Origin of the sequence: Marinobacter sp. OP 3.4 (genome assembly GCF_036224885.1) — a bacterium.
Classification (GTDB): domain Bacteria; phylum Pseudomonadota; class Gammaproteobacteria; order Pseudomonadales; family Oleiphilaceae; genus Marinobacter.
In genome coordinates, this window is record NZ_JAVVLT010000031.1 from 1 (window position 1) to 57,671 (window position 57,671).

Genomic DNA, 57,671 nt, shown 5'->3' on the forward strand with positions numbered 1-57,671 from the left:
CCCCCCAAGTCTCAGGCTCCGGACCTGTATGGCTCCAGGGCGGCCAAAGCCGCCCTGGGATAGGTCACTCGCCCAGCATATCGTCCTTCAGACTGCCCTGGGCCGGCTCGTTACCCAACCAGATGCCGAACAGGGCTTCCTTGAAGGCACGGTCGCCGATGGTCTTGCCCACCTGACCGTTCTTGATCACTCGCACGCCTTCATCGGGAACATAAACCAGTTCAAAGGTGTCCCCTTCACTGATCTCGTCGGCGAAGACCGTCAGCAGTTCGTCCACCTCCTGCTGGATCGGGGCCATATTGCCGCCGGTGGAATTCTCGAACCCCTCCAGGGTCGCCTCGGTCATGTTGTCGCTGTTGATGCGACCGGAGATCACGTGCAGCACCATGGCCTGGGTTTCATCGGCCTCGAGAATGGCGGCTTCATCGGAGGTCTTCGATGGCAGGTACAGGGCCGCCACATACAGGTCGATAAAGAACTTGGAGCGGACACCGACGCCATTCAGCACAAGACCGGAACCGTCCACGGTCTTTGACTCCGCAACGTTGACTCCTTCCACTTCCACGGCGGCGGCACCGGAGGCGGCCAGAGCGCTCAGACACAATCCGCAGACAACGGCCATCAAGCGTGAAACCATAGTTAACTCCTGTTATTCGTTATTGGAAGGCTGACGGCCCGGGCACCCACGGCGACAAACCATGCCGTAAAGGGCTCCCGACCTCGAAAGCCGGGGGTATCCCACCTGTCGGGATAGCCGGTGTATGGTAACCGAGAATTCACCCATCCGGAGCCTGTCGGGCGTAATACCCATCACAAAAACATCACCATAAAAAAACCGGCCAGGATCATGGCCGGTTTCTCCGCTCTCAGGTACAGGGATTACTTGAACAGCAGGGTGCTGGACAAGCCCTCCTTCTCGAGGATTTCCCGCAGCCGGCGCAGGGCTTCCACCTGGATCTGCCGGACACGCTCGCGGGTCAGGCCGATCTCCCGGCCGACTTCCTCCAGTGTGCTGGTGGGATACCCCCGCAGGCCAAAGCGGCGTGACAGCACTTCCTGCTGCTTGTCGCTGAGCTGGTCGATCCAGTTCTCAAGACAGGTGCACAGGTTATTGTCCTGCAGCATGTCCGCCGGGTCATGGGCGCCTTCGTCCGCCACCGTATCCAGCAGCGATTTCTCGCCGCCGGTGCCAATGGGCGTGTCCATGGAGGCCACACGCTCATTGAGCCCCAGCATGCGCTCCACATCGCTCACTGGCTTGTCCACCATGTTGGCGATTTCTTCCGCGGAAGGCTCGTGGTCCAGTTTCTGGGTGAGTTCCCGGGCGGCGCGCAGGTAGAGGTTCAGCTCCTTCACCACATGGATCGGCAGACGGATGGTGCGTGTCTGGTTCATGATCGCCCGCTCGATGGTCTGGCGAATCCACCAGGTGGCGTAGGTGGAAAACCGGAAGCCGCGCTCCGGGTCAAACTTTTCGACGGCGCGAATCAGTCCCAGGTTACCTTCCTCAATCAGGTCCAGCAGGGTCAGCCCACGATTCACGTAACGCCGGGCAATCTTCACCACCAGGCGAAGGTTGCTCTCGATCATTCGCTTGCGCCCTGCTTCCTCGCCCTTGCGGGCCAGACGCGCGAAGTAGACTTCCTCTTCCGGCGTCAGCAATGGAGAAAAACCGATCTCGTTGAGATAGAGCTGGGTGGCATCCAGCTGCTTCTGGGAGCCGAAATATCGACCGTGGGGGGTAAAATCCGGCTCATCCGCGGGGGCGGATGCGGTGTCGGTGGTAACTTCCGCGACGACCTCCTGGGCCTCCGCTTCGTCTTCGGTGTCTTCTACATCAGCAACACGATCGATGATCATCTCTTCATGTTCTGCAGACATAACTCTAGCCCCGCCTTTCAAATGATCCTGTCGGCAAGTGCCCTACTCCGGAATGATGCATCCCCGGGTCCTGCCGGATGACTGCCCGCTGATTTTTCTTGTTGCGAGCCCCGTTTTTGTTGATTCCGCTTTTTCTTGGTTCAGGACATTGCTTGTATGAAACGAGTGACAGTTTCCTGTTCTTATTGGTGTTATGCGCCCATCAACGGACAGACTAGATAGTGTGTGTGACGTTCTGATGCCTCCCTGCCTTCCTTTGATCATTCTTCACGGATCCGGGGGTATTGACAACCGGAATCCGACCTAGCGTGTCGGAAGGTAAGGTAACGGGTCCACGGGGTTACCGTTTCGCCGTATTTCGAAGTGAAGCTTGTTGCCATCCGTGCCGGTACTTCCCAGTTCGGCGATGGTCTGGCCCTGCTTCACATTCTCCCCTTCCGCTACCAGAATGCGCCTGTTGTGGGCGTATGCACTCAGGTAGTGCTCGTTGTGGTTGATGATAATCAGATTACCGTACCCGAGCAGGCCGTTACCGGCGTACACCACACTTCCGTCGGCGGCCGCCCTGATCAGGTCTCCGGAATTGCCGGCAATATCAATGCCTTTGTTGACTTTCCCGGATGTGGAAAATTTTGCAATTACAGTGCCAACGTGGGGCCAGCGCCAGTTTATGTCAGAGACCGTCTGGCTCTGTTCCGACAGGTCCTCATTACGGTCCGGCTTGCGGGTAACCGTTGGAGCCGGCTCGGGTTTTGTCGACGGGGCCGGAGAAGAGGCAGGGGTTCCGGAGGACCGGCTGGGGCGGGAAGCGGTCCTGGGCGCATCGGCGGGAACCTTTCCCTCAAGATCCAGGCGGATGACCTGGCCAGGGTGGATGGTATAGGGGGGCGCTATGCCGTTGGCGTTACCCAGCTCCCGGTAATCGCGGCCATACCGCCAGGCAATGCTGTACAGGGTCTCCCCTTTTTCGACCACATGGCGCCCCCAGGTCACGGTGGGATTGTAGTCCCTGTCGCCATAGATGGCGGCGGTATTACACCCCACCAGGGTGGCCGATGACAGGGTCGCAAGCATCAGCAGAAGGAGGCAATGTCTCCATCCGGAGCAGGAGGGCGGGCCCATCCCCGGACCCGGCTGACGCTGACTGCGGCTATAATTCACGGATATATTGATGTCGTTTTTATCTCGAAATTATCTTTTCAGCTTAGCACGTTTTGGCGATTGATCCCCTAAACCACTAATTTCTTGCATCTTTTGTAAACATGTCCGGGTTACCGGGAATCACCAAGTGTTACCTGAGGAAACAAGTGACCCACCAAAAAGGTAACACCCTTCGCACCCATACCGTGACCCATGGCACAGCCCTGGAAAACTGATGTCGTTAAATACGGCAGTTCATCACGCAGCTTACGCCGCAGACGGTGCCTGTGATCTACGACCAGCAACCCATTCGCCTAACAGCACCAGGGCCAGGCCCACCAGGAGGGCCACAACCGCTACGGTAATCTGTGCCGGCTCGCCTGTCACCTCAGCATAACGCATCGGCGAGACGCTCATCTGCTCCAGGGGTACCTGATTCCCACTACTGTCGGTACGCCAGCTCACCACTTCCTGCCAGGGCCAGACCCGGTTCAGGGCGCCGACCATGAAACCGGTCAGTACCGCCAGCACCAGATCGTGGGCCTGGCGCAGGGCCAGGCCCAGCAACCGTGCAAAGCTCAACAGCCCCAGGACGCAGCCGGCCATGAACAGGCCAACCAGTGCCAGGTCCAGTTCACGGACCGCCGTCAGCACCGGGCCGTACATGCCCAGGATCAGGAGGATAAAACTGCCCGACAGCCCCGGCAGGATCATGGCGCAGATGGCCAGGGCGCCGGACAGGAAGAAGGCGGTCGCCCCCGGATGGACCTGCCCGGCGGAGAGGGTCGTCACCCACCAGGCAAACGCGGCCCCCGCCGCAATGGGGAGTAGCTGCCACCACCGGCGCTCCTTCATCTGTCCGAGCACATGCCAGACCGAGGCCACGATCAGCCCGAAGAAAAAGCTCCATAGGGCAATGGGATAGGTTTCCAGACCCCAGGTGATCAGGTTGGCAAGGGTGGCGATACTGGTGAGAATGCCGGCCAGCAGCGAGACCAGGAAAACGCCATCGATCTCATGCCAGAAGCGGCGCCAATGCCCCCGGACAAAGGAGTGCAGGAAGGCCGACGGCACGGCGCCAATAGCTCCCAGCAGTCGAAAGTAGATGCCGGTGATAAAGGCCACGGTGCCACCGGACACCCCCGGAACCACGTCCGCGGCCCCCATGGCCATGCCCCTGATGAAAATCCCTGCGGCCTGCCGGATTCCCTTCAACGAACCACCCCGCCCAGCAATGGTACAAACCGCACCGGTTCCATTTCCTCGGTATGGAATGTGTCGCCTTCCCGGGTGACCCTGACCAGCACCTGCTGTTCCTCGCCCACCGGCGACACCATGACGCCACCATCCGCGAGCTGGTCCAGCAACTCCTCCGGCAGCATCCGGGGCGCGGCGGTCACCATGATGCCGTCGTAGGGGCCCCGGTCGGGCCAGCCCATGGGACCATCCGCCAGTCGCAGCATCACATTGCGTTGCTTGAGCAGGTGCATCCGCTCCCGGGCCCGGTCCTGCAGTGCCTTGATCCGTTCCACGCTATACACTTCATCACACAGCCGGGCCAGGATGGCGGTCTGGTATCCGGAGCCGGTGCCCAGTTCCAGCACCTTCTTCGGGCTGGCGCTCATCAGCACCTCGGTCATACGGGCGACAATGTAGGGCTGGGACAGGGTTTGGTTATTGCCGATGGGCAGCGCCGTGTCCTCGTAGGCCCGGTGGGACAGGGCCTCATCCACGAAGATATGCCGGGGCACCTCCTCCATCGCCCCCAGGACCCGTTCATCGGCGATGCCGGCTTCCCGCAGCCGCTGGATCAGCCGCATCCGGGTGCGGCGGGAGGTCATTCCGATTCCGTCAATGGCTACCATCAGCGTCCGGCCTCCACCCAGTGCCTAAGGGATGACAACGCATCATGCCTGGTCATGTCGATATGGACCGGGGTGATGGACACATAGTTCTCACGGACGGCGTGAAAATCCGTGCCGGGCCCGGCGTCGGCCCCCTCACCGGCGGCACCAATCCAATAGCGGGCCTTGCCCCGGGGGCAGGTCATGGGCACGGCCCCTTCGGCCCGGCCACGGTGCCCCAGCCGGGTCACCCGGAAACCCGCGATAGCGTCCCAGGGGACATCCGGTACGTTCACATTGAGGATGCAGCGGCTGCCCAGGTCGGGCCAGTCGTCACGCTCCAGCAGCATGCGAACCACCCGGGCGGCAGTCTCGTAGTGGAAGTGCCCCTCATTGACCAGGGACACGGCAATGGCCGGCAGGCCCAGGTGACGGCCCTCGGTGGCGGCCGCCACGGTGCCGGAGTAGATGATGTCGTCGCCCAGGTTGGCATGGGTATTGATGCCGGAAACCACCCGGTCAAATGGTCTGTCGAACAGGCCGTTCACCGCCAGGTGTACGCAGTCGGTGGGGGTTCCATCCACCGAGCGGAAGCCGCCGGGATGCTGTTCCACGGTCAGTGGACGGTTGAGGGTCAGCGAGTTGCTGGCACCGCTGTGATCACGGTCCGGCGCCACTACCTCCAGTTCCGCCAGCCCTTCCAGGCCGGCATGGAGGGCCACCAGCCCCGGGGAGTGCACCCCATCATCGTTCGACAGCAAGATACGCACGATTTCCAGTCTCTCCGAGAATGTTCCAGTGATGCCCGGCTAGTGCGCCCCACGGCGTACTAGGCATCACGTCATTAGAATAAGCCGCGTCAGAATTCTAACGGATAAACGATGACATTTGTGTCATGGGAGGGCCATTCTGACAGATCGGTTACGAAAATTCCGCCGGTTCCTGCCCGCCGGACGACGCGATCAGGGTCACCAACGACGACAGCAGGGTGGTGGCGTATTGGCCGGGTGACAGGGTAAACGACAGGTCCAGGCAGGCGCCCTCCTCCACGTCGGACAGGGTCCAGTCCAGCCCGGATGGCCGGAGCACCAGCGCACGGCGTTCAGGGGCCATGCGGGTATCGGCGAACACCGCTTCCATCTGCGGGTGGCGGGCGACGACTTCCCGTTCCAGGGCTCCCTGAGCCCCCTGCGCCCCGGTGCCGCCATCCCCCCATAGCGGACCGGTGGGGACAGGATCCGGCTCACCGTCCAGCAGGTCTCGCCAGCTGCCCTGTTCCACACGCTCCGACAGCACCTCGTTGAACAGCCAGGAACGGGCGGCGGAGAAATACAGCCCTTCGCGGTTGCCGGACGCCTTGCGACCACGGCGCCGTCGACGGGCCGGCTTTTCGGCTAACGCCACCGCCCGCTCCAGGTTGCCACCCTCATGACCGAAGCGCTGCAACCCGACATAGTTGGGGCAACCCTCCCGGGCCAGGGTATCGAGCCGTTGCGAAAGTTCCCCCGGGTCTCCGGTGACCTCCCGCAGGCGGATCCGGAAGTGATTGGCCTGATGCTCACCCCGCCGCAGCTTGCGGTCCCGGCGGGCGACCGCCAACACTGGCCACTGCTGCTGCAGTGCCCGGATGAAGTCCGCATCCCCGCTTTCCAGACCGGGCCGTTGCACACTGAACCACTGGCGGGTGACTGCGTGGCGGTCCTTGAGGCCACTGTAGCCGATACCGCGATCGCCACATCCGGCCAGTTCTCCCAGCCGGTACGCCACCCAGGGGGTGTTGTCGCCGGTCTTTTCCAGGTACAGCAGCAGGTGCTCCCCCCGCCCCGGCACCTCAATGTCGCACTGTCCGTCCAGTTCCTGGACTGGTCCGCCCACCTCCAGCTTCTCGGTCACCCGGAAATCCTCCGGGCAGACTTTCAGCCGGGCGGTTCCCGACGGTGTGCCTTCCGGCCAGGGCCAGTCCAGCCGCCAGCGACTCATGAGTGGTCGTCGTCCAGGAGGCAGACCGCCTGGCAGGCGATGCCTTCCCCACGGCCGGTGAAGCCCAGCTTTTCCGTGGTGGTGGCCTTGACGCTGACACGGTCCATGGCCACCCCCAGGTCCTCGGCGATATGCTGGCGCATGGCGTCCACATGGGGGGCCATCTTCGGGGCCTGGGCGATGATGGTGCTGTCCACGTTGATCACCCGCAGTCCCCGGTCCGCCACCTGGCGACGCACTTCCCGCAGCAACACGCGACTGTCGGCACCGGCCCATTCGGCACTGGTATCCGGGAACAGGTGACCAATGTCGCCCAGGGCCGCCGCCCCAAGCAGGGCATCCGCGATGGCGTGGAGCAGTACATCACCGTCGGAATGGGCCTTGAGCCCCTTCTCGTAAGGGATGGGAACACCACCAATGATGACTTGTGAGCCTTCGCAGAACCCGTGGACATCGAAGCCCTGACCTATCCTCATGACACCTGCCTGTACCTGAAAAAGGGAGTTACCCGGCGTCCTGGCGGGCGAGTATGAACTCCGCCAGCGCCAGGTCCTCCGGAACGGTAATCTTGATATTGTCGGTGCGCCCGCTAACCACCCGCGGCTGCCAGCCGGCCAATTCCATCGCGGAGGCCTCGTCGGTGATGGCTCCGGGATGTTCACGGACGCCGGTCTCCAGCGCCGGCAGCAAGTCACCATAGCGGAACATCTGCGGGGTGAAGGCCCGCCACAGGCGGCGCCGGTCCACGGTGGCCCGGATGCGGTCAGCGCCCGTTTCCACCTGCTTGATGGTATCGGACACCGGCGACGCCAGCAGACCGCCAACCGCATCGCCGGCCAGCTCCGTCCTCAGTCGGGCCAGGTCCTCGGGGTGAATGCATGGACGGGCCACATCATGGACCAGCACCCAGTCACGGTCACCTGCCCGGCCGGAAAGGTGATGCAATGCGCCGATTACCGAGTCGACCCGTTCGTCACCGCCGGCACAGGTTTCAATGCGACGGTCCGAGGCACTCCCACTGAGGGCCCACCACTGATCCTCCCCGTGGAGTGGCACCACACACCCCGCCCAGGGGCCGGCTTCCAGCAAACGGGACAGGGTGACGTCCAGCACGAACCGGCCGGAGAGCTTCAGGTATTGCTTGGGAACGGAGGACTGCATGCGCTGGCCGATACCGGCGGCGGGCACCACAAGCCAGAAACGGTGGGTATTCATAGACAACGGGAAGCTCTGGATTCAGGGCTCGACAACCAGGAAGAAGGTTTCATCATTGCGGATCAGTCCCAGGTCCTTGCGGGCCCGTTCCTCGACGGCGCCCTGGCCGGAGCCCAGGTTGCGAACCTCGGCGTAGAGGCGTTCGTTACGGGCGGCGAGCCTGGCGTTTTCCTGACGCTGCTCGGCAATGGTTTCGCTCAGACCCCAGACCTGGGCATAACTGCCTTCCCCCACCCACAGGCGCACCTGCAGCAGGACAATCAGTATGACCATGATGGACCAGAGCACCTTCATCGCATAATTCCGTTATTCAACGCCAATTTCAGCGTGACATCGGGCTTTCATGCGGGGAAGGCAATATGGGCCTTCCGCCGATACTTCCCTGCCCTGAGTCACAAAACCGCCGGCTGAGCGAACAACCGGCGGCAGCAAGAGTCTAGCCTAATTAATGCCGCTATGCACTAACCGGGGCTTCTGGCGGTTGATCGCCTAGCCCTGGCCCTTGATCTCGGACAGGCCGCGGTATGGTGCCTTGCCATCCAGCGCCTCCTCGATGCGGAGCAGTTGGTTGTACTTGGCAACCCGGTCGGAACGGCACAGGGAGCCAGTCTTGATCTGGCCGGCGCAGGTGGCCACCGCCAGGTCGGCGATGGTGGTGTCCTCGGTTTCACCGGAACGGTGGGAGATCACTGCCGTATAACCGGCGTCCTGGGCCATCTTGATGGCATCCAGGGTCTCGGACAGGCTGCCGATCTGGTTGAACTTGATCAGGATGGAGTTGCCAACGCCCTTCTCGATGCCTTCCTTCAGGATGCGGGTGTTGGTCACGAACAGGTCGTCGCCCACCAGCTGCACCTTGCTGCCCAGCTTGTCGGTGAGCACCTTCCAGCCATCCCAGTCGCTCTCGTCCATGCCGTCTTCAATGGAGACGATGGGGAAACGCTCGCACAGCCCCGCCAGGTAATCCGCGAAACCGGCGGAGTCGAAGCTCTTGCCTTCGCCGGAGAGCTGGTACTGCCCGTCCCGATAGAACTCGGAGGAGGCGCAGTCCAGGGCCAGGGTCACGTCGGTGCCCAGTTTGTAACCGGCGGCCTCGACGGCTTCCTGGATGGCGGCGAGGGCTGCCTCGTTGGACGGCAGGTTGGGGGCGAAACCGCCTTCGTCACCAACGGCGGTGTTCAGGCCCTGGTTCTTCAGCACCTTCTTAAGGCTATGGAAAATCTCGGCGCCCACGCGCAGGGCTTCGGCAAAGCTCCTGGCGGCAACCGGCTGCACCATGAATTCCTGGATATCCACGTTGTTGTCGGCATGCTCACCGCCATTGAGGATATTCATCATCGGTACCGGCATGGAGTACTGGCCGGCGGTGCCGTTGACGTCGGCAATGTGCTCGTACAGAGGCTTGCCCAGGGACGTTGCCGCCGCCTTGGCCGCCGCCAGGGACACCGCCAGGATGGCGTTGGCGCCCAGGTTGGCCTTGTTGTCGGTGCCGTCCAGGTCGATCATGATCTGGTCCAGCGCCCGCTGATCCGACGCGTCCTTGCCGACCAGGGCCTTACGGATATCACCTTTTACGGCGGCGACCGCCTTGGTGACCCCCTTACCCAGGTAACGACCCTTATCCTGATCGCGGAGTTCCAGCGCTTCCCGGGAGCCGGTGGAGGCCCCTGACGGTGCACAGGCCCGGCCGAGGGTTCCATCCTCAAGGATCACGTCGGCTTCCACCGTCGGGTTGCCGCGGGAATCCAGGACCTCCCGGCCCTTGATATCAGCGATTTTGGTCATGCTTTTCACTCTCCGGATAATGTTCAGATCAACGTATCAAAATCGACAATCATGGCCTTGCCCGCAGGCAACCTCAGGCCGTATCGAGGGGTTCAAAACCTTTTACCAGCTCGTCCATGGCCTTCACCCGCTTCAGGAACGGCTCCAGCTGGCTCAGCCGCAGGGCACAGGGGCCGTCGCACAGGGCCTTGTCCGGGTCCGGGTGCGCTTCCAGGAACAGTCCGGCCAGGCCCTGGGACATACCGGCCATGGCCAGGTCCATCACCTGGGCGCGGCGTCCGCCGGCGGAGTCCGCCCGGCCACCGGGCATCTGCAGGGCGTGGGTGACATCGAAGAATACCGGCACACCCAGCTCCTTCATCTGCCCGAAGCCCAGCATGTCCACCACCAGGTTGTTGTAACCGAAGCTGGTGCCCCGCTCGCAGAGGATGACCCGGTCGTTGCCGGCCTCCCCGCACTTGTTGATGATGTGGGCCATCTCACGGGGCGCGAGGAACTGGCCCTTCTTGATATTGATCACCGCGCCGGTCTTCGCCATGGCCACCACCAGGTCGGTCTGGCGACTGAGGAAGGCCGGTAGCTGGATGATGTCACACACCTCGGCAGCTGGCTCGGCCTGCCAGGGCTCATGGACATCGGAAATCACGGGAACCTGGTACTTCGCCTTGATGTCCGCCAGCCATTGCAGGCCCTTTTCGAGCCCGGGGCCACGGAAGGAATTAATGGAGGACCGGTTGGCCTTGTCGAAGGAGGCCTTGAAGACGTAGGGAATACCGAGGCGACGGGTAATGTCCACGTAGGCCTCCGCCACCTCGAAGGCCAGCTCCCGGGACTCCAGCACATTCATGCCGCCGAACAGTACGAACGGCTGGTCATTGGCGATGGTGAGATCGGCGACCGAGACGGTGTTCTGTGCCATGGCTGTGTGTCCTTGCGTGGGTCCGGGCCGTTATCGTCCGGCGTTCTTGAGAGCCGCTTCCACGAATCCGGTGAACAGCGGGTGTCCGTCACGGGGGGTGGAGGTGAACTCCGGATGGAACTGGCAGGCCACGAACCAGGGATGGTCCGGCACTTCCACCACTTCCACCAGTTTGCCGTCGGTGGACCGGCCCGAAACCCGAAGGCCGGCCTGCTCCAGCTGCGGCACGAAATGGTTGTTGACCTCGTAGCGATGCCGGTGGCGCTCGCGGATGATCTTCCTGCCGTAGCACTGGCCGATGGTGGAGTCCTCGGTAACCACGCAGTCCTGGGCGCCCAGGCGCATGGTGCCGCCAATGTCGGATTCCTCGGTACGCTCCTCGCGGTTGCCACTGGCATCCAGCCATTCGGTGATCAGCCCCACCACCGGCGCCGGGGAATTCTCCCGGAACTCGCTGGAATGGGCCCCTTCCAGACCGGCCACGTTACGGGCGTATTCGATCACCGCCACCTGCATACCCAGGCAGATACCCAGGTAGGGCACCTTGTTCTCGCGGGCGTACTTCACGGTGGTAATCTTGCCTTCCACACCACGCTCGCCGAATCCGCCCGGTACCAGGATCGCGTCCACCTTCTCCAGGACCCCGGTACCGTTGCGCTCGATATCCTCGGAGTCGATGTACTCGATATTGACCTTGGTGCGGGTCTTGATACCGGCATGGAGCAGCGATTCGATCAGCGACTTGTAGGCGTCCAGCAGCTCCATGTACTTGCCCACCATGGCAATGGTGACTTCCTGCTGCGGGTTGGTCAGGGCGTCCACCACCGCATCCCACTCGCTCAGGTCCACTTCACCGGCCTTGAGGTTGAAGCGCTCGATGATCAGCTGGTCCAGGCCGAAACCATGGAGCATGCGGGGAATGGAGTAGATGGAACGGGCGTCCTCCAGCGGAATAACCGCCCGCTCCTCCACGTTGGTGAACAGGGCGATCTTGCGGCGGGAGCCGGCATCCACCTCATGCTCGGACCGGCACAGCAGGATATCCGGCTGCAGGCCGATGGAGCGCATTTCCTTCACGGAGTGCTGGGTGGGCTTGGTCTTGATCTCGCCGGCGGTGGCGATATAAGGCACCAGGGTCAGGTGCATGAACAGCGCCCGCTGGGGGCCCACTTCCACCTTGAGCTGGCGGCAGGCTTCCAGGAACGGCAGCGACTCGATGTCACCCACGGTGCCGCCGATTTCCACCAGGGCCACATCCACCCCGGCGGCGCCCTCCACCACACGACGCTTGATCTCGTCGGTAATGTGCGGGATTACCTGTACGGTACCACCCAGGTAATCACCCCGGCGCTCCTTGCGAATGACTTCCTCGTAGACCCGGCCAGTGGTGAAGTTGTTGCGGCGGGTCATGGGCGTGCGGATAAACCGCTCGTAGTGGCCAAGGTCCAGGTCGGTTTCTGCACCGTCTTCGGTCACGAAGACCTCACCGTGCTGGAACGGGCTCATGGTGCCCGGGTCCACATTGATATAGGGGTCCAGCTTGAGAATGGTGACCTTCAGGCCCCGTGCTTCCAGGATGGCCGCCAGGGAGGCAGACGCGATCCCTTTCCCCAATGAGGACACAACACCGCCGGTGACGAAAATATAACGCGTCATGCAGATTCCGTGATTGTCAGGTTCAGTAAAGGAGGGAGATTGTCATCTCAAGATGGGACGCCAGATTACCAGAAAGCCCCCCGGCGCTCAATCCGAACCCGCCGTAAAAGTTGCTCCTGACAGCCCGGGCCATGCCGCTACTCCCGCCGTATCTCCAGCCACCCGCCATCCCCGGGGTACGGGCCCGCCAGTCCGGGCTCGCACCACAGGTCCGCGACGGCCACCAACTCGTCGTTTCCCCGGAACACCAGTGGCAGCCGGTCCCGCTCCCAGGGGGGAACCTGCTGCTCCTGGAGCCATTTCTTCAGCGACCGGGTCGGCCCGCCGGGCCTTGGCCTGAAGTGCTCACCGCCCCGGCGGTGGCGGAGGTGCAGTTCCGGCACCTCCCCACTGCCCCCTGCCGGGTGCAGGCAGAGCCGGAACTCCCCGTCCTGTACGGTCCGGCCCGCCGCCAGTGGCTGCTCTGCCGCCAGCGGCGCCGGTGTCCGGGACACCCGGTAAATATGGCCCTGAAACCGCCTCAGGGCAAATTCACCAGCCAGGATCTCCGGTCGGGCATCGTCCGCGGCTTCCGCAAGGTCATGGACCTCATCGTCACCCAGGGACCGGTCCAGGTCCTCTCCCAGCCACCATTGCAACAGGTTGCGCCGGGCCACCATGGGCAGGGCGCGAACCCCCGGCAGGTCAAGGCGACCTGGCCCCGCCTGCAACTGATGGAAGTGGGTTTCCGCCAGCATGGCCGCCAGTCCGGCGGATTCCCCGCAGGCACGGGCGGTGGCCAGCAGCCGGCGATCCAGATGGGGCCAGCGTTGCCGGAGGTCCGGCAACACCCGCTGGCGCAGGAAGTTGCGATCGACCCCCTCATCGGTATTGGTGGGGTCCTCCACCCAGGACCACCCTGCCAGCTGCGCCTGCTGCCGGAGCCGGGACCGGGGCACCTGCAACCAGGGCCGGACCAGCGTCCCCTGACCAAGCGCCCGCGCCACCGGCATACCGGCCAGCCCGCGCACACCGGTGCCCCGCAGGAACCGGAACAGCAGGGTTTCCACCTGGTCGTCGGCATGGTGGGCCATCAGCAGCACATCACCGGCGCCCAGCCGTTCGGAGAACATCCGGTAGCGAGCCTCTCGCGCGGCGGTTTCGACACTGCCCCCGCCCGCTTCCACATCGACAGGAACCACCTCCAGGGGTACAGCCAGCTGCTCACAAGTCCGCTGACACAGGGCCTCGAAGGCAACCGCGTCCGGCTGTAGCTGGTGATTGACGTGGATGGCGGAAAAGCCGGCAGGATGGTGCTCGAACACCCGGTGGGCCAGGTGGAGCAGGACCACGGAGTCCAGGCCGCCGGACAGGGCGACCCGGACGTGGCCGGTGACGGCGAGCGCCTCCAGGGGCGCCAGCAACTCCGGGAGGGAAGTGTCGGAGGGCGGGTTACCGCCCCGTGTCATAGCGGGTCAGGCGCTCGTAGCGCCGGGCCACCAGCTCGTCCTGGCTGAGGTTGCCCATTTCGTGCAGCCCCTTGAGCAGTTCTTCCTTGAGGTTGTCGGCCATTTCCTGGGGATTGCGGTGGGCGCCACCCAGGGGCTCCCTGATCACGGTATCCGCCACACCCAGTTCCTTCAGACGACTGGCGGTCACCCCCATGGCTTCGGCGGCCTGGGAAGCGTGGTCCGCACTCTTCCAGAGGATGGAGGCACAGCCCTCGGGAGAGATAACCGCGTAGGTGGAGTACTGCAGCATATACAGGTGATCGCAGACACCGATGGCCAGCGCACCACCGGAGCCGCCCTCGCCCACCACGGTGGACAGGATCGGGGTCTTCAGCCGGGACATCACCGCAAGGTTACGGGCGATGGCTTCGCTCTGGCCCCGCTCCTCGGCGCCAATCCCCGGATAGGCACCCGGCGTGTCGATAAAGGTCAGCACCGGCATGCGGAAACGCTCGGCCATTTCCATCAGGCGCAGGGCCTTGCGGTAGCCTTCTGGTCGGGGCATACCAAAATTGCGGCGCACCTTGTCACGCACTTCACGGCCCTTCTGGTGGCCGATCACCATCACCGGCTTGCCATCCAGCCGGGCGGTACCGCCCACAATGGCCTGGTCATCGGCATAGGCCCGGTCGCCGTGCAGCTCATCGAAGTCCTCGAACACCATGTCAACGTAGTCGAGGGTGTAGGGACGACGGGGATGTCGGGCCAGGCGGGCGACGTCCCAGGCTTTCAGGTCGGAGAAAATGCTCTCGGTGAGGCTGATGCTCTTGTTCCGGAGCCGGCTGATCTCGTCGGTAATGTTGATTTCTGTGTCGTTGCCAACCAGTCGCAATTCTTCGATCTTGGCTTCCAGGTCGGCGATGGGCTGTTCGAAGTCCAGGTAGTTAGGGTTCATGGTGTTCCATCAACTTGTCTTTGTTCAGCGCAACAATCAGGGGCGCTGGAGTTTCAAGATTTGCCTAAAGATACCAATGCAAGGCTATGTAAAAAAGCGGACCTTAGTCTGATTGTTCTTAATGTGAATCACCACCATCAATCATAGACCAGTTCCACCTGGTTATCGCCCACCAGGTATTTCAGCTCGTAGAGTAGCTTGTCATCCGGCTGCACCCGCCAGGTTTCCCCCAGTTCGATGCGGGTACTGGCACAATCGCCCACATACTCGATCCATACCGGGCTGCCCTGGCTACGGAACGGCCGCAGGGTATTGTCCAGCTTGTCCAGCAGACCATTGTGCAACTGTTTCGCTTCCAGCTTCAGCTGCAACCCCCGACTGAAGGACTGCCGGGCGGTGGCCACATCCATCACCGAGCTGACCCGCATCTTCATCTGGCCGGAATAGTCATCGTGGCTAACCTGCCCCTCCAACACGATCACCTGGTCCGACTGCAGCAGTTCCCGGTTGGCATTGAAGGCCTCTGAGAACAGCGTCGCCTCGATACGGCCACTGCGGTCGTCGAGGGTGACAAAGCACATGGTGGAGCCGGTACGGGTTTTCATGGTGCGCTGGGCAACAATCAGTCCCGCCACCCGCTGGGGCGAGCGCGACGGCTGCAGGTCGGAGATGGATGAGCGCACGAAACGGCGCACTTCCTTCTCGTACTCATCGAACGGGTGCCCGGTCAGGTACAGGCCCAGGGTGTCCTTCTCACCCTTGAGGCGCTCCTTCTCCGGCCATTCCCGCACATGGGCCACATCGGCAAAGGGATCCACGCCCTCGTCACCGCCCAGGATGTCACCGAACATGTCGGTCATGCCCACGGACTCATTGCGGGACTGCTGGCCCGCCTGCTGGATGGCCTTGTCGATACTGGCCATCAACTGGGCCCGGCCCGGCCCGAGCTTGTCCACGGCACCGGCGCGGATCAGTGCTTCCAGGGCCCGCTTGTTGACCTTTTTCAGATCCACCCGGCAGCAGAAATCGAACAGGTCCTCGTAGGCCCCGCCGTCCTGGCGGGCTTCCACGATGCTTTGGATGGGCCCCTCACCCAGCCCCTTGATGGCGCCAAGACCGTAGACGATCTGGCCCTCGTCGTTCACCGTGAAGGTGTACTCGGAGGTGCTGACATCCGGCAGCACCAGGTCCAGCCCCATGGCCCGGCATTCCTCCACCAGGGTGACGACCTTGTCGGTGTTCTGCATATCGGCGGTGAGTACCGCCGCCATGAACTCCGCCGGGTAGTGGGCCTTCAGCCACAGGGTCTGGTAGGACACCAGGGCGTAGGCCGCCGAGTGGGACTTGTTGAAGCCGTAGCCGGCGAACTTTTCCACCAGGTCGAAGATGTTCTCCGCCAGGGTCTTGTCGATGCCATTATTGGCACAGCCGTCCAGGAAGATGGCCTTCTGCTTGGCCATCTCCTCCGGTTTCTTCTTGCCCATGGCCCGGCGCAGCATGTCCGCGCCACCCAGGGTGTAGCCGGCCATCACCTGGGCGATCTGCATGACCTGCTCCTGGTAGAGGATAACCCCGTAGGTGGGCTCCAGCACCGGTTTCAGGCCTTCGTACTGGTAATCGGGGTGCGGGAACGACATGGGCTGGCGACCGTGCTTCCGGTCGATGAAGTCGTCCACCATGCCCGACTGCAGCGGGCCCGGACGGAACAGGGCCACCAGGGCGATCATGTCCTCCAGGGAATCCGGCTGCAGGCGCCGGATCAGGTCCTTCATGCCCCGGGATTCCAGCTGGAACACGGCGGTGGTTTCCGCCTTCTTGAGCATGTCGAAGGAGGGTACGTCATCCAGCGGGATGTCGTTGATATCCAGCTCCGCCTCGCCCCGCTTCTGCCGGCGGGGATTGATCATCTTCAGGGCCCAGTCGATGATGGTCAGGGTCCGCAGCCCCAGGAAGTCGAACTTCACCAGGCCGGCGTCTTCCACGTCCCCCTTGTCGAACTGGGTCACCAGGCTGCCGCCCTCGTCATCACAGTACAGGGGCGAAAAATCGGTGATCTTGGTGGGAGCGATCACCACGCCCCCGGCGTGCTTGCCGGCATTCCGGCACACCCCTTCGAGCTTCAGGGCCATCTCCCAGATTTCCTGGGCTTCCTCATCCTGCTCCAGGAAGTCCCGCAACTGCTCTTCCTGCTCCAGCGCCTTCTCCAGGGTCATGCCCGGCTCGAAGGGAATCATCTTGGAGAGCCGGTCCGCCAGACCATAGGATTTGCCCTGCACCCGGGCCACGTCACGCACCACCGCCTTGGCGGCCATGGTGCCGAAGGTGATGATCTGGGACACCGCCTCGCGACCGTACTTCTCCGCCACATAGTCGATGACCCGGTCACGGCCCTCCATGCAGAAGTCAACGTCGAAGTCGGGCATGGAGACCCGTTCCGGGTTGAGGAAACGCTCGAACAGCAGGTCGTACTGCAGCGGGTCCAGGTCGGTGATGAGCTGGGCGTAGGCCACCAGGGAGCCGGCACCGGAACCCCGGCCCGGCCCCACCGGCACGCCGTTGTTCTTGGCCCACTTGATGAAGTCCATCACGATCAGGAAGTAGCCCGGGAACCCCATCTGGATGATGATATCCAGCTCGAAGTTCAGGCGCTTGAAGTAGGCGGCCCGTCGCTCCTCGTAGTCCGGGTCGTCCGGACTGAGAATGGTTTTCAGGCGATCTTCCAGGCCCTCCTCGGACACCTTGCGGAAGAAGTCATCCATGGTCATGCCATCGGGGATGGGGTAGTTGGGCAGGAAGTACTCACCCATGCGCACCGGCACGCTGCAGCGGCGGGCGATTTCCACGGTGTTGTCGATGGCCTCGGGGATGTCCTCGAACAGTTCGACCATTTCCTCCGCACTGCGCAGGTACTGCTGGTCGCTGAAACGGCGCTCCCGGCGCGGGTCCGCCAGGGTGCGGCTCTCGCCGATGCAGACCCGGGCCTCGTGGGCCTCGAAGTCCTCCGCCTCCAGGAAGTGGACATCGTTGGTGGCCACCACCGGACAGCCGAGTTCCGCCGCCAGTTCCACGCTGGCGTGGAGGCAGTCCTCGTCACCGGCCCGACCGGTACGCTGCAGTTCCAGGTAGTAGCTGTCGGGATAGAGTTCCAGCCAGTAGCGCAGGCGCTCCCGGGCGAGGTCGGTCTTGCCGGCCAGCAGGGCCTTGCCCACATCACCCATCTTGGCACCGGACAGGGCAATCAGACCGCCCCGCCGCTGCTCCAGCCATTCCCGCCGGATAATGGGCTTGCCGTAACGCTGACCCTCGGTATAGCCCAGGGAGATGATTTCCGTCAGGTTCAGGTAACCATCCTGGTTGCGGGCCAGCAACGTAATACGGAACGGGTTATCCGGCTCGTCCGGGTTCTCCAGCCACAGGTCCGCCCCCGGAATGGGCTTTACCCCCGCCCCCATGGCCGCCTTGTAGAAACGCACCAGGGAACACATGTTGGACTGCTCGGTGAGCCCCACTGCGGGCATGCCCAACTCCTTCACCCGGTTGATCAGTGGCTTGACCCGGATCAGGCCGTCCACCATGGAGTACTCGGAGTGGACGCGGAGGTGGACAAAATTCTGACTCATAAAACTCGTATTCCCGGTGGTCATTCTGAAAAAGGGATTCTATCGCATGGGAATCATTCAGTCCCGTTTCATCAGGGACATCAATCCTGCCTCGGTCTGGGCCCCGAGCAGGGTGTCACTCAGCTCGCCATCAGGGGCCACCAGGAAGGTGGCGGGCAGCCCCTGGGGCATGTCCCAGCCCAGGACAGGGGCCGGATTGTCCGCCAGCATGGTGAAGTCGATCCCCATGCGCTGGCCCAGTTCCAGCAATTCCGCCCCGGTGACGCCATCGAAGTTTACCGCCAGTACGGTCACGCCTTCACGGGCGTCCACCGCGTTGAGCTCGGGGATTTCCTCCAGGCAGGGCTTGCACCACTCAGCCCAGTAGTTGACCAGCACCCAGTCGCCCCGCAGTGAGGACCAGTCCAGGGACTCCCCACCCGCCACCGCCAGGGTCGGGCTGGCATCTCCGGCGTCTGAGGATGGCGATGGGTCACTGCAGGCCGCCAGCAAGACCATGGCGGACAAAAGGACACAGAGAACAGGGTACTTCCCCATCACACCTCCTGATAGACTTGGCAACCCTGATCGTACACTTCCCAGGTAATCATTGGCAGAGAACCCGAAACCGATATGGCTGATAACCCATTACTTGACCATACCCGTATCTATCATAACCCCCGTTGTTCCAAGTCCCGGCAGACCCTGGCGCTGTTGGAGGAAAACGGCCTCGCGCCGGAGGTGGTGAAATACCTGGACACGCCGCCCTCGCCCGCGGAACTGGCCGCCCTGGTGAAAGCCCTGGGCTGTCAAGTGCGGGACATCATCCGGGTAAAGGAAAAGGAATACAAGGAACTGGGCCTGGATAACCCCGACCTCTCCGACGACCAGTTGCTGCAGGCCCTGAGCGCGAACCCCAGGCTGATCGAACGCCCTATTGTGACCCACGATGGCAGGGCCGTCCTGGGCCGGCCGCCCGAGAATGTGCTGACTCTTATCTGACCCTTTCCAGTCACGAGAAGGCCGGCAACAGGAGCCTCCCATGTCCAATGTTCAACCGGAACAGCCTTACGTGCTGGTCCTCTACTACAGCCGCACCGGCCAGACCGCGACCCTGGCCCGACAGATCGCCCGGGGCATTGCCCGGGTCGGGGGTATCGAGGCACGGATCCGTGCGGTACCGCCGGTGTCCCCGGATACCGAGGCCTCGCAGCCGGCGGTACCGGATGAGGGCGCCCCCTGGGCCTCCCGTGATGACCTGGCCAACTGTGCGGGCCTGGCCATCGGCAGTCCCACCCGTTTTGGCAATATGGCCGCACCGCTCAAGTATTTCCTGGATGGCACCGGCGACCTGTGGGTCAGCGGCACCCTTGCCGGCCGGCCCGCCGGGGCCTTCACGTCCACCGGCAGCCTTCATGGCGGTCAGGAGTCCACCCTGCTGACTATGATGATGCCCCTGCTGCACCATGGCATGGTGCTGTGCGGGGTGCCCTACAGCGAACAGGCCCTGTCAGCAACCACCTCCGGCGGCACGCCCTACGGCCCGTCACACTGGGCGGGCACCGACACCCGGCATGCGGTGAGTGACCATGAGAAGGCCATCTGCCAGACCTTCGGCGAGCGCCTGGCCCGACTGGCCCTGAAACTTGCGGATTAAGCCGCTGGAACCAACCACCTGCTACCCTGTCAGGAAACACCATGCTGTATTCTGAAAACGCGAAGAAAACCCGTGGCATCGTCGCCACACTGTATACCCTGTTCCTGGCCCTGCTGGTGGTCACCACCTTCTGGCCTGACCAGGTGGAGGACGTATCGGTGGCACTGATGCTGTCGGTCAAACTCCTGCCATTGCTACCTTTTGCGCTGGTGGTGTTCCGTGGGCACAACCGGGGCTATATCTGGATGAGCTTCGTGCTGATCTTCTACTTCACCCAGGCCGTGGTCACCGCCTGGCTGAGCGAGGGTAAGCCAATGCCGGTTCTGATGGCGGTGCTCAGTGTTTCGCTGTTTACTGTTGCCATGGTTCACCTTAAGGTGAATCGGCCCTGATCGCACACACGAGGTAGTCAATGTCCGAGACCCTGGCCCGCGAGACCCGCCCGGAGCACACCCTCACCCTGAGGGAACTGTGTAATGCCCTGGCGGATACCGGTGAAGTCAGCCGTGAGGACGCCGAACGGGTGCTGGCCGCCAACCTGGGTGCCGGTGCCGAGGCACGGCACCCGCTGGAGGTCATTGCCATTGCCCGGCTCACCAGCCAGAAGGATCACCGGGCCCTGGACCTGGAACGGCTCACCCGCTGGCTGGCGGAGTGGTCACAGCAGCCCTACTACCATATCGATCCCCTGAAGATCGACACCCCGGCCATTGCCCGGGCCATGTCCTACGCCTTTGCCCAGCGCCACCACATCCTGGCGGTGGAGGTCACCGATCAGGAAGCGGTCATCGCCAGCGCCGAGCCGTTCAAGAGCGACTGGGAGGCCAACCTCCGCCACGTACTGCAGCGCCCCCTGAAGCGGGTGGTGGCCAACCCGGAATCCATCCGCCGCTACACGGTGGAGTTCTATCAGCTGGCCAATTCCGTCAGCAAGGCCGGTGGCCAGCAGGGCAGCGCCGCCGGCAACCTGCACAACTTCGAGCAACTGCTGGATATTGGCCAGGGCACCAGTCACGACGCCAATGACCAGCACGTAGTGAAAATCGTCGACTGGCTACTGCAATACGCCTTCGACCAGCGGGCCAGCGACATTCACATCGAGCCCCGACGGGAAGTGACCCGGGTGCGCTTCCGCATCGATGGCGTGTTGCACAATGTCTATGAGTTTCCGGAACAGGTGGGCGTCGCGGTCACCAGCCGCCTGAAGATCCTGGGGCGCCTGAACGTGGCGGAAAAACGGCGCCCCCAGGATGGCCGCATCAAGACCCGCAAGCCGGACAACAGCGAGGTGGAACTGCGCCTGGCCACCATGCCCACGGCCTTTGGCGAGAAGATGGTGCTGCGGATCTTTGACCCGGAAGTGCTGCTCAAGACCTTCGAACAGCTGGGCTTCTCCGGTGAGGACCGGGAACGCTGGTACGAGATGACCAGCCGGCCCCACGGCATTGTCCTGGTCACCGGCCCCACCGGGTCCGGCAAGACCACCACCCTTTACTCCACCCTGAAGACCCTGGCGTCTCCGGACCAGAACATCTGCACCATCGAGGATCCCATCGAGATGGTGGAGCCCGCCTTCAACCAGATGCAGGTGCAGCACAACATCGAGCTGACCTTCGCCTCGGGTGTCCGTGCGCTGCTGAGGCAGGACCCGGACATCATCATGATTGGTGAGATCCGCGACCTGGAAACGGCGGAAATGGCGGTGCAGGCCGCCCTCACCGGCCACCTGGTGCTCTCAACCCTGCACACCAACGACGCCCCCAGCGCCTTCACCCGCCTGCTGGAACTGGGCATACCGCCCTACCTGATCCGTGCCACGGTGATCGGCGCCATGGCCCAACGCCTGGTCCGGCTACTCTGCCCCCACTGCAAGAAGCCGGCACCGCTGGAAGACGAGGCCTGGACCGCCCTCACCCGCCCCTGGAAGGCCCCCAGGCCAAAACAGGTCTACCAGCCGGTCGGCTGTCTGGAATGCCGGGACACCGGCTACCTGGGCCGCGCCGGTGTCTACGAGATCCTGGGCCTGTCCCGCACCATCGCCAGCCAGATCAACGACCGCTGCGAACTGGAACAGCTACGGCTGGATGCCTACAAGGATGGCATGAAGTCACTGCGGCTGAGCGGCGCCCAGAAAGTGGCGGCCGGGCAGACCACAATAGAGGAAGTGTTGCGGGTGACGCCGGAGAGTCAGCGATAATAGCCTGGCGGGGACAACATCCGGGATTTCAGACCCCGGGCCGCAGCCCGCACTGCTCCAGTTGCCGCTGCCACAGGTTGATATGCCGTTGCTGGCTGGCGTCCAGTTCGGCCCACAGCGAATCCCCCTCCAGTCTCAGGTAACGTTCATACCATGGCCGGAAGCTGTCCGGCATGACCGGCTGCTGCCGTTCCGCCAAGCGTGCCAGGGGGCGGATGATATCATCGCGGCCCCGGCGCACCTGTGCCAGATAGGGCTGCACCCGCTCGATAAACACGCTGAAGAACATGCCCTGTACGATGTCCGACTGGTTGTTGGGCTTGCCGTCCAGGCACAGGGGGCGCCCCTGAAGGCGGGATTCGATGATGTCGCTGGCGTCGTCCAGGCGAGTGATCAGCAGACGGGCGCTGAGGATCAACTGGCCGGCGGCCTGGTGGGCCTGCCATTGCTGATGGATGGGTCCCAACGGTTCCAGATCAACGTTGGTATGACCTTGCAGCAAGGGCATCAACATGGCATTCAGGGCGTCCAGGTCAGTGGCCAGGTTGGATATTCCAGTTTCCGGTGCCAGGGGATAGGGCCCTTCGGTACGGGTGAACAGGCCTTCAACCTCCTGCACGCCCCAGGTGGCGTTCCACACCGCGATGGGTAGCGACTCCCGCTTGCTCTTTACCGCCTGGACCACTTCGTCCCGCAGGGTGTCGTCATCAATCTCCGGCAGGCAGTCGCCGGCGGTTTCGATAAACCGGACCTCGTAGCGAAGGCGGTTGGCGGGCTGCATGACCCGGCCCAGCACCGAGGCCCGCTCACCGGCCACCACCTGCAGCTCACAGCCAAACAGGGACAGGAAATCCAGCATGCCCAGTTCCACCTCGGGCATGTCCAGGACCCGGTCACGTCGCCTGGGCAGTGGATCGGTAGCAGGAATCGGGGAGAGTTCGTAGGGTTGGTCCAGTACGCGGGCGGTGCGCTCCACGTACTCGTCCATCATGGACTCCGGGGCGCTGAACGGGTTGCAACCCGCCAGCGCCAGGAGGACCAGTAGCGGAGCCAGACTCCGGATAGTCCTAGTGGTGCGGCAGCAGCAATCCATCAACCTCACGGAAGTCCCGGGCCACGGGGCGCGCCCCTGTCTCCGGCAGGTCCCCGTCACGGACCAGCCAGCAGGTTTGCAGTCCGGCGGCCTCGGCGGCTTCCAGCTCCGCTTCCACATCGGACAGGAACAGCACGGTTGCCGGCTCAACGCCCAGCTGGTCAACAATGTTGTGGTAGGAGGCCGCTTCCTTCTTGCCGCCAACGTTGGTATCGAAGTAACCGCTGAAGAACGGCGTCAGGTCACCCTCGTTGGAGAACCCGAAGATCAGTTTCTGTGCCTTGACCGACCCGGACGAGTACACATACAGGCGGAGGCCACGGTCGTGCCAGAAGCGCAGGTATTCGGCGGCATCCGGATAGACATGGCCATCAAAGTCGCCATGCTGGTAACCCTGCTCCCAGAGCATGCCCTGGAGGGTCTTCAGGCTGGTTTCCTTGTGATCCCCGTCAATCCACTGTTCCAGGGTGCGGATCAGGCCGTCGATATCATCACGCTCGCAGCCGGACACCCGGGCCACCTCGTCAAGTTGCTCCCCCACCGCCGGGTCCTCGTGCTGCCAGTCGCGGACGAACTCACCCATGCGCTCACGGGCGTAGGGAAACAGCACCTCATGCACGAAGGCAATGGAGCTGGTGGTGCCCTCGATGTCGGTCAGGATCACGCGAATCATCATGCGGCTCCGGCAAGGCGCTCATACCGGGGCAGGCGGCTGGCGATGTCTTCCCCGGTGAATTCCGCCACCCATCCTTCCGGGTTGGTAAACAGCCGGATGCAGGTGAATTCCGGCTCCGGCCCCATATCGAACCAGTGGCGGGTGCCGTGGGGCACGCTGATCAGGTCATGCTTGCGGCAGAGCACCGCATAGACCTTCTCTCCCAGATGCAGATAGAACAGTCCCTGTCCCCGCACGAAGAAACGCACCTCGTCCTCGCTGTGGGTGTGTTCATCCAGGAACTTCTGGCGGAAGGCTTCCTTCTGGGGGTTGTCCGCAGTCAGGCTGACCACGTCGGCGGTGGCAAAACCGCCCTCCCGTTTAAGGTGCTCCACCTCGTCGGTGTAGGCCTCGAGGATATCGTCCTGGCTGGCATCGGCGGGTAGTGCCCGGGTCGGCCAGCGCTCGAAGCGTATGCCCTGCTCACCCAGCAGCCGGGCAATCTCGGCGGGATTCTCCACCACCAGCTCGGGGGTGTCCGGCTGGTTCTGGTCAAAGATACTCAGCGTCGTCATCCGCGGACCCTCATGGTTTCAAGTTCACATTCAAACAGGAATTCAAACGCCTCCACATGGCGCAGACATTCGTTCATGTCCCGGCCCCAGGTGTAGAGGCCGTGGCCCCGGATCAGGTAACCCGGCTGGCCTGGATTCTCCGCCAGCCATTGTCCGGTCTCCTCCGCCAGGGCCGGAATGTCCTGGGTATTGGCAAACACCGGGACCTCCAACTGGCCCTCGTGGGTATCGACACCGGCGAAGGCTTTCTGCAACTCGTAGTCCTTCAGTATAAGGGCATCGCCCTCGCTGACCAGCCGGCTCAGCACCGTGGCCTTCACCGAATGGGTGTGCAGCACCGCGCCGATATCCGGCCGGTCCCGGTAGATCACGGTATGCAGCAGGGTTTCCGCCGAAGGCCGGCTGTCGCTCTGGACCGGCGTACCGTCCAGGTCCACCACCATCACGTCGGCCTCGGTCAGCTGGCCCTTGTGGCGACCGGAAACGGTAATGGCCACATGGCCATCACCGAGTCGGCTGGAATAGTTGCTGCTGGTGGCCGGGGACCAGCCCCGCTGGTACAGGAACCGACCGGCCTCGCAGATCTCCCGGGCTACCCGGCTATAGCGGGCAACGTCGAAGGCGATGGTCACTGGATCACCGGATTGCCTTCGGAGTCATGCCAGATCTTGCGGCCATCGGTGTCCAGCTTGCCGTTGGAGTCCCAGATCTCGCGGTTGCTGGTGGCATCCTCCAGTTCGCCATTGTCATCCCACACTTCCCGGTCGGTGGTGGCCTCTTCAACCTTGCCGTTGTCATTCCAGATAGCACGACCCTGACAACCGGCCAGTGCCATGGCCGCCAATACCACTACAAACAGCTTTCTCATGCCACTCTCACCTCATCGGTCAATGACTATCGCGCCCCGTGAATTTCCCGGTTGCGCTGTTTCTGCTGATCACTCTTGCGCACCATGACGTAGACCGCACCGGTGCCGCCATGATGCTTCTGGGCCGAATGGAAGGCCAGAACCTCGTCCAGTTCCGGCAACCATCGGGCCAGGTAACTCTTGAGCTGGGCGATGCCGTCGGGATTACGCTCGCCCTTGCCGTGCAGGATGATCACCGAACGCAATCCATAGCGCACACAATCCTTCACGAAACCGAACACCTCCCGCCGGGCCTCCTCCACCGTCATACGATGCAGGTCCAGGCGGGCCTCAATGGGGTACTGTCCCAGCCTGAGCTTGCGAAACACGCCATGCTGGATACCGGGCCGTTGCCAACTCAGGATATCCTGGGCGGTCAGTGGGTCCACATCCGAGGCGGTCAGCGGATTGGCATCCCGGACCCGAGCATCAACGGCGGCCCGCTGACGTTCCAGATGACCCGGCGTCAGTTCCTTCGGGGTGGAGACCTCCGCCCGGTTTGGCCGCCGGATACGGCGGACATCTTTCATCTGTTCCAGGAACAGCAGTCGCTCATCTTTTGACGTCATGGTACTGGTTCAGGGTGAGCATGGTTCAAACGGCACTTTACCACCGGCCCGGCATGGCATAAAGGAGCGCGGAGGTTTGACGACCAGTCTGGTTATAATACGACCAAAGGCCCACACTGGAGCGGTAAGGTTTGGGTTACACTGGCCTGCAGATGTCCCTGTAGACAATAACAAGAGCGCGAAGTTCATGACCCAGGATCAGGAAGCGGCACTGCCCCAGAACACCCGGTCGATTATGGCTTTCCTGCGGGAACATGCCCCGTTTTCCAGCATGGACGACCGGCATCTCGCGTTGTTTGCGGAACATGCCAGCCTTCGCTTCTTTGCCGACGGCGACGTGGTCCTGTTGCCAGACGACGAACCGGTCAGAACGTTCAACGTCGTTAAACAGGGGCGTATTCAGGGTGAACGGACCAGCGTACGCACGGGCGAGCCGGAAACCACCTTCGAGATCAGTCAGGGCGAGTGCTTCCCCCTGGCCGCCCTGATTGCCGAACGCCCGACACAGACCCTGCACCGGGCCTGCGGTGACACCTTCTGCCTGACCCTGGAACATGAGCATTTCGTCACCCTTTTTTCGGAAAGCGACACCTTCCGGGACTTCTGCCTGAGGGGCGTGAGCAGCCTGCTGGACCAGGTCAACCAGCGTATCCAGTCCGGCGCCATGGCGTCGCTGGGATCATCGAACTCCCTGGACACCCCCCTGGAGCGCTACGCACTTCGCAATCCCATCGTGTGCTCACCGGACGTGCCTATCCGCAAGGCCGTAGCGAGAATGCACGACAACAGTGTGGGCAGCATTATCATTACGGACGACCAGCGTCATCCCAAAGGCATATTCACGCTGCGGGACCTGCGTACGGTGGTCGCGGAGGAGCGATGCACCCTGGACATGCCCATCAGCCAGGTAATGACCGCCAACCCCCACCGCCTGCCCGCCACCGCCGACGCCTTCGAGGCGGCCATGCTCATGGCAGAACACCATTTTGCCCACATCTGCGTGGTGGACGCAGACGGTTGCCTGATCGGCGTCGTCTCCGAGCGGGACCTGTTCGCCCTGCAGCGGGTGGATCTGGTGCACCTGGCCCGGGCAATTGGCACCGCCCCGCAACTCCAGACCCTGGTCACCCTGCGGAATGATGTCTCGCGACTGGTGGACGCCATGCTGGCTCACGGTGCGGATTCCGGGCAGGTCGTGAAGATCATTACCACGCTCAACGACATCACCGTTCGCAGGGTACTGGAGCTCAACCTGAAGGCCCATGACCCCGGCATACCCTTTACCTGGCTGACCTTCGGCAGCGAGGGACGACAGGAACAGACCCTGCTGACCGACCAGGACAACGGCATCCTGTTCAGAACACCGGACGGCATGACCCCGGACCAGGTAAGGGAAAAGCTTCTGCCCTTCGCCGAAAAAGTGAACCGGGAACTGGCGACCTGCGGCTTCACCTGGTGCAAAGGCAACATCATGGCCAGCAATCCCAAACTGTGTCTGAGCACCGGGGAGTGGGATGAATGGTTCCTGACGTTCATTGACGCCTCCACGCCCCAGAACCTGGTCTACTCCTCCATATTCCTGGACATGCGTGCGGTGTTCGGTCCCACCGAGCCCCTGAACGGCCTGCTTGACCTGGTACTCACGCGCATCCGCAAGAACGCCCTGTTCCAGAAAATGCTGGCCGGCAACGCCCTGCAAAGAAAGCCGCCACTGAACATTTTCCGGGGCTTCCGCTACGCACCGGATGGCGATCGCCACAGCCTGGACCTGAAACGCCAGGGTCTGGCGCCCTTCGTGGAATCGGTGCGGGTATTCGCCCTGGCCAATGGCGTGGCCACCGCCAACACACTGGAGCGCATGGCGGAGCTGGCGAAGAAAGGCGTCTTCAACGAAAAGGACGCCAACGCCTGGCAGGAGGCCTACAGCCTGATTCAGGCGATCCGCATGCGGGCCCATCAGGATCAGCTGAAGAATGGGGAAGAACTGTCCAACTACATCAACCCGGACAACCTCAACCCCCTGGACCGGCGTATCCTGAGGGAATCCTTCCGCCAGGCCCAGCGGCTTCAGCAGAAGCTGGAAGTCACCTACCAGCTTTAGGATCGCCGTCACCATGCTGGACACCCTGAAAACCTGGCTCAACGACAAACTCACCGGCACGTCCGAGCGCCACGATCTGGCCCATCTCCCGGCTCCCAGAGCCCTGGGCGATCAACGTCTGGAGAACCTGCGGCTGATTGTGCTGGATCTGGAGACGACCGGCCTGAATCCGGCGAAGGACAAGGTGATTGCCATTGGTGCGGTGGCCATCGACCGGCTGGCGATCCCCCTGGCCGACCAGTTCGACCTGATCCTGCGTCGACCGGAACTGGATATCCGGGAGACCGTCCTGATTCATGGCATCGGCCCGGAAGCCCTGACCAGGGGCCATGAGACCCGGGACGCCCTGTTGCACCTTCTGGAGTGGATGAACGGCAACCCCATCCTGGCATTCCACTCGGATTTCGACCGCAGGTTCCTGGAAAAAGCCCTGCGCCAGCAACTGGGCTACACCCAGCCCCACACCTGGCTGGACGTGGCGGAACTGATGCCCGCCTTTTTTCCTGACGCACGGGAGCGCTGCAAGCGTCTGGACAACTGGGCGGAACACTTCCATCTGGACATCGCGGCCCGGCACCATGCCGCGGCCGACGCACTGGCTACCGCCGAGCTGTCACTGATTGCCCTTCGGGAGGCTCAGCGACAGGGTGTGGTCACCCTGGATGACCTCAATCAGAAGCTGCGCTATTACCAGCGGCTGAAGACGCTGCACAGGATGTGACACACCTCTCACGGACATCTGAAGCCGGCCCCGGCGGGCTCTTCCGAAGCCTCGCAAATCCCCTCTAACCAACGACTTGTGTGCGATAGCGACCTACTTAGACCTTTTGCCAATATCCATTAACTTCCCGACAGGTAAAGTCAGTGATGGTAACCAGCAGGAGAATAATCCGTGAACAACAATCTCTCTTGGTTGCATCACAAGGAAAGGTCCGGTCAGGGCCCCGCCGGCAGAGGGCGGGACGCTGGCCGTACTGGCTTTTTCTCTTCTCCAATCTACAAGCGTCTAAATCCTACAAAAACAAAACAGGAGACCTGTTATGTCTGACGCAAGCAGCAATGCTGTTCAGTACTGGAAGGCGAACCTGCGTCTGATACTGGGATGCCTGATCGTGTGGGCCCTCGTATCCTACGGCTTCGCCATCCTGCTACGCCCCGTGCTCGCCGGCATTCCGGTTGGCGGCACCGACCTCGGGTTCTGGTTTGCCCAGCAGGGCTCCATCCTGACCTTTATTGTCCTGATCTTCTTCTACGCCTGGCGTATGAACAAGCTGGATCAGCAATTCGGTCTGGCCGAGGAGGAGTAACCCGATGAGTCAATTTGCGATTAACATCATCTTCGTCGGGGGCTCGTTCCTCCTGTATATCCTGATCGCGCTGTGGGCCAAGGCCGGCAGCACCAGCGATTTCTACGTGGCCGGTGGCGGGGTACACCCCATCACCAACGGCGCCGCGATCGGTGCGGACTGGATGTCAGCGGCATCCTTCATCTCCATGGCGGGCCTGATCGCCGCCGGCGGTTACGCCAACTCCACCTTCCTCATGGGGTGGACCGGCGGTTACGTGCTGCTGGCCATGCTGCTGGCTCCGTATCTGCGGAAGTTCGGCAAGTTCACGGTACCGGAGTTCATCGGCGACCGGTTCTACAGCCGTAATGCCCGCCTGGTGGCGGTGGTATGCCTGATCGTGGCCTCGGTCACCTACGTTATCGGTCAGATGGCCGGTGCCGGCGTGGCCTTCTCCCGCTTCCTGGAAGTGGACGCCACCACCGGTCTGATGATTGCCGCCGTGGTGGTCTTCATCTACGCCGTACTGGGTGGCATGAAGGGCATCACCTACACCCAGGTGGCCCAGTACTGCGTGCTCATCATCGCCTACACCATTCCGGCGATCTTCATTGCCATTGAACTGACCGGCAACCCGATTCCGGCGCTGGCCATGTTCTCCGAGCACTCCCAGTCCGGCATGCCGGTTCTGGACAAACTGAACCAGGTCATCACCGACCTCGGTTTTGCGTCCTATACCGCCGACGTGGACAACAAGCTCAACATGGTGCTGTTCACCCTGTCGCTGATGATCGGTACCGCCGGTCTGCCCCACGTCATCATCCGCTTCTTCACCGTACCCAAGGTGGCTGACGCCCGCTGGTCCGCCGGCTGGGCCCTGGTGTTCATCGCGCTGCTGTACCTGACCGCCCCGGCGGTTGCCTCCATGGCGCGCCTGAACCTGATGACCACCATCTATCCGGAAGGTCCGGCGGCGCAGCCCATCGAATACGATGAGCGCCCGCAGTGGATCCAGGAGTGGGAGGTCACGGGGCTGATCACCTATGAGGACAAGAACGGCGACGGACGCATCCAGTACTACAACGACGCCAACGCGGACTTCGCCGACGAGGCCCAGGCCCGTGGCTGGGAAGGCAACGAGTTCTCCTACAACCGGGATATCCTGGTACTGGCGAACCCGGAGATTGCCAACCTGCCCGGCTGGGTGATCGGCCTGATCGCCGCCGGCGGTCTGGCAGCGGCCCTGTCGACGGCGGCGGGCCTGTTGCTGGCGATATCGTCCGCGATCAGTCATGACCTGATCAAGGGTGCCATCAACCCCAACATCACGGAGAAAGGCGAGCTGCTGGCGGCCCGTATCGCCATGGCCATAGCCATCGTGGTGGCCACCTGGCTTGGCGCCAACCCACCCGGGTTCGCGGCACAGGTGGTGGCACTGGCCTTCGGTATCGCCGCCGCGTCCCTGTTCCCCGCCCTGATGATGGGTATCTTCTCCAAGCGGGTGAACAACAAGGGCGCCGTTGCCGGCATGCTGTGCGGCCTGGCCTTCACCCTGGTGTACATCTTCGTGTACAAGGGCTGGCTGTTCATCCCCGGCACCAATAACCTGCCGGATACCGCCGATGCCTGGGTACTGGGCATTTCCCCGCTGTCCATCGGCGCCGTGGGTGCCCTGGTGAACTTCATCGTGGCCTTCGTGGTGTCCAACGCCACCGAGGAGCCGCCGGTGGAAATCCAGGAACTGGTGGAAAGCGTTCGCTATCCGCGCGGTGCTGGCAAGGCACTGGATCACTAGGAGTCGGCGCGATAGAAATCGTAAAGACTACTAGGCCATAATACGTCCCGCATTCAGACTCGACTCTGAACGGGTTGATCCAGGACGGGCCTCCTTTTCAGGAGGCCCGTTTTTTTCAGGCCCTGACAATCCCCCTCTGGAGGTTGTCAGTGTCTCCCAGAGGAAACACTATGTTCTGGAATCTAGTTGCAACCATCGTCTGCGGCTTTGCCGCCGCGGGCATTGCCATGGGCATTCGCACCGCCACCGCGAAGAAGGCACCCCGCTGGCTGGTGCCGGTGTTTGCGGGCCTGGGCATGATGGGCTATCAGATCTACATGGAATACCACTGGTACGACCAGATGACCGCGCGCATGCCGGCGGAATCCGTGGTGGTCGCCACCGAATCGCAGGCGGAGTTCTGGCGCCCGTGGAGCTTTTTCTTCCCCCAGATCAACCGCATCACCGTGCTGGACGAAAGCAGCGTCAGCCGCAATCCGGCCAATGCCGATACGGCCCGTTTCCAGCTTTATCACTTCCGCCAGACCTACGGCGGGCGGGTTTCCAAGGGCACCTGGCTGCTGAACTGCCCCAGCCGCGAGCTGGTCGCCCTGGCCGACGACGGCTCCCCGAATACCGACCAGATGCGCAGGCTGGCCACGGACAACACCCTGCTGCAGGAAGTATGCGACTGAATCCGCCGACCAGGGAGTAACCGGAGATGATCAGTGTCTGGCTGCTGGTAGTCATTTCCATTGCCTACATCTCCCTGCTGTTTGCCATTGCCTGGGCCGGCGACCGCCACCCGGGCCTGTACCGCAACAGACTGGCCCGCCAACACGTCTATGCCCTGTCGCTGGCGGTGTACTTCACCTCCTGGACCTTTTACGGCGCCGTGGGCCGGGCCACCCAGGAGGGGCTGGCGTTCCTGCCCATCTACCTGGGGCCGCTGCTGGTGTTCCTGTTCGGCACGCCCCTGCTGCGCCGGATCATCTACATCAGCAAGCGTAGCAACAGTACCTCCATTGCCGACTTTATTGCCTCCCGTTATGGCAAGTCCCAGTCCCTGGCGGCGCTGATCGCCGTCTTCGCGCTGATCGGCAGCGTACCCTACATCGCGCTGCAGCTTAAGGCCATCTCCCTGGGTTTCAGCGTGCTGTCGGATAATGGCGTCAGTGACGCCGTCAACCCGGCTGCCTGGAGTGACTCCGCCTGGTACATCACCCTGGTGCTGGCGGTATTCACGGTGCTGTTCGGTACCCGTCACCTGGAATCCACGGAGCATCACCGGGGCATGATCCAGGCCGTGGCCTTCGAGTCGGTGATTAAACTGGTGGCCTTCGTGGCGGTGGGGCTGTTTGTCGGCTTCGGCCTGTACGGGGGCTTTGGTGACCTGCTGGCCAACGTCCGGCAGGCGGACCTGGTGGGCCAGCTCACCTGGAAGGGCGTGGAAGCACCGGCCTTCATCACCCAGACCATCGTCGCCATGCTGGCCATCCTGTGCCTGCCGCGACAGTTCCATGTGATGGTGGTGGAGAACGCCGACTACCGGGATTTCAACACCGCCCGCTGGGCGATGCCCGCCTACCTGCTGATTGCCAGTGCCTTTGTGCTGCCGATTGCCGCCGCCGGCCTGTTGCACGGCGACACCGACAACGTCAATCCCGACATGCTGATCCTCAGCCTGCCCATCCTGGAGGAACAGACCTGGCTGGCCATCCTGGCGTTCCTCGGTGGTGGGTCGGCAGCGGCCGCCATGGTGATCGTCTGCTCAGTGGCCATTGCCACCATGGTCAGCAACGAGATCGTGATGCCGGGGCTGCTCAAGTTCTTCCGCCCCCGGATGAACCGCCGCGCCGACCTGAGCCGGCTGCTGCTGAGTATCCGCCGGGTCACCATCTTCCTGGTGCTGATGACCGCCTACGGCTTCTACCGCCTGGCGGGGGCGGACTACAGCCTCACGGCCTTCGGCCTGCTGTCATTCGCCGCCGCGGCCCAGTTCGGGCCGTCGCTGATCGGCGGCATCATCTGGCGCCGGGGCAATTACAACGGCGCCATCTGGGGTCTGGCCCTGGGGTTTGCCACCTGGTGCTATACCCTGCTGATTCCCGCCCTCGCGTCCACCGGCTGGGTCGGCGACACCCTGATCGACCAGGGCCTGTGGGGGCTGGGCTGGACCCGCCCCACCGCGCTGCTGGGCCTGGAACTGGACATGATCAGCCATGGCATCGTGTGGTCCCTGGGGCTCAACACCCTGGTCTATGTGCTGCTGTCCATGACCACCCGCCAGCGGGTGCGGGAAAAGATCCAGATCGCCTCCTTTTTCCACGAACCCCACCCCCGGGCGGAAACCTCCCAGCAGCAGGTCTGGCAGGGGGAGGTGCTCACCGCCGACCTGCAGGCCCTGGCAGAGCGGTTCATGGGGGAGGAACGGGCGGAGGCCCTGTTCACCAACTACGAACGGCGCAACGCCATGCGCCTGTCGCCCCAACGCCCCGCCAGCAGCCATCTGATGCGCTACATCGAGCGCCAGCTGGCGTCGGTGATCGGTGCCTCCACGGCCCGGGTGGTGCTGGAATCCACCCTCACCGGCCGCGACATGCAGATCGAGGACGTGGTCAGCATTGTCGATGAAGCCTCCCAGGCCATGACCTTCAGCCGGGAGCTGCTGCAATCGGCCATCGAGAACCTCAGCCTGGGGGTGTCCGTGGTCAATCACCAGCAACAGCTGGTGGTCTGGAACCGCCGCTACCTGGAACTCTTCTCCTATCCCAAGGGCTACGTGCGCACCGGACGCCCCATACAGGACCTGATGCGTTACAATCTGACCAGCGCCAACCTGCCGGCCCGCCGCATCGACGAAATCATCGACGACCGCTGCAGCGCCATGAAGCAGGGCCGGCCCATGTCCTATGAACGGCACCGCCCGGACGGCACGGTACTGAAGATCGAGGGCAGTCCGATTCCCGGCGGCGGCTATGTCACCACCTTCCAGGACATCACCTCCATACGCCGCACCGAGCAGGCGCTCAAGGAGACCAATATCTATCTGGAGCAGCGGGTCAAGGAGCGTACCCAGGAGCTGCAGGTGATCAACGAACAGATGCTCAAGGCCAAGTCGGTGGCGGAGCAGGCCAACCAGAGCAAGACCCGTTTCCTGGCCTCCGCCAGCCACGACCTGTTGCAGCCGCTGAACGCCGCCCGCCTGTTCGCTTCGGCCCTGCAGAATAAGGTGATCACCGACGAAACCCGGGAACTGGCCAGCCACCTGGACAGCTCCCTGGGTGCCGCCGAAGAGATCATCAGTACCCTGCTGGATATCTCCAAACTGGACGCCGGCGCCCTGGAGCCGGACATCACCAGCTTCCCGGTCAGTGATATGCTGCGGCACCTGGCCACCGAGTTCAGCGCCATTGCCGCCGACCAGGAGCTGACACTGACCGTGGTTCCCAGTTCCACCTGGGTGACCTCCGACGCCAAGCTGCTGCGTCGGGTCGTGCAGAATTTCCTGTCCAACGCCATCCGGTATTCGGAGAATGGTGGGCGTATCCTGCTGGGGTGCCGGCGGCTCAAGGGCTACATCCGGATTGAGGTGTGGGATACTGGCCCCGGCATCCCCGATGACCAGCTGGCCCATATCTTCGAGGAGTTCCGCCGCCTGCGCCAGGGCCGGGACAAGAAAGGCCTCGGGCTGGGGCTGGCCATTGTCGACCGCATCAGCGGCATGCTGGGGCACCCGGTGAACGTGCACTCCCAGGTGGGTCGCGGCAGCACCTTCACCGTCACCGTCCCCCTGGCGCCTCCGGAACAGCGTCAGGCCAGGCCCGCGGCGCCCCGCAGTGGCAACCGGGGGCTGTCGGCCCTCAAGGGGCTCCACGTACTGTGTATCGATAACGATGCCCATATCCTGGAAGGCATGCAGGCACTGCTGGACAACTGGCACTGCCGTACCACCACCGCCCTGAGTCTGGAAGAGGCTCGCACGGCGCTGGACGGCGACATCCCGGATATCATGCTGGGGGACTACCAGCTTGACAATGACCGCAATGGCCTGGACGCCATGGACAGCCTGAGGGAGGATTTCGACCAGCCGGTTCCGGGCATACTGATTACCGGCTATCTTGGAGAGGAAGCCCGGGAAGATGCGGCCGATCGCGGCTACCATGTACTCTATAAACCAGTGAAGCCGGCAGCACTCCGGGCCCTGGTCAACAAGCTGATCAAGAAACGCTCATGATGAATTCCTCCGGTGAAGCAGACACTCCGATCAACTTCGGCAAACTCCGGTTCCTCGTCGTCGACGACTTCGAGAACTTCCGCAATTCCATGCGGCAGATGCTGCGCTCCCTGGGCGCCGACAGGATCGAGCCGGTTCATAACGGCTCGGTTGCCATCCAGCGCTGTGCCTACGAACACTTCGACGTCATCCTGTGCAACTACAATCTGGGCGAAGGCAAAAGCGGCCAGCACGTATTGGAAGAGCTGCGGCACCGCAGGTTGCTGAAGCACTCCTCGCTGTTCCTGATGGTCACGGCGGAAACCTCCCGGGAAATGGTCATGGGGGCCAGGGAATACCACCCCGATGCCTATCTGACCAAGCCCATCAATCAGGCCATGCTGACCAAACGCCTGGGCGCCCTGGCGGAACGGCGGCAGGCCCTGCTGCCCATCACCCGGGCCATGGACCTGGAGGACTACCCGGAAGCCATCCAGCAGTGCCTGGCCCTGCTGCCCCACCAACAGCGCCACCGCTCCTGGATCTACAAGACCCTGGCGGAGCTCTACGTACGGGTGGGTGACTATGGCCAGGCCCGCAGGATCTACGACGAGATCCTGGGACAACGGGCCCTGTCCTGGGCACGCCTGGGCAAGGCCCGCGTATTGCTGGCACAAGGATTCCATGACGAAGCAGGCACCGCCCTGCAATCACTGATCGATGATCACCCGGATCACCTGGAAGCCTATGACCTGCTCGCGGAAAGCCTGAAACGCACCGGCAAGCCCGGCCAGGCCCAGAAGATCCTGCAGCGGGCCGCGGAAATGTCCCCCAATGCCCTCCTGCGGCAGCGGGACCTGGCTACACTGGCCACCCGGAACCAGGACCTGGACACCGCCACCGACGCCTGGCGCCGCACCGTCAGCCTCGGCACCTGGTCGGTTCATGATCACCCGGACCATCACCTGGCCCTGGGGCGCTCACTGACCGACCTGAGTGAAGGCGACCCCACCGGCGAAGGCAAGGCGTATGCGGAAGAGGCGACAAGGGTCCTCAAGCACCTGGAGCGCAAATTCCCGGAGGCACCGGACATCGGCCCCCGCACCATGCTGGTCCGTGCCCGCATCGTGGCGGCACGGGGCAACCTGGACAAGGCGCGGTCGTTCCTTGAGCAGGCCCGGGCCGCCCTGCCGGTGGACACCCTGTCCGCCGACGCCGGTCTTGACCTGGCCAAGACCATGTACCGCATCGGCCAGAATCGCGAAGCGGAACAGCTGCTGGCCACCATGGCCCAGCGGTTCGAGGGCCAGGGCGATATTATCGAGCAGATCGAGAGCCTGATGGACGAGCCGGTGGGCCTGCAGCAGCGTCTCCAGGCCCGCACCCTCAACCGGGACGGCATACAGGCCTACGAAAAAGGAGAACTCGGTGCCGCCGCACGCCATTTCGAACAGGCCCTGGACGTGGTACCCAGCCACGCCGCCCTCAACCTGAACCTGACCCAGATCCGCATGAAACAGGTGGAAAGCGGCGACCCATCGGTTGTCCGTGATCATGCCCTTACCCAGTGCCGGCGATGCCTGGACGCCCTGGACAACCTGCCCCCGCAACATCGTCAGTACCGCCGTTACCAGGCGATGCGCAACAAACTGGAGACCCTGAATGACTGACCCGTCACGTCCAGCCACCGACAACAACCAGCGTCAGATCAAGGTGCCGGATTTCTCCATGGTCATCGCCTCGGCGGTGCATGACATGAAGAACTCCCTGGGCATGCTGCTCAGCACGCTGGAAGATCTGCGGGGGGAGCAGCAGGAGGTTGAGGGCGAGAACCCCAGGCTGAACATCCTCCAGTACGAGGCCGAGCGGGTCCACAGTGACCTGGTGCAGTTGCTGGGTATCTACCGACTGGGCGAACACAAGCTGTCCGCCCACAGCGACGAGCAGCATGTGGCCGACTTTCTCCACGAGCAGATTGCCCGTCACGAGACACTGCTGGCGGGCTACGGCATCGGCCACGAGATCCTGGCGGAGGAGGATACCGTGGGCTTCTTTGACGATGAACTGGTGGCCGGAATCATCACCAGCACCCTCAACAACGCCATTCGCTACACGCATTCCCGCCTCCGCCTGGCGGCCCGGGAAGAGGACGGCTGGCTGGTGATCAGCGTGGAGGACGACGGCAACGGCTACCCGGAACACATGCGGGACGCCACGGACGCGCTGCAGCGTGCACCGGACTTCAGCACCGGCTCCACCAGCCTGGGCCTCTATTTCGCCTCGGCCATCGCCCACCTGCACCAGAATGGTGACCGGCGGGGCCAGATCAGACTCCGCAACGGGGGCGAGCTCGGTGGCGGGATATTCGAGATCTGGCTGCCCTGAGCCCGTAGCCTGTCTTGAGAGACTCCCCGGGAGCGGGGCCATATTCACCGACCTGTGCCACAATTTGGCGACGGGCTACTTGAATTGCCCGTCACCGGGAATTAACGTGTGGCAAGCCCTCAAGGATCTGCCAAGGCCGCACAATGCGGCGATACGAGGGCCCTCGCACAGACAGGGAGAACACCATGCCCCGTGGCAACGCACTCATTGTTGATGATTCCTCCACCGCCAGGATCATCCTCGCCCGACTGCTGGAAAAAGCCGACCTCACCAGCAAGGGCGCCAGCTCGGCCGAAGAAGCCCTGAGCATGGTCCAGCATGAGCAGTTTGATCTGATCTTCCTGGATCACCTGCTACCGGGCATGAACGGCTTCGAGGCCCTGGAAAAGTTCAAGAGCCGCCCGGAGAGCAAGGACATTCCGGTGTTCATGTACACCTCCCAGAACGCTGACCGCTACATCCAGGACGCCAAGGCTCACGGCGCGGCCGGGGTAATCGGCAAGCAGGTGGAGCGGGAACAGCTGGTCCAGATGATCGATACCATCCTGGCGGAAAGTGACGATGAGCCCGAATTCGCGGCACCGGAGCTGAGTCCCTACCAGACCGTGGCCGACCAGTCCTACCTGCGCCGCCTGACCGGCCGCCTGTCCACGCTGGAAATCGCCTACGAGGAAGCCAACGAGGACATCCGCGCGATGAAGCAGCATATGGCCCGGGTGGACGCCCAGTTCCAGGAGGAACTGGAGAACCGGGTTGGCAAGGTCCGCCGGCTGTGGATGCTCACCACCGTGGTGTTCGTTTTGGTGGCCCTGTTCCTGGGCCTGCAGATCAACAGCGTGTCGGAAACCGTGGATGGCCTGAATACCCAACTGGGACTGATCAGCCAGATGATTGGCGGGCTGATGGAACTGATCGGGGGCGGGGGTAATAACTGACCCGGGATCGCCGTCCACCATCCGGATACGAGAAAGGGCGATCAAACGATCGCCCTTTCCAGTCTGGTGCACCGGCCTTACGTCAGAGGTTCAGCACATCCAGACGGCCATAGTCCCGTTCCGGCTCGGCGGCCTGCACCGGCGCTGCTTGCCCACCGACGATTGAACGCCCGTTCTCGAAGTCATACAGGGTATTGTCCGCCAGGTGCGACGGTTCCACATTGCACATGGCCCGGAACATGGTCTCGATGCGACCGGGATGCTGCTTGTCCCACTGCTGGAGCATGTCCTTGACCACCTGGCGCTGCAGGTTTTCCTGGGAACCGCACAGGTTGCAGGGAATGATCGGGTATTCCCGCAATGCCGCATAGCGGGCAATATCCTTCTCCCGGCTGTAGGCCAGGGGCCGGATCACCGTGTTGCGGCCATCATCGCTGAACAGCTTGGGGGGCATGGACTTCATCTTGCCGCCGTAGAACATGTTCAGGAACAGGGTTTCCAGCAGGTCGTCCCGGTGGTGTCCCAGGGCAATCTTGGTGATGCCGTGTTCCTCGGCGAAGTTATAGAGAATGCCCCGCCGCAGCCGTGAGCACAGGCCGCAAGTGGTCTTGCCCTCCGGCACCTTCTCCTTGACGATGCTGTAGGTGTCTTTCTCGATGATATGGTACTCGATGCCCAGGGCGGACAGGTACTCGGGCAGCACATGCTCGGGGAAACCCGGCTGCTTCTGGTCCAGGTTGACGGCAATCAGCTCGAAAGACACCGGGGCGCTCTTCTGCAGGTTCATCAGGATGTCCAGCATGGTGTAGGAATCCTTGCCCCCGGACAGGCACACCATGACCCGGTCACCGGATTCGATCATCCGGAAATCCTGGATGGCCTGCCCGGTTTCCCGCCGCAGCCGCTTCTGGAGCTTGTTGGTCTCCAGCTTGCGCTTGCGTTCGGCGTCGCTGGCCGGCGTATCGGATACCGCTTCCGGCGTCATCACATCAGACATAATCAACCTGTGGCCATGGTGGAAAGATGGTGAATAAACAGGCGGCGATTATACCGGAGGCGGGCCGCCTCCGTCAGGTACCCGCCCCCGTAAATGCCGTGATAAGCCACCGTCGCTTGGGATTGTGTCGCCACTGGCCTACCATAATGCCATGAATCAGCCACAGGAAAGCCTATTGCGTTCTCCATTACACTCTGTTCCCACAGACTCCCACACCCAGGCCCGACAGGCGCTGGAACACCATGTCCGGATGCTTGGCGCGGCGGTGGAGGCCTGCCTGCGCCAGGCCCGCGGCGGGCTGTCGGAGCTGGAACTTATCCGCCAGCTCCAGTCGCCCCCCTGGGAACTGATCGGACCGGTGGACTACGCCAACCCCGCCGCCCTCTATCCGGTCCATTTCCTGCTGTTCCATGTGCTCTACCGGCTGCGCGACGAACTGGCGAACAATGGCGAAACAGTGGCCATATCGCCCCTGTCCATCTCCCTCACGCAGACCGACGTGGTGGCCGGTACCGGCCTGCCGGACCAGGCGGACCCACTGAGGGCCTTCTACCTGGACCTGGACCAGTACGAGATGTCGGAAGACGATATCCTGCGCATGGTGGACGATTTCTGGGCGGGGCGCTCCCACGGCGCGCCGGGCCGGGATGACGCGGCCGGGGCCGCCAAGGTGCTGGGCTTCGAGACACTGCCAACGGACTTCGCCGCCGTCAAGCAGCGCTTTCGCCGCGCCGTAATGCAGGCCCACCCGGACCGGGGCGGCGATACCGAACAGGTCCAGCAGCTGAACGAGGCCTTTGCCATCCTGCGCCACTACTTCCGACACGGAGACGCCCCATGCTGACGCGATACCTGACCCTGGCTGCGTTGATGACTGTTGCCTCCCTCCCCGCCCGGGCGGACCTGGTCGTGCTCCAGTACCACCACATCAGCGACCGGACACCCGCCAGCACCAGTACCCAGGTGAACCTGTTCCGTGCCCAACTGGATCGTATCCGGAAGCTCGGGCTTGAGGTGGTCCCCCTGGAATCCGGCACCGAAGCGGCCCTTGCAGGCAGGCTCGAGGAGCAACAGCAGGTGGCCATCACCTTCGATGATGCCTACGAATCCGTCTGGACCACGGCGGCCCCCATCCTGGACGAGTACGGCTACCCGTACACCATTTTCGTCAATACCCAGGCCGTGGGCAGCCAGGGCCATATGAGCTGGCAACAGCTGGAGGAGGCCGCCGACCAGTCCCATGTGACCATCGCCAACCACAGCCATGACCATGGCCACCTGCCGCGAAAGCCTGGAGAGTCCCGCAATGACTGGCACCAGCGGGTGACCACCAGCCTGGACCATGCCCAATCGCTACTGGACGAACGACTGAATGTGGACAATCCGCTGTTCGCCTACCCCTATGGCGAGTACGACACCGGCCTGGAACAGCTCCTGGACGAACGGGACTGGTACGGCTATGGCCAGCAATCCGGTGCCATCGGCCCGACCTCGGACCCGAGCCGCCTGCCCCGGTTTCCCATGGCAACCGCCTACGGGCAACTGGATAGCCTTAATGACAAGCTGCGCAGCCGGTCGTTGCCGGTGGACGCCGCCCAGCTGCCGGATGGTATCGTGGCAGACAACCCACCCCGCCTGACCCTCCGGTTGCCGGACCAACTGAAACCGGAGGCTCTCACCTGCTTCGCTTCCGGGCGCGGGCGGCTGCCACTGGAGCATCAGGGGCAGGCGGTGATGGTGCAGGCGGCGGGAGCCTTCAACAGCCGGCGCTTCCGCTACAATTGCACCTACCCGGCGGGCGAGGGCCGCTTCTACTGGCTGTCCCAGCAGTGGGTGGACCTGGTACAACCGGAGGACTGAGCGGCCAGGAACCATCCACCTTGTCAGATCGAGAAAGCCACCCCCATCAGCAGGTAACCCAACAGCGTCACCAGCACGATACCGATCAGGTTGAGCACAAACCCGGCCTTTATCATGTCGCTGATAGCGATGTGACCGCTACCGAATACGATGGCATTGGGGGGGGTCGCCACCGGCATCATGAAAGCACAGCTGGCCGCAATGGCTGCGGGGACCGTCAACAACACCGGCGACATGTCCTGGCCCACGGCCAGGGCCCCCAGCAGTGGCAGGAACGCCGCTGCGGTGGCGGTATTACTGGTGACCTCGGTCAGGAAGATGATGACCGCCACCACCAGACCAACCATCAACAGGGTGGGTAGCACCTCCAGCGCCGACAAGCTCTCGGCGATGGCGTCCGCCAGCCCGGAACTACTGATCACCCCCGCCAGCGCCAGGCCACCACCGAACAGCAGTAAAACACCCCAGGGCAGATCCCGGGCCGTTTCCCATTCCATCAGCCCCTCTCCGTCACGCTGGCCGGATCGCAGCAGGAACAGCATGACCGCCGCAAATATCGCGATCACCGTATCGCTCAGCCAGGACAATGCCTCAATCTCCGTCAGCAGGGGCCGGAAGATCCAGGCCGCGGCGGTCAGGATAAACACGATGGCCACCCGGACCTCGGCATTGGACATGGTACCCAGGCTGCGGAGTTCGTCGCGGATCGCCTGGCCTGAGTCGCCGGAGCGACGGCCGCCGAAATCCCCACGGGTGAGCCACCACCAGATCACCAGCAACATGACCAGGGCGACCGGCACACCGATCACCATCCACTGGGCGAACCCTACGCTGACGCCCTGCTGGTCACCCAGATAGGCTGCCAGCAAAGCATTGGGCGGGGTACCAATCAGTGTCGCGATACCGCCCACACTGGCGGAGTAGGCAATGGCCAGCAGCAGGGCCACCCCGAAACGGTGCAACGCTTCTTCGTTGTCGATTTCCATCATGCTCAGTACCGAAAGCCCGATGGGCATCATCATGATGGTGGTGGCGGTATTCGACACCCACATGCTCAGAAAGGCGGTAGCCAGCATGAAACCGCCGATCTGGCGCCGGGGACTGGTACCCACAATCAGCAGGATATGCAGGGCAATACGCCGGTGCAGATTCCATCGCTGCATGGCCAGCCCCAGCGTGAACCCGCCGAGGAACAGGTATATGATCGGGTTGGCGTAGGGCGTGGTGGCATCCTTCACCGAACCAAGGCCCAGTGCCGGAATCAGCACAATGGGCACCAGGGAGGTTGCCGGTATCGGAATGGCTTCCGTGGCCCACCATGACGCCATCAGCATCATCAGCCCCAGCGCTGCCCAGGCACTATCGGAAAGGTCGCCGGGTGGAGGCAGTACCAGCGTTACGGCCAGCAGGGCCAGCCCGGTAAACAGGCCGATCACCCGGCTTCTGGACATGCCGCCCTTGGTATCGTCAACCGTAGAGGACATGGATTGTTAACCTCCTTCCTGAGTGTTGGGGGGCGAACTACTCCTCCTCGTCTTCGGCACAGCGTATGCACAGTGACGCCCAGGGCAGGATTTTCAGGCGTTCCGGGTTGATCGTGTCACCGCAGCGCTCGCAACGTTCACCTTCGCCCTCCTCCAGCCGGTCAAGGGCATGGATGACCTGGCGGAGTTCCTCCCGCACCTCCAGCTCCAGGTGATCCACCACCTCGTCGTTCTGACGCTGTACCGCCTGCTCGGAAAAATCCGCTTCCAGCTTGCCTTCGTCGCGATGCTGGTGAGCCTCGTAACGTTCCAGACGACGGGTCAGTTCCTGCTTGAGCCGTTCGAGTTCTTCTTTACGGGTCTTGGCCATCAGCTTGCCACCTCCTCCTCGATCCCCGGAGAACATTGAATGCCGCCAGGGTACCCCAAAGAATGGCTGAGCATTTGATAGTCGTCAAAACTGGCGGTGCCCGGGGCCGGGAAGCCGACGACTATCAACGTGTTATAATCCGGTGGCGGCCATTGGCGCGATCAGGCTTCGACAGCCGATACCTCAGTTACGCATCGTCACACCCTGTTACCGGTTGCCACATTTTTCCACCAAGGTCACATTGCGAATTCGGGCAAGAGCGACAACACTTGGCCTTGCCAATGCATTTTTCAATATTTAACAAACACAACAGATAGATAAGGGAGCCCCGGTGGCTACCCGAAGGAGATGCTTGCATGCCCAGGTGGATTCGTTCCCTCGCCATCCTTTCATCGCTCGTTGTGCTGTCGGCGCCCATACTGGCAGAACCCCTGAAACTGGGATTCAACTACCCGCAGACCGGTCGCTACCAGGACCAGGGCCTGCAACAGCGCATGGGAGCCTTCCTGGCGGTGGAGGAGATCAACGCCAGCGGCGGCATCCTGGGGCAACCAGTGGAACTGGTGATCCGCAACACCCGGGGGGATCCGGAGCGCGGCGCCGCCAACACCGCGGACCTGATCGACAATCATGATGTGGCGATGCTGTTCGGCGGCTCCTCCTCCGCGGTTGCCATAGCCTCGGGCAAGGCGGCAAAGGAACGGGACCGGATCTACTTCGGCACCCTCACCTATTCCAACGCCACCACCGGCAGCGCCGGGCATACCCACATGTTCCGGGAACCCTTCAATGCCTGGATGTCCGCCAAGGCCCTGGGCAGCTTCCTGAGCGAGAACTACTCGGACAAAAAATTTTTCTATATCACCGCTGACTATACCTGGGGCTGGTCCGTGGAAGAGTCCCTGCGCCAGTTCACGGATACCAGCGACACCAGCCGGCATGCCGGCACCCTGACGCCCTTCCCCAACGCCCTGACCAGCGATTTCCAGGCGGCACTGGAACAGGCAGCCGACAGTGATGCGGATGTCCTCGCCATGGTGCTGTTCGGTGATGACATGGTGAGGGCGGTGAATATTGCCTATTCCATGGGCCTCCACGACAAGATGCAGATCGTGGTTCCCAATATCACCCTGAGCATGGCCAACCAGGTCGGCCCCAGCATCATGGAGGGCGTCATCGGCGCCGCGCCCTGGGTATGGAACCTGCCCCGGGAGGCGGGCTATGAACGTGGCCAGCAGTTCGTTCAGGACTTCTCTGACCGCTACGAGATGCGCCCGTCCTCAGCCGCCGCCTCCGCCTACAGTATCGTCTACCAGTATAAGGATGCAGTGGAACGGGCCGGTACCACCAATACCGCCGATGTCATCCGTGCTCTGGAAGGGCACCGCTACACCTTCCTGAAGGATGAACAGGAGTGGCGGGCCTTTGACCACCAGAATGTCCAGTCCGTCTACGTCGTCCAGATCCGCCCCCGGGAGGAAGTGTTGGCGGATGAATATTCCAGCGACTATTTCGAGATCGTCCATACCCTGCCGGGGAACGAGGCGGTCCGCACCCGGGAAGAGTGGGAGGCCGACCGTCGCGAGGCGGAAATGCCCCTGACCCTACAATAAACCCAGAAAATGGAATCATTCATGAAGAAGAACGTTGTAATGGCACTAGCGCTGCTGCTCACCAGTCCGTTGATCAGCGCGCAGGAAGTACTGAAAATCGGACTCAACTACCCCGCCAGTGGCCGCTATGAGTATCTCGGCCTCCAGCAGCGGATGGGGGCTTTCCTGGCTGTGGACGAAATCAATGAGGCCGGCGGCATCCTGGGTCGCCCGGTGGAGCTGGTGGTCCGCAATACCCAACTGGATCCCAAGCGGGGCGCCGCCAACGTCCATGAAATGGTTGACGAGGAAAATGTCCAGATGCTGTTCGGTGGGGTCTCCTCGGCGGTCGCCATCGCGGCGGGCCGGGCCGCCAAGGAAAGAGACCGGATTTACTTCGGCACCCTGACCTACGCCAATGCCACCACCGGGACCGCCGGCCACACCCACATGTTCCGTGAATCCTACAACGCCTGGATGACGGCGAGCGCGATCGGTAAGTATCTGGCCGAAGAGTTCCGGGACAAGAAGTACTTCTTCATTACCGCTGACTATTCCTGGGGCTACTCGGTTGAGGACTCCGTGCGCGCGGCCTCCGGCACCGAGGATACCGACCGTCATCCGGTCACCCGCACGCCGTTCCCCAACGCCACCTCACGGGATTTCCAGGCCGCCCTGGAACAGGCGGAAGCCAGTGGCGCCGATGTGCTGGTGCTGATCCTTGGCGGCGGCGACATGGTCCGTGCAGTGAATATCTCCTATGACATGGGACTGAAGGACAAGATGCAGATCGTCTGGCCCAACACCAGCCTGGGTACCGCACTGCAACTGGGGCCTTCGCTGATGGAAGGTATCATCGGTGCCGCCCCCTGGTTCTGGAACCTGCCTTACGAGAAGGGTTACGAGCAGGGCATCAATTTTGTCGAGGCTTTCTCCAGCCAGCACAACATGCGGCCGTCATCCGCGGCGGCCTCCGCCTACAGCATCGTCCACCAGTACAAGGACGCGGTGGAACGGGCCGGCACCACCAATACCGCCGATGTGATCCGGGCCCTGGAGGGCCACAAGTACTCTCTGCTCAAGGATGAACAGGAATGGCGGGCCTTCGACCACCAGAATGTACAGTCCGTCTACCTGGTGCGAATGCAGTCCCGTGACGAGGTGCTTGCGGACGAGTACAACAGTGGTTTCTACGAGATCCTCGGCACGGTACCGGGCCCCGAGGCGGCCCGGACCCTGGAGGAATGGCAGGCGGTCCGCCGGGAGGCTGGCGTCCCGCTGACCCTCCAGTAGCCACCTGTAGCCACTGACGGCACGCGACCGGCGGTTGTCAGTCAGCCTGCAACCGCCGCACAGCCTCCAGCCATCCGTCATAGAGCCGGTCACGGTCCGCCTTGGACATGGCCGGCTCGAACCGGCGCTCGCAGCGCCAGAGTTTCTCAATATCCTCCAGGCTCTCGTAGACCCCGGCCTGGAGCCCTGCCAGGAAGGCCGCGCCAAGGGCCGTGGTTTCTATCACCTCGGGCCTGTCCACGGTCGCTCCCAGGATATCCGCCAGGAACTGCAACACCCAGTTGTTCACCACCATGCCACCATCGACCCGTAGCGCCACCGGGCGCACGCCGTCGTCCTCCATGGCCTTCTGCAGGTCCTTGGTCTGGTAGCATACGGACTGCAGGCCGGCGGTGACAATCTCCTTGATGCCGGTATCCCGGGTCAGGCCAAACATGGCCCCTCGCGCCTTGGGATCCCAGTGGGGCGCCCCCAGGCCGGTAAACGCGGGCACCAGGTAGACGCCGTGGTCCACCGGGGTCTGTTCCGCCAGCATCTCGCACTCGTCCGCCATGCGGATCAGGCTGAGGCCGTCCCGCAGCCACTGGATGGCGGCACCGGCGATGAAGATGCTGCCCTCCAGGGCATAGGTGGTCTTGCCGTTGAGGCGATACCCCACCGTGGTGAGCAACCGGTGTTCGGATTTCAGGGCCTGATCCCCTGTGTTGAGGATCAGGAAGCAGCCGGTGCCGTAGGTGCTCTTGGCCGTGCCCTCGGCAAAGCAGGTCTGGCCGAACAGTGCCGCCTGCTGGTCCCCGGCCACACCACCGATCGTCACACCCGCTGCCGGCAGGCCTTCGGCGATGGTGCCGAAGTCCGAGGCACAGTCCCGTACTTCCGGCAGCAGGGATTCGGGGATGCCAAAGAGTTTCAGCAGGTCCGGGTCCCAGCGCTGTTCGTGGATATTGAACAGCATGGTGCGGGAGGCGTTGGTGGCATCGGTCAGGAAGGAGCGCCCTTCGGTGAGCCGCCACAGCAGGAAGGTATCGATGGTGCCAAAGGCCAGTTCCCCCTTCTCCGCCCGCTCCCGGGCCCCCTCCACATTGTCCAGTATCCAGCGGATCTTGGTGGCGGAGAAATAGGGGTCGATCAGCAGCCCGGAACGTTCGGTCACCCCCGGCTCATGGCCATCATCCTTGAGTTGCTGGCACAATCCGGCCGTGCGGCGGTCCTGCCAGACGATGGCGTTGTATACCGGCTTGCCGGTCTGCCGGTCCCAGAGGACGGTGGTTTCCCGCTGGTTGGTGATGCCCACCCCCAGGATCTGGCTGGTGTCCACACCGTTGTTGTCCAGTACCGCCTGGCAAGTGGACTTCACCGTGTCCCAGATGGCTTCCGGGTCATGCTCCACCCAGCCACTGTGTGGATAGATCTGCTCGAATTCCTGCTGCTCCACGGCGTGGATCCGGCCCTCCCGGGTGAAGAGGATAGCCCGGGAGCTGGTGGTTCCCTGGTCGATCGCCAACAGATACTGGCTCATAGGCCGTTGTGCTCCTTTTTATTGTTCGAATCAATCGTGGGACTGGAAGAACAGTGTAGCCCCCTGTTCCGGCTCCGACGCGCCCTGGCGGAACCAGGCAAACAGTTCACGGCCCAGCCCGTGCTGGTTGCCGGACAGGTCCGCCCTGGCCGGTTCCCGGTCTTCCAGGTTGCCGCCGGATACCTGCACCGACAGCTCCCCACGGACGGCGTCTACCCGAATCATATCACCATCCCGCACCTTCGCCAGGGCACCGCCCCTGGCTGCTTCCGGATAGACATGGATGGCCGCCGGCACCTTACCGCTGGCACCGGACATGCGCCCATCGGTCACCAGGGCCACCTGGAATCCCCGGTCCTGGAGGCTACCCAGGTAGGGGGTCAGCTTGTGCAGCTCGGGCATGCCGTTGGCGGCCGGCCCCTGCCAGCGCACCACCGCCACGAAATCCCGATCCAGCTCGCCCCGGTCAAAGGCGGCAGCCACGTCGGACTGATCATCAAACACGAGGGCCGGGGCCTCCACCACCCGATGCTCGGTGGCCACCGCCGAGGTCTTGATAATGCCCCGGCCCAGGTTACCTTGCATGACCTTCAACCCGCCCTCGGCGTCAAAGGGTTCCGACACCGGGCGCAACACGCCGACATCGAGGGTCATCTCCGGCGCGGGGTGCCACACCAGTTTGTCGTCCTCCAGGGTGGGTGTGTGGGTATAGGCCCGCAGGCCATGCCCCATCACCGTGTCCACGTCTTCGTGCAGCAGACCGGCGTCCAGCAGCTCCCGGATCAGGAACGCCGTGCCCCCGGCCTGGTGGAAATGGTTCACGTCCGCCTGGCCGTTGGGGTAGATGCGTGTGAGCAGGGGAGTCACCGCCGACAGCTCGGCATAGTCGTCCCAGTCGATCATAATGCCCGCCGCCCGGGCAATGGCCACCCAGTGGAGGGTGTGGTTGGTGGAGCCACCGGTGGCCAGCAGCGCCACCAGGGCGTTGACGATGGTCTTCTCCGAGACCATCTGGGCCAGGCCGAGTTCACCGCCATTGGGCCGGGACAGGCGGATCACCTGCTCCGTGGCGGCCCGGGTGAGTGCCTCCCGCAGGGGCGTGCCCGGGTTGATGAAGGCCGCACCAGGCAGATGCAGGCCCATGACTTCCACCAGCAATTGATTGCTGTTGGCGGTGCCGTAGAAAGTGCAGGTACCGGGGCTGTGGTAGGACTCGCTTTCGGCTTCCAGCAGTTCGTCCTTCCCCACCCTGCCCTCGGCATACAGTTGTCGGACCCGCTGCTTTTCCTTGTTGGGCAGGCCGGACGGCATGGGGCCGGCGGGCACCAGCACCGTGGGCAGGTAACCAAAGCTCAGCGCCCCGATCAATAGCCCCGGCACAATCTTGTCGCAGATCCCCAGCAGCAGGGTGGCGTCGAACATGTTGTGGCTGAGGGCCACGGCGGTGCTCATGGCGATCACGTCCCGGGATACCAGGCTCAGCTCCATGCCCGGCTGGCCCTGGGTCACGCCGTCGCACATGGCCGGGGTGCCGCCGGCGAACTGGGCCACAGATCCCATGCCATGGGCCGCCTCGCGGATCACGTCCGGGAAGCCGGCATAGGGCTGGTGGGCCGAGAGCATGTCGTTGTAGGCCGACACCATGGCCACATTGGCCTGGTTCATCAGTTTCAGGGTCTGTTTGTCACCGGGCTGGCAGGCCGCAAAGCCGTGGGCCAGGTTACCGCAGGACAGGGTGGCCCGGTGGGGCGACTGCCGGCCCAGTGCCTGCATACGCCCAAGGTAGTCTTGCCGGCTGTCACGGCTACGCCGGACAATACGGTCCGTTACCTGCTGTACGGTGGGGTGCATCGCCGCCCTCCTTCACCATTCTGTTACAATCTGACACTACCATGACGGGGCCATCAGGTCGCCCCGTCAGGCAGGCCTCCAGACAAGGAATCGATACGCTATGCCAGAGCAGCTAAGGCGCACCAAGATCGTCGCCACCCTCGGCCCCGCCACCGACGCCCCCGACACCCTTGAACGCATTATCCGTGCCGGGCTGGACGTCACCCGTCTCAACTTTTCCCATGGCAGCGCCGGCGAGCACTGCGACCGGGCCCGCCGGGTGCGGGACGCCGCCGCCAACTGCGGCCGCTTCGTGGCCATCCTGGCGGACCTGCAGGGACCCAAGCTCCGGATCGCCCGGTTCCGGGACAACAAGGTTACCCTGAAGGCAGGCCAGACGTTCATCCTGGATGCCGCCATGGACAAGGAAGCCGGTGACGACCAGCGGGTCGGTATCGACTACGAACAACTGATCCAGGATGTCACCACCGGCGATATCCTGGTGCTGGACGATGGCCGTATCGAGATGGAAGTGACCGCCGTGGACGACCGCAGCATCACCTCCACGGTGCTGATCGGCGGCCCGCTGTCCAACAACAAGGGCCTCAACAAGCGCGGTGGTGGCCTGTCCGCCGACGCCCTGACCACCAAGGACCGGGAGGACATCACCACCGCCGCCGAACTGGGCGCGGACTATGTGGCGGTGTCCTTCGTCCGCACCGCCGACGACATGCACACGGCCCGGCAACTGTTACGGGACGCCGGCTCGTCCGCGGCCCTGGTGGCCAAGATCGAGCGCGCCGAGCTGGCCCACGATACGCAGGCCCTGGACGCCGTCATCCTGGCCTCGGACGCGGTCATGGTGGCCCGTGGCGACCTGGCCGTGGAAATCGGCGACGCCGAACTGGTGGCCGTGCAGAAGCACATCATTGCCCGGGCCCGGGCCCTGGATCGGGTGGTGATCACCGCCACCCAGATGATGGAGTCGATGATCGACAACCCCATGCCCACCCGGGCCGAAGTCTCCGACGTGGCCAATGCGGTGATGGACTACACCGATGCCGTCATGCTGTCCGCCGAGACCGCCGTGGGCGACTACCCGGTGCAGGCGGTGGAAGCCATGGACCGCATCTGCAAGGGCGCGGAACGTCACCCGTCCATGCACCAGTCCGGCCACCGCATGCACGAGAGCATGGAGCGGGTGGACGAGGCCATTGCCCTGTCCGCCATGTACGCCGCCAACCACCTGCAGGGCGTGACCGCCATCATCTGCCTGACCGAAACCGGCGCCACGCCGCTGCTGATGTCCCGTATCAAGTCGGGGCTGCCCATCTTCGCCTTTTCCCGGCATTTCACCACCCAGCACCGGGTGGCCCTGTACCGGGGGGTGCAGACCGTGCCCTTTGATTCCGCGGAAATCCCGCCGGAGGAGACCAATGCCCTGGCGGTCGGGGAGCTGCAGAACCGGGGCATCGTCAAGCCCGGGGATCTGGTGGTGGTCACCAAGGGCGACTACGTCAACGCCCAGGGTGGCACCAATACCATGAAAATCCTGCGGGTGGGCGACGATATCCGTTAACCCTGGCAACTTGCCAGGCTCTCCCGGACCAGCCGGGTGATTCCCGGCCAGTCCCCCTGGCTGACCTGCGTCTCCGGCGTCAGCCAGGTGCCCCCCACCGCTACCACGTTGGCCAGCGCCAGGTAGTCCCGGGCCGTGTCCCGGCGGATCCCCCCGGTGGGACAGAACACCACATCGGGGAATGGTCCGGCCATGGCTTTCAGGCCCTCCAACCCACCGACAACCGCCGCCGGGAAGAACTTGAAGGCCCGATAGCCCAGCTCATACCCCAGCATCAGTTCCGACACCGTGGCCACGCCCGGTAACAGCGGCGCATGGGCGGTCAGCCCGTAATCCAGTAGCCGTGGCGTAATGCCGGGGCTGACCACAAAGCGGGCACCGGCACTCTCGGCCTGACGATAGGCGACGGGATCGGTAACGGTGCCCGCCCCCACCAGAACATCCCCGGGCAGGCGCTTGCTCAGGGCCTCGATGGCCGGCAGGGCCTGGGGCGTGCGCAGGGTGATTTCCAACACCCGGATGCCCCCCTCCACCAGCGCCTCCGCCAGGGGGACGGCGTCCTCTTCCCGATGAAGGGTGATCACCGGCACCAGCGGTCCTGTCGCCAGCACTGCCTGTATACGCTGTTGCTGATCCTTTGAAAGTCCGGGCATGACGGTCCTCCTTGCCGGAATCAGGGACTCCAGAAAATGGCCAAGGGCCGGTGGAAAAAGTAACGGACGGGCATCGGCCCGATGGCGAACGGCTCGGCGATGGCTTCGTCCAGGGCGGCTCTCTTGTCATCCCCCTGGAGCAGTAGCACGGTCATCCGCGCGTCTGACAGTATCCGGGCACTGAGGGTCAGGCGGACTATGGACTGGGAGTCCGGCGTGATTGCCGCTACCGGTGGCGCATCCGCCGCCATGGCCATGGACAGTTCCGGGGCATCGGGAAACAGCGAGGCGGTGTGGCCGTCCTCCCCCATGCCCAGCACCACCACATCGGCGGGCCAGTGCAGTCCGGCGAGCCGTTCAGACGCCTGCCTGGCTGCCTCCCCCGGGGTCCCGTCGTCCTCCTCCACCAGCTCCATCAGGCGGGCACTGGCAGCGGGTCCCTGGAGCAGGTGTTGCCGTATCATGCGGCTGTTGCGCTGGTCGCTCTCCGCGGCCACCCAGCGTTCATCCGAGGGCACGATGGTCACCTGTTCCCAGGGCAGTGACAACGCGGAGAGCGCCTGCAGAAAGCCGGCCGGCGTGCGCCCGCCGGAAACCACCAGCAACGCACTATCGCGCTCCCTGATGGACTGCCGCAGTCGACTGGCCACCTGGTCCGCCAGTTCAGCGGACAGGGCCTGCGGATCCGCGAAGGACCGGAGGTAGACTCCGGGCAACAGTGGCTGTTCAGACGTCTTCATACCAACTCCTGCCATCGCGGGTGATCATGGCGATGGAGGCCACCGGTCCCCAGGTGCCGGCGGCGTAACGCTTCGGATGGGCGCCACATTCCTCACAGTTGGCCAGCAACTGGTCCACCCAGTGCCAGGCATACTCCACCTCATCCCGGCGCACGAACAGATACTGATTGCCTTTCATGGCCTCCAGCAGCAGGCGTTCGTAGGCGTCCGGGATACGATCAGTGTTGAACGCCTCGGCGAAGGTCAGCTCCAGGGGCCCCTGACGCAGGCGCATGCCACGACTGAGCCCCTGGTCCTTGGTGAGGATCTGCAGCGACATGCCCTCGTCCGGTTGCAGCCGGATGATCAGCTTGTTGTTGGCCAGGTGTTTCTGGTCCGGGTCGAAGATGTAATGGGGGGCCGGCTTGAAGTGCACGATCACCTCGGACCGTTTCTCCGGCAACCGCTTGCCCGTCCGGATATAGAACGGCACCCCCGCCCAGCGCCAGTTCTCGATCTCCACCTTGAGGGCGACGAAGGTCTCGGTATGGCTGTGCCCCGCGGATCCCTCCTCTTCCAGGTAGCCGGGCACCGGCTTGCCATCGGCCGTTCCCGCCGTGTACTGCCCCCGCACCAGGTGGGTGGTAATGCGCTCCTGGGTCAGGGGCGCCAGGGCCTTGAGCACCTTTACCTTCTCATCCCGGATGCTGTCCGACGACAGGTCCGACGGCGGGTCCATGGCCAGCAGGCAAAGCAGTTGCAACAGGTGACTCTGTACCATATCCCGCAATTGCCCGGCGCCATCGAAGTAGGACCAGCGTCCTTCTATGCCCACACTCTCCGCCACGGTGATCTCCACATGGGAAATATGGTTCTGGTCCCATTGGGAGGCAAACAGGTTATTGGCAAACCGCAGGGCAATCAGGTTCTGAACCGTTTCCTTGCCCAGGTAATGATCGATTCGGTAGATGTTCTCTTCCCGGAACACACTGGCCAACTGGTCGTTGAGTTCCCTGGACGACGCCAGGTCATGGCCGATGGGCTTCTCCACCACCACCCGGGTGGTATCGTCGCAACAGCCGACGCTGGCCAGGTGCCCGGTAATAGTGGCATAGAGGCCCGGGGGTGTGGCGTAGTACAGGATCAGGGTGTTCTCCGAGGCCCCCCTGCCGTGCCACTGTTCCAGCGTCAGGTAGCCCTCACGGCTGGAGAAATCCAGGTCCTGGTACTCCACCCGTTCCAGGAAGGCTTCCATCGCCGACGGGCACAGCTCGTCAGGCCCCAGCGTCCGGGACAGCCGTTCCCGGATGACCTGTCTTGCCTCGGCGGTGGAATAGCCCCGGCGTGCCAGTGCCAGTATCCGGGTGCCCGGTGCCAGCAGGTCGGCCCGATGGAGGTGATACAGGGCCGGGAACAGCTTCTTCGAGGCAAGATCACCCATGGCCCCGAACAGAATCAGGTCACAGGCGGTGTCCGGGCTACCCATATTGGTGCCTCCTCAGCTCCCTGGGGAGTCTGCGCGATAGAAAGTCGCACCGCGCAGACTCCCAGCGGTGGTTTTATCATTATCATACAAAAATCATGACAACCCTCTTGCCGGATTGCCAGGTTTGTCGCACACAAAAAAGCCCGCCGCCGGATAATTCCGGGGGCGGGCTGTTTTTTCAGACGACCCGGGCAGGGTCGATAACGTCAGGGACGCTCGATTTCCGCCCGATCGCGCAGGGTCTGCACGTAGGCCCGGTATTCGCTCTGGCCATTGAGCTGGGCCAGGAACAGGCTCATGTTCCTGACTTCCTCGCTACCTTCTTCCACCTCACCGTCGGTGACGCCGGACAGGGCGATAATCGCCAGGTCGGTCCCGATTTCAGCCGTATCGAAGGTGAAGCCATCCTCGGCCGGTTCAGCCAGAGAGAACACCGTAGCCTGTACCGGTCCGGCAAGGTCATTCTGCCCCCGGGTGACGCCCTCATGACGGGTCCATTCATCGCCTTCCGGGGAGGCCTCTCCGTCACGCAACCGGGCAAGGAGCTCATCGGCCTTCTCATGGAGCAGTTCCAGGGTACGCTCCCGCTTGAGGCGTTCACGGATCTGGTCGGACACCTCGGCCAACGGCCTGGGTTCTTCCGGATGATGCTCCGCGACCCGGGCCACCACAGCGGACGTCTGGCTGACATCGATAAGCTCGGTGTTGAAGCCGTCTTCCAGCACATCGGCGGAGAACAGTTGCCGTACCAGACCGGCGTGATCAAAGGGCGGCTCGTTATTCTCCCGGGTCACACCGGAGCGGGTCTGCACCTCCAGCTCGAACTGCTCCGCCGGGTAATCCAGGCCGTCGCCGGAAAAGGCCAGATCAGCCAGTTCCGTACGCTGGCGTGAGAATTCCTCGCCGGCCTGGCGTTGGGCCAGTTGCGAACGGATCTCCGGCGCCTGCTCCTCGAAACTCGGAGCGTCACCCTTCCGGATATCCAGCAATTTGATGAAATGGGTGCCATAGTCGCCTTCCACCGGGCCAGCGATCCCACCCTCATCCAGGGAAAACAGGGCCTCGTCGTAGGCGCCGCCCAGGTCACCCTCCATCAGATAGCCCAGGTCACCGCCCTGCTCCGCCGACAGCGGATCATCGGAAAACTCCCTGGCCAGCTCGGCGAAGTCGGCGCCGTCTTCCAGACGCTGCTGGATGGTGTCGATCGTTTCCTGGGCGTCCTCTCCGTCCTCAATCAGGATATGGGCACTGCGGCGCTCTTCCTGGGTCAGCTGGCCGGCCATCTGGTCATAGCGCTGACGGACTTCCTCTTCGGACACCTCGATGCCTTCCCGTACATCGTCAATGGAGAGCACCAGGTACTCCACATCCACGGATTCCGGCTGCATGAAGCGCGACTGGTTGTCCTCGTACCACTGGGCCACGTCGTCCTCGGTGACCTCCACCTGATCGGCCACGGAGTCACCGGACAGGCGCAGCAGCCTGAAGTCACGGCTCTGGTTCTGGAGGGCCAGTAACCGGCGAGCCGATTGATCGGGAGAGAGTCCGCCGCGAACCACCGCGGTGCGGATCTGGTTACTGATATAGTCACGCTTAAGCACTTCACGGAATTCAGTGGGCGTCATTCCCAGGTTGCGGACAAAGGATGTAAAACGCTCCTGGCTGAATTCGCCATCCACCTGGAACTGGGGCATGCCCACAATAAGCTGGTCGACACTGACGTTGTTCAGTGCCAGCCCCTGGTCACTGGCATCCTGTGCCAGGACTTCGGCCCGGATCATGCTTTCCAGGGTGTCCTTGCGGATCTGGTCTTCGTCCAGCAGCGTCGGATCCGGATTCTCCATCTGCCTGAGTTGCTGCTGGCTGGCAATCTGTACCATCCGCTGGTATTCACGTTCGGTGATGTCCTCGCCATTCACCGTCGCCACCTCCGGTTCACCCCGGAAACCGCCGACAATGGCATCCATCCCCCAGATAGACAGGGACACAATCAATACGGCGATGATGATCTTGGCAATGGTGCCCTGGGCATTTTCCCGAATATCTTGAAGCATGTTCCTCCCGGATCGCTCGCACCTTTCCCTACCATCCTGCTGGTATCAGGTTCAGCGTCAGGCCTCTTTTCAGTGTTCTTCTGGAAAAACAGTCAGCGGGATGCCCGGAACTGCAGGGCTGCTTCTTTGCTGGCCGACTGAACGTAAAAAGGCGCACCCTTGATGGAATGCGCCTTGAATCCGAGCAGGGCGGCACTGGTCAGGAAATGCCAGTGCCGCCTGCCGAAGGAGTCCGTTACTTGACGGCGTCCTTCAGAGCCTTGCCTGCCTTGAACCCGGGCACCTTGGAGGCCGGGATCTTGATCTCGGCGCCAGTCTGCGGGTTACGACCAGTGCGAGCGGCACGCTCTTTTACAGAGAAAGTACCAAAGCCGATCAGGGTCACCTGGTCGCCTTTTTGCAGCGCGCCGGTGATGGAGCCGGTCATGGCGTCCAGAGCACGGCCAGCGGCGGCCTTGGAGATATCGGCGGACTCTGCAATTGCATCGATAAGTTCGGACTTGTTCACACTAAACCCCTTCGATTTCAGGTTGGAAGTTCTCGGTCTGTTTATTTTTCTGAGACGTTCCCGACTATCGCATAAGCGGTCGGAGAATGCCATTTTTCACTTTTTTTATTCCCTGCGGCTGTTAACCGGTCCACGGAATAGGTTTTGATCGCGCGGGAGCCCTTGGTATTGGCTGCTTCACGGCGAAACAGTTATACCAACGGGCTCTCAGGCATGTCAACAAAGCACGCAGCTTTTAATGTGTGTTGATTCTTTCGCCAGCATCGCCGTCATCGTCGCGGCTGCCGGCTCCCTGCGCCTGGGAGGCGGAAGTACTGGTCAGCGGCTCCGGGGTATATTCCAGTGCCACGTCCAGGACCTCATCGATCCATTTCACCGGTCGGATCTCGAGAGACTCCTTGATATTATCCGGTATCTCCTTGAGATCTCTTACATTTTCGTCCGGGATAATGACCGTCTTGATACCCCCGCGATGCGCCGCAAGGAGCTTTTCCTTGAGCCCGCCGATGGCCAGCACACGACCCCGGAGGGTGATCTCACCGGTCATGGCGACATCCGCGCGAACCGGGATTCCGGTCAGGGAAGAGACCAATGCGGTGCACATGCCAATACCGGCGCTGGGACCATCTTTTGGTGTGGCGCCTTCTGGTACGTGTACATGCAGATCCTGTTTTTCGTGAAAGTCGTCACGAATTCCAAGCCCCGGGGCCCGACTGCGAACCACGGTCAGGGCCGCCTGGATGGACTCCTGCATCACGTCACCCAGGGAACCGGTTTTCACCACCCGGCCCTTGCCGGAGGTCACAGCGGTCTCGATGGTCAGCAGTTCACCCCCCACCGAGGTCCAGGCCAGGCCGGTTACAGAGCCCACCTGATTTTTCTCTTCCGCCAGGCCGTACTTGAACTTGCGGACGCCGGAATAGTCTTCCAGCATCTCCGGCGACAGCTCCAGAGCCGTCTTCTCGCCTTTTTC

At 62.9% G+C, this 57,671-nt stretch carries 52 protein-coding genes (1 of these 52 running past the window's edge); 18 read left to right on the forward strand and 34 right to left on the reverse strand.

Annotated elements, in window-relative coordinates; all coding sequences use genetic code 11:
- Window positions 1-64: 64 nt before the first annotated feature.
- From RO069_RS04795 to RO069_RS04875, 17 genes are all read right to left on the reverse strand, one after another.
- The gene (locus tag RO069_RS04795; RefSeq protein WP_328185596.1) at window positions 65-637 is read right to left on the reverse strand and encodes a chalcone isomerase family protein; all 573 of its coding nucleotides are present in this window, start codon (window positions 635-637) and stop codon (window positions 65-67) included.
- A gap of 242 nt (window positions 638-879) precedes the next feature.
- The gene (gene rpoS, locus RO069_RS04800; RefSeq protein ID WP_328185597.1) at window positions 880-1,881 is read right to left on the reverse strand and encodes an RNA polymerase sigma factor RpoS; all 1,002 of its coding nucleotides are present in this window, start codon (window positions 1,879-1,881) and stop codon (window positions 880-882) included.
- 303 nt (window positions 1,882-2,184) lie between these two features.
- Window positions 2,185-2,955 carry a peptidoglycan DD-metalloendopeptidase family protein gene (locus RO069_RS04805; protein WP_328185598.1) on the reverse strand — a complete coding sequence of 257 codons (771 nt, stop codon included), beginning with the start codon at window positions 2,953-2,955 and terminating at the stop codon, window positions 2,185-2,187.
- A 333-nt stretch (window positions 2,956-3,288) separates the two neighbouring features.
- Window positions 3,289-4,194 (reverse strand): DUF368 domain-containing protein, encoded by a 906-nt coding sequence (locus RO069_RS04810; RefSeq protein WP_442915336.1) that lies wholly within the window; start codon window positions 4,192-4,194, stop codon window positions 3,289-3,291.
- A gap of 38 nt (window positions 4,195-4,232) precedes the next feature.
- Complete coding sequence (locus RO069_RS04815) at window positions 4,233-4,889, reverse strand: protein-L-isoaspartate(D-aspartate) O-methyltransferase (RefSeq protein WP_328185684.1); 657 nt, start codon at window positions 4,887-4,889, stop codon at window positions 4,233-4,235.
- Window positions 4,886-5,635 carry a 5'/3'-nucleotidase SurE gene (surE, locus tag RO069_RS04820; RefSeq protein WP_328185599.1) on the reverse strand — a complete coding sequence of 250 codons (750 nt, stop codon included), beginning with the start codon at window positions 5,633-5,635 and terminating at the stop codon, window positions 4,886-4,888. Before surE ends, RO069_RS04815 begins: the two co-directional genes overlap by 4 nt.
- A gap of 151 nt (window positions 5,636-5,786) precedes the next feature.
- Window positions 5,787-6,845, reverse strand: a complete 1,059-nt coding sequence (gene truD / locus RO069_RS04825) for a tRNA pseudouridine(13) synthase TruD (protein WP_328185600.1) — start codon at window positions 6,843-6,845, stop codon at window positions 5,787-5,789.
- Entirely contained in the window at window positions 6,842-7,321 is a 480-nt protein-coding gene (gene ispF, locus RO069_RS04830) for a 2-C-methyl-D-erythritol 2,4-cyclodiphosphate synthase (protein WP_328185601.1), read from the reverse strand. The genes truD and ispF overlap by 4 nt, the downstream gene beginning before the upstream one ends.
- 28 nt (window positions 7,322-7,349) lie before the next feature.
- A complete protein-coding gene (gene ispD, locus RO069_RS04835) occupies window positions 7,350-8,060 on the reverse strand; it encodes a 2-C-methyl-D-erythritol 4-phosphate cytidylyltransferase (protein WP_328185602.1) in 711 nt (236 codons plus the stop codon).
- A gap of 21 nt (window positions 8,061-8,081) precedes the next feature.
- Entirely contained in the window at window positions 8,082-8,354 is a 273-nt protein-coding gene (gene ftsB / locus RO069_RS04840) for a cell division protein FtsB (RefSeq protein WP_328185603.1), read from the reverse strand.
- Between the two features lie 195 nt (window positions 8,355-8,549).
- On the reverse strand, window positions 8,550-9,845 hold the full coding sequence (gene eno / locus RO069_RS04845; protein ID WP_328185604.1) for a phosphopyruvate hydratase: 1,296 nt from the start codon (window positions 9,843-9,845) through the stop codon (window positions 8,550-8,552).
- A gap of 73 nt (window positions 9,846-9,918) precedes the next feature.
- The gene (gene kdsA / locus RO069_RS04850; protein WP_328185605.1) at window positions 9,919-10,764 is read right to left on the reverse strand and encodes a 3-deoxy-8-phosphooctulonate synthase; all 846 of its coding nucleotides are present in this window, start codon (window positions 10,762-10,764) and stop codon (window positions 9,919-9,921) included.
- Between the two features lie 30 nt (window positions 10,765-10,794).
- A complete protein-coding gene (locus RO069_RS04855; protein ID WP_328185606.1) occupies window positions 10,795-12,420 on the reverse strand; it encodes a CTP synthase in 1,626 nt (541 codons plus the stop codon).
- Between the two features lie 137 nt (window positions 12,421-12,557).
- Window positions 12,558-13,868 carry a tRNA lysidine(34) synthetase TilS gene (tilS, locus tag RO069_RS04860; protein ID WP_328185608.1) on the reverse strand — a complete coding sequence of 437 codons (1,311 nt, stop codon included), beginning with the start codon at window positions 13,866-13,868 and terminating at the stop codon, window positions 12,558-12,560.
- Complete coding sequence (gene accA / locus RO069_RS04865; RefSeq protein ID WP_328185609.1) at window positions 13,852-14,805, reverse strand: acetyl-CoA carboxylase carboxyl transferase subunit alpha; 954 nt, start codon at window positions 14,803-14,805, stop codon at window positions 13,852-13,854. The genes tilS and accA overlap by 17 nt, the downstream gene beginning before the upstream one ends.
- A gap of 137 nt (window positions 14,806-14,942) precedes the next feature.
- Window positions 14,943-18,425 carry a DNA polymerase III subunit alpha gene (dnaE, locus tag RO069_RS04870; RefSeq protein ID WP_328185610.1) on the reverse strand — a complete coding sequence of 1,161 codons (3,483 nt, stop codon included), beginning with the start codon at window positions 18,423-18,425 and terminating at the stop codon, window positions 14,943-14,945.
- Window positions 18,426-18,482: 57 nt separating this feature from the next.
- Window positions 18,483-18,962, reverse strand: a complete 480-nt coding sequence (locus tag RO069_RS04875) for a TlpA family protein disulfide reductase (protein WP_328185612.1) — start codon at window positions 18,960-18,962, stop codon at window positions 18,483-18,485.
- A gap of 75 nt (window positions 18,963-19,037) precedes the next feature.
- Between RO069_RS04875 and arsC the strand changes: the two genes are divergently transcribed.
- The 4 genes from arsC to RO069_RS04895 are packed head-to-tail and all read left to right on the forward strand — an operon-like array spanning window position 19,038 to window position 22,258.
- Complete coding sequence (gene arsC, locus RO069_RS04880) at window positions 19,038-19,406, forward strand: arsenate reductase (glutaredoxin) (RefSeq protein ID WP_328185614.1); 369 nt, start codon at window positions 19,038-19,040, stop codon at window positions 19,404-19,406.
- Window positions 19,407-19,446: 40 nt separating this feature from the next.
- The gene (wrbA, locus tag RO069_RS04885) at window positions 19,447-20,061 is read left to right on the forward strand and encodes an NAD(P)H:quinone oxidoreductase (RefSeq protein ID WP_328185616.1); all 615 of its coding nucleotides are present in this window, start codon (window positions 19,447-19,449) and stop codon (window positions 20,059-20,061) included.
- Window positions 20,062-20,102: 41 nt separating this feature from the next.
- Window positions 20,103-20,453, forward strand: coding sequence for a DUF2069 domain-containing protein (locus RO069_RS04890; RefSeq protein WP_328185618.1), 351 nt, complete (start codon window positions 20,103-20,105; stop codon window positions 20,451-20,453).
- A gap of 20 nt (window positions 20,454-20,473) precedes the next feature.
- A complete protein-coding gene (locus RO069_RS04895; protein WP_328185619.1) occupies window positions 20,474-22,258 on the forward strand; it encodes a GspE/PulE family protein in 1,785 nt (594 codons plus the stop codon).
- Window positions 22,259-22,286: 28 nt separating this feature from the next.
- Here RO069_RS04895 and RO069_RS04900 read toward each other — a convergent pair whose 3' ends face one another.
- The 6 genes from RO069_RS04900 to smrA form a co-directional block, all read right to left on the reverse strand.
- Window positions 22,287-23,246 carry a DUF3080 domain-containing protein gene (locus RO069_RS04900; RefSeq protein WP_328185620.1) on the reverse strand — a complete coding sequence of 320 codons (960 nt, stop codon included), beginning with the start codon at window positions 23,244-23,246 and terminating at the stop codon, window positions 22,287-22,289.
- 79 nt (window positions 23,247-23,325) lie between these two features.
- Window positions 23,326-24,024, reverse strand: coding sequence for an acireductone synthase (gene mtnC, locus RO069_RS04905; protein WP_328185685.1), 699 nt, complete (start codon window positions 24,022-24,024; stop codon window positions 23,326-23,328).
- Window positions 24,024-24,581 carry a 1,2-dihydroxy-3-keto-5-methylthiopentene dioxygenase gene (locus RO069_RS04910; protein ID WP_328185621.1) on the reverse strand — a complete coding sequence of 186 codons (558 nt, stop codon included), beginning with the start codon at window positions 24,579-24,581 and terminating at the stop codon, window positions 24,024-24,026. Before RO069_RS04910 ends, mtnC begins: the two co-directional genes overlap by 1 nt.
- Complete coding sequence (locus tag RO069_RS04915; protein ID WP_328185623.1) at window positions 24,578-25,213, reverse strand: methylthioribulose 1-phosphate dehydratase; 636 nt, start codon at window positions 25,211-25,213, stop codon at window positions 24,578-24,580. Before RO069_RS04915 ends, RO069_RS04910 begins: the two co-directional genes overlap by 4 nt.
- A complete protein-coding gene (locus tag RO069_RS04920) occupies window positions 25,210-25,449 on the reverse strand; it encodes a hypothetical protein (RefSeq protein WP_328185625.1) in 240 nt (79 codons plus the stop codon). Before RO069_RS04920 ends, RO069_RS04915 begins: the two co-directional genes overlap by 4 nt.
- A gap of 26 nt (window positions 25,450-25,475) precedes the next feature.
- Entirely contained in the window at window positions 25,476-26,057 is a 582-nt protein-coding gene (gene smrA, locus RO069_RS04925; protein ID WP_328185627.1) for a DNA endonuclease SmrA, read from the reverse strand.
- Window positions 26,058-26,244: 187 nt separating this feature from the next.
- Between smrA and RO069_RS04930 the strand changes: the two genes are divergently transcribed.
- The 9 genes from RO069_RS04930 to RO069_RS04970 all read left to right on the forward strand — a co-directional run bounded on the left by RO069_RS04930 (window position 26,245) and on the right by RO069_RS04970 (window position 38,754).
- Window positions 26,245-28,158 (forward strand): putative nucleotidyltransferase substrate binding domain-containing protein, encoded by a 1,914-nt coding sequence (locus RO069_RS04930; protein ID WP_328185628.1) that lies wholly within the window; start codon window positions 26,245-26,247, stop codon window positions 28,156-28,158.
- Between the two features lie 13 nt (window positions 28,159-28,171).
- Window positions 28,172-28,879 carry a 3'-5' exonuclease gene (locus RO069_RS04935; RefSeq protein WP_328185629.1) on the forward strand — a complete coding sequence of 236 codons (708 nt, stop codon included), beginning with the start codon at window positions 28,172-28,174 and terminating at the stop codon, window positions 28,877-28,879.
- Window positions 28,880-29,198: 319 nt separating this feature from the next.
- The gene (locus RO069_RS04940) at window positions 29,199-29,465 is read left to right on the forward strand and encodes a DUF4212 domain-containing protein (RefSeq protein WP_328185630.1); all 267 of its coding nucleotides are present in this window, start codon (window positions 29,199-29,201) and stop codon (window positions 29,463-29,465) included.
- Between the two features lie 4 nt (window positions 29,466-29,469).
- The gene (locus RO069_RS04945; protein WP_328185632.1) at window positions 29,470-31,239 is read left to right on the forward strand and encodes a sodium:solute symporter family protein; all 1,770 of its coding nucleotides are present in this window, start codon (window positions 29,470-29,472) and stop codon (window positions 31,237-31,239) included.
- A 170-nt stretch (window positions 31,240-31,409) separates the two neighbouring features.
- Complete coding sequence (locus tag RO069_RS04950; RefSeq protein ID WP_328185633.1) at window positions 31,410-31,913, forward strand: hypothetical protein; 504 nt, start codon at window positions 31,410-31,412, stop codon at window positions 31,911-31,913.
- Between the two features lie 26 nt (window positions 31,914-31,939).
- Window positions 31,940-35,455, forward strand: coding sequence for a PAS domain-containing hybrid sensor histidine kinase/response regulator (locus RO069_RS04955; RefSeq protein WP_328185634.1), 3,516 nt, complete (start codon window positions 31,940-31,942; stop codon window positions 35,453-35,455).
- Window positions 35,452-37,104 (forward strand): tetratricopeptide repeat protein, encoded by a 1,653-nt coding sequence (locus tag RO069_RS04960; protein WP_328185636.1) that lies wholly within the window; start codon window positions 35,452-35,454, stop codon window positions 37,102-37,104. Before RO069_RS04955 ends, RO069_RS04960 begins: the two co-directional genes overlap by 4 nt.
- Window positions 37,097-37,819: a sensor histidine kinase gene (locus RO069_RS04965; RefSeq protein ID WP_328185637.1), complete on the forward strand. Its 723-nt coding sequence runs from the start codon at window positions 37,097-37,099 to the stop codon at window positions 37,817-37,819. Before RO069_RS04960 ends, RO069_RS04965 begins: the two co-directional genes overlap by 8 nt.
- A 185-nt stretch (window positions 37,820-38,004) precedes the next feature.
- Complete coding sequence (locus RO069_RS04970; RefSeq protein WP_328185639.1) at window positions 38,005-38,754, forward strand: response regulator; 750 nt, start codon at window positions 38,005-38,007, stop codon at window positions 38,752-38,754.
- Between the two features lie 82 nt (window positions 38,755-38,836).
- Here the strand turns inward: RO069_RS04970 and ttcA are convergent, their stop codons facing one another.
- The gene (gene ttcA, locus RO069_RS04975) at window positions 38,837-39,739 is read right to left on the reverse strand and encodes a tRNA 2-thiocytidine(32) synthetase TtcA (protein WP_442915337.1); all 903 of its coding nucleotides are present in this window, start codon (window positions 39,737-39,739) and stop codon (window positions 38,837-38,839) included.
- 187 nt (window positions 39,740-39,926) lie between these two features.
- Here ttcA and RO069_RS04980 point away from each other — a divergent pair, with 187 nt between their 5' ends.
- Both RO069_RS04980 and RO069_RS04985 read left to right on the forward strand, forming a co-directional pair.
- A complete protein-coding gene (locus tag RO069_RS04980; RefSeq protein ID WP_328185644.1) occupies window positions 39,927-40,595 on the forward strand; it encodes a DNA-J related domain-containing protein in 669 nt (222 codons plus the stop codon).
- Entirely contained in the window at window positions 40,589-41,611 is a 1,023-nt protein-coding gene (locus RO069_RS04985) for a polysaccharide deacetylase family protein (RefSeq protein WP_328185646.1), read from the forward strand. The genes RO069_RS04980 and RO069_RS04985 overlap by 7 nt, the downstream gene beginning before the upstream one ends.
- A gap of 23 nt (window positions 41,612-41,634) precedes the next feature.
- Here RO069_RS04985 and RO069_RS04990 read toward each other — a convergent pair whose 3' ends face one another.
- Together RO069_RS04990 and RO069_RS04995 are read right to left on the reverse strand one after the other, a co-directional pair.
- Complete coding sequence (locus RO069_RS04990) at window positions 41,635-43,095, reverse strand: SLC13 family permease (RefSeq protein WP_328185648.1); 1,461 nt, start codon at window positions 43,093-43,095, stop codon at window positions 41,635-41,637.
- A 37-nt stretch (window positions 43,096-43,132) separates the two neighbouring features.
- Window positions 43,133-43,465, reverse strand: a complete 333-nt coding sequence (locus RO069_RS04995) for a TraR/DksA C4-type zinc finger protein (RefSeq protein ID WP_328185651.1) — start codon at window positions 43,463-43,465, stop codon at window positions 43,133-43,135.
- 356 nt (window positions 43,466-43,821) lie between these two features.
- Here RO069_RS04995 and RO069_RS05000 point away from each other — a divergent pair, with 356 nt between their 5' ends.
- Together RO069_RS05000 and RO069_RS05005 are read left to right on the forward strand one after the other, a co-directional pair.
- Complete coding sequence (locus tag RO069_RS05000; RefSeq protein ID WP_328185653.1) at window positions 43,822-45,078, forward strand: ABC transporter substrate-binding protein; 1,257 nt, start codon at window positions 43,822-43,824, stop codon at window positions 45,076-45,078.
- A gap of 21 nt (window positions 45,079-45,099) precedes the next feature.
- Window positions 45,100-46,350, forward strand: coding sequence for an ABC transporter substrate-binding protein (locus RO069_RS05005; RefSeq protein ID WP_328185655.1), 1,251 nt, complete (start codon window positions 45,100-45,102; stop codon window positions 46,348-46,350).
- Between the two features lie 37 nt (window positions 46,351-46,387).
- Here the strand turns inward: RO069_RS05005 and glpK are convergent, their stop codons facing one another.
- Window positions 46,388-47,869, reverse strand: coding sequence for a glycerol kinase GlpK (gene glpK, locus RO069_RS05010; protein ID WP_328185656.1), 1,482 nt, complete (start codon window positions 47,867-47,869; stop codon window positions 46,388-46,390).
- A 30-nt stretch (window positions 47,870-47,899) separates the two neighbouring features.
- Window positions 47,900-49,720 (reverse strand): phosphogluconate dehydratase, encoded by a 1,821-nt coding sequence (gene edd / locus RO069_RS05015; RefSeq protein WP_328185658.1) that lies wholly within the window; start codon window positions 49,718-49,720, stop codon window positions 47,900-47,902.
- Window positions 49,721-49,820: 100 nt separating this feature from the next.
- On the opposite strand from edd, the gene pyk reads away from it, so the two are divergent.
- Window positions 49,821-51,278 carry a pyruvate kinase gene (pyk, locus tag RO069_RS05020; RefSeq protein ID WP_328185664.1) on the forward strand — a complete coding sequence of 486 codons (1,458 nt, stop codon included), beginning with the start codon at window positions 49,821-49,823 and terminating at the stop codon, window positions 51,276-51,278.
- Here pyk and RO069_RS05025 read toward each other — a convergent pair.
- The 6 genes from RO069_RS05025 to lon form a co-directional block, all read right to left on the reverse strand.
- The gene (locus tag RO069_RS05025; protein ID WP_328185666.1) at window positions 51,275-51,931 is read right to left on the reverse strand and encodes a bifunctional 4-hydroxy-2-oxoglutarate aldolase/2-dehydro-3-deoxy-phosphogluconate aldolase; all 657 of its coding nucleotides are present in this window, start codon (window positions 51,929-51,931) and stop codon (window positions 51,275-51,277) included. The genes pyk and RO069_RS05025 overlap by 4 nt on opposite strands.
- Window positions 51,932-51,951: 20 nt before the next feature.
- A complete protein-coding gene (gene pgl, locus RO069_RS05030; RefSeq protein WP_328185668.1) occupies window positions 51,952-52,671 on the reverse strand; it encodes a 6-phosphogluconolactonase in 720 nt (239 codons plus the stop codon).
- Window positions 52,658-54,136 (reverse strand): glucose-6-phosphate dehydrogenase, encoded by a 1,479-nt coding sequence (gene zwf, locus RO069_RS05035; RefSeq protein WP_328185670.1) that lies wholly within the window; start codon window positions 54,134-54,136, stop codon window positions 52,658-52,660. The genes pgl and zwf overlap by 14 nt, the downstream gene beginning before the upstream one ends.
- Window positions 54,137-54,342: 206 nt before the next feature.
- On the reverse strand, window positions 54,343-56,190 hold the full coding sequence (locus tag RO069_RS05040) for a SurA N-terminal domain-containing protein (protein ID WP_328185672.1): 1,848 nt from the start codon (window positions 56,188-56,190) through the stop codon (window positions 54,343-54,345).
- Between the two features lie 235 nt (window positions 56,191-56,425).
- Window positions 56,426-56,698 (reverse strand): HU family DNA-binding protein, encoded by a 273-nt coding sequence (locus RO069_RS05045; protein ID WP_189573490.1) that lies wholly within the window; start codon window positions 56,696-56,698, stop codon window positions 56,426-56,428.
- 235 nt (window positions 56,699-56,933) lie between these two features.
- Window positions 56,934-57,671 carry the 3' end of an endopeptidase La gene (gene lon / locus RO069_RS05050; protein ID WP_328185673.1) on the reverse strand. The gene runs 1,677 nt beyond the window's last position, so only the last 738 of its 2,415 coding nucleotides appear in the window; the start codon falls outside the window, past its right edge; its stop codon occupies window positions 56,934-56,936.

Bases quoted from the DNA above. Each gene is read 5' to 3' on its own strand.
- ttcA (WP_442915337.1), bottom strand. From the start codon at position 39,739: ATGACGCCGGAAGCGGTATCCGATACGCCGGCCAGCGACGCCGAACGC.
- RO069_RS04940 (WP_328185630.1), top strand. From the start codon at position 29,199: ATGTCTGACGCAAGCAGCAATGCTGTTCAGTACTGGAAGGCGAACCTG.
- RO069_RS04955 (WP_328185634.1), top strand. From the start codon at position 31,940: ATGATCAGTGTCTGGCTGCTGGTAGTCATTTCCATTGCCTACATCTCC.
- RO069_RS04920 (WP_328185625.1), bottom strand. From the start codon at position 25,449: ATGAGAAAGCTGTTTGTAGTGGTATTGGCGGCCATGGCACTGGCCGGT.
- kdsA (WP_328185605.1), bottom strand. From the start codon at position 10,764: ATGGCACAGAACACCGTCTCGGTCGCCGATCTCACCATCGCCAATGAC.
- RO069_RS04900 (WP_328185620.1), bottom strand. From the start codon at position 23,246: ATGGACGAGTACGTGGAGCGCACCGCCCGCGTACTGGACCAACCCTAC.
- edd (WP_328185658.1), bottom strand. From the start codon at position 49,720: ATGCACCCCACCGTACAGCAGGTAACGGACCGTATTGTCCGGCGTAGC.
- smrA (WP_328185627.1), bottom strand. From the start codon at position 26,057: ATGACGTCAAAAGATGAGCGACTGCTGTTCCTGGAACAGATGAAAGAT.
- RO069_RS04805 (WP_328185598.1), bottom strand. From the start codon at position 2,955: ATGCTTGCGACCCTGTCATCGGCCACCCTGGTGGGGTGTAATACCGCC.
- RO069_RS04930 (WP_328185628.1), top strand. From the start codon at position 26,245: ATGACCCAGGATCAGGAAGCGGCACTGCCCCAGAACACCCGGTCGATT.
- arsC (WP_328185614.1), top strand. From the start codon at position 19,038: ATGGCTGATAACCCATTACTTGACCATACCCGTATCTATCATAACCCC.
- RO069_RS04970 (WP_328185639.1), top strand. From the start codon at position 38,005: ATGCCCCGTGGCAACGCACTCATTGTTGATGATTCCTCCACCGCCAGG.
- RO069_RS04810 (WP_442915336.1), bottom strand. From the start codon at position 4,194: ATGGCCATGGGGGCCGCGGACGTGGTTCCGGGGGTGTCCGGTGGCACC.
- dnaE (WP_328185610.1), bottom strand. From the start codon at position 18,425: ATGAGTCAGAATTTTGTCCACCTCCGCGTCCACTCCGAGTACTCCATG.
- RO069_RS04875 (WP_328185612.1), bottom strand. From the start codon at position 18,962: ATGGGGAAGTACCCTGTTCTCTGTGTCCTTTTGTCCGCCATGGTCTTG.
- glpK (WP_328185656.1), bottom strand. From the start codon at position 47,869: ATGAGCCAGTATCTGTTGGCGATCGACCAGGGAACCACCAGCTCCCGG.
- accA (WP_328185609.1), bottom strand. From the start codon at position 14,805: ATGAACCCTAACTACCTGGACTTCGAACAGCCCATCGCCGACCTGGAA.
- mtnC (WP_328185685.1), bottom strand. From the start codon at position 24,024: ATGATTCGCGTGATCCTGACCGACATCGAGGGCACCACCAGCTCCATT.
- ispF (WP_328185601.1), bottom strand. From the start codon at position 7,321: ATGAGGATAGGTCAGGGCTTCGATGTCCACGGGTTCTGCGAAGGCTCA.
- RO069_RS04945 (WP_328185632.1), top strand. From the start codon at position 29,470: ATGAGTCAATTTGCGATTAACATCATCTTCGTCGGGGGCTCGTTCCTC.
- rpoS (WP_328185597.1), bottom strand. From the start codon at position 1,881: ATGTCTGCAGAACATGAAGAGATGATCATCGATCGTGTTGCTGATGTA.
- ispD (WP_328185602.1), bottom strand. From the start codon at position 8,060: ATGAATACCCACCGTTTCTGGCTTGTGGTGCCCGCCGCCGGTATCGGC.
- RO069_RS04965 (WP_328185637.1), top strand. From the start codon at position 37,097: ATGACTGACCCGTCACGTCCAGCCACCGACAACAACCAGCGTCAGATC.
- RO069_RS04990 (WP_328185648.1), bottom strand. From the start codon at position 43,095: ATGTCCTCTACGGTTGACGATACCAAGGGCGGCATGTCCAGAAGCCGG.
- RO069_RS05005 (WP_328185655.1), top strand. From the start codon at position 45,100: ATGAAGAAGAACGTTGTAATGGCACTAGCGCTGCTGCTCACCAGTCCG.
- RO069_RS04910 (WP_328185621.1), bottom strand. From the start codon at position 24,581: ATGACGACGCTGAGTATCTTTGACCAGAACCAGCCGGACACCCCCGAG.
- tilS (WP_328185608.1), bottom strand. From the start codon at position 13,868: ATGACACGGGGCGGTAACCCGCCCTCCGACACTTCCCTCCCGGAGTTG.
- pgl (WP_328185668.1), bottom strand. From the start codon at position 52,671: ATGAAGACGTCTGAACAGCCACTGTTGCCCGGAGTCTACCTCCGGTCC.
- pyk (WP_328185664.1), top strand. From the start codon at position 49,821: ATGCCAGAGCAGCTAAGGCGCACCAAGATCGTCGCCACCCTCGGCCCC.
- RO069_RS05000 (WP_328185653.1), top strand. From the start codon at position 43,822: ATGCCCAGGTGGATTCGTTCCCTCGCCATCCTTTCATCGCTCGTTGTG.
- ftsB (WP_328185603.1), bottom strand. From the start codon at position 8,354: ATGAAGGTGCTCTGGTCCATCATGGTCATACTGATTGTCCTGCTGCAG.
- RO069_RS04855 (WP_328185606.1), bottom strand. From the start codon at position 12,420: ATGACGCGTTATATTTTCGTCACCGGCGGTGTTGTGTCCTCATTGGGG.
- RO069_RS04985 (WP_328185646.1), top strand. From the start codon at position 40,589: ATGCTGACGCGATACCTGACCCTGGCTGCGTTGATGACTGTTGCCTCC.
- zwf (WP_328185670.1), bottom strand. From the start codon at position 54,136: ATGGGTAGCCCGGACACCGCCTGTGACCTGATTCTGTTCGGGGCCATG.
- RO069_RS04950 (WP_328185633.1), top strand. From the start codon at position 31,410: ATGTTCTGGAATCTAGTTGCAACCATCGTCTGCGGCTTTGCCGCCGCG.
- RO069_RS04935 (WP_328185629.1), top strand. From the start codon at position 28,172: ATGCTGGACACCCTGAAAACCTGGCTCAACGACAAACTCACCGGCACG.
- truD (WP_328185600.1), bottom strand. From the start codon at position 6,845: ATGAGTCGCTGGCGGCTGGACTGGCCCTGGCCGGAAGGCACACCGTCG.
- RO069_RS05040 (WP_328185672.1), bottom strand. From the start codon at position 56,190: ATGCTTCAAGATATTCGGGAAAATGCCCAGGGCACCATTGCCAAGATC.
- wrbA (WP_328185616.1), top strand. From the start codon at position 19,447: ATGTCCAATGTTCAACCGGAACAGCCTTACGTGCTGGTCCTCTACTAC.
- RO069_RS04795 (WP_328185596.1), bottom strand. From the start codon at position 637: ATGGTTTCACGCTTGATGGCCGTTGTCTGCGGATTGTGTCTGAGCGCT.
- RO069_RS04995 (WP_328185651.1), bottom strand. From the start codon at position 43,465: ATGGCCAAGACCCGTAAAGAAGAACTCGAACGGCTCAAGCAGGAACTG.
- RO069_RS05025 (WP_328185666.1), bottom strand. From the start codon at position 51,931: ATGCCCGGACTTTCAAAGGATCAGCAACAGCGTATACAGGCAGTGCTG.
- RO069_RS04895 (WP_328185619.1), top strand. From the start codon at position 20,474: ATGTCCGAGACCCTGGCCCGCGAGACCCGCCCGGAGCACACCCTCACC.
- RO069_RS04960 (WP_328185636.1), top strand. From the start codon at position 35,452: ATGATGAATTCCTCCGGTGAAGCAGACACTCCGATCAACTTCGGCAAA.
- eno (WP_328185604.1), bottom strand. From the start codon at position 9,845: ATGACCAAAATCGCTGATATCAAGGGCCGGGAGGTCCTGGATTCCCGC.
- RO069_RS04890 (WP_328185618.1), top strand. From the start codon at position 20,103: ATGCTGTATTCTGAAAACGCGAAGAAAACCCGTGGCATCGTCGCCACA.